The organism is Dickeya fangzhongdai, from assembly GCF_002812485.1.
GTDB lineage: Bacteria > Pseudomonadota > Gammaproteobacteria > Enterobacterales > Enterobacteriaceae > Dickeya > Dickeya fangzhongdai.
Genome location: NZ_CP025003.1, coordinates 519,044 through 575,040, shown reverse-complemented (window position 1 = coordinate 575,040; position 55,997 = coordinate 519,044). Strand labels below are relative to the sequence as shown.

Below are 55,997 nucleotides of genomic sequence, written 5' to 3'. Positions count from 1 at the left end.
TCGCCCAGCGCCTCGCGGACCGCGGTCAGACGGCGGATATCCTCCGCGGTGTTGGGCTGTCCGACTTTCAGCTTGATGCCGCCGATGCCGCTCTCCCGCGAGAAAGCCACGTTCTTCAGCACCTGTTCCAGCGGGGTATGCAGAAAGCCGCCGGAGGTGTTGTAGCACTGAACGGAATCCCGGTGCGCGCCCAGTAATTTCGCCAGCGGCAGCCCCGCGCGCTTGGCTTTCATGTCCCAAAGCGCAATGTCGATAGGAGAAATGGCCTGCACGGCCATGCCGCTGCGCCCCACCGAGGCGCCGGCCCACAGCAGTTTGCTGTAGATTTTATCGATATCGTTCGGGTCTTCCCCCAGCAGATTATCGGCAATCTCTTTCGCATGCGCATAAATACCCTGGCCGCCCGCACGCTTGGAGTAACTGAACCCGACCCCTTCAAACCCATCGCGGGAACGAATCTCCGCGATGATAATCGCCACTTCGGTCAGGGGCTTCTGGCGCCCGGTAAGCACCTTGGCGTCGCTCACCGGCGTCGCCAGCGGCAGCAACGCCAGCGACAATTTAACCCACTCAATACGGTCGCCGGTTTCCGCCGCGGTTTTGACGCCGGTAACGCTGGCATAGGAAACGGCATCTGAATTTGCGCTTAACGACATGGCATGGCCCTCATCAGGTAAAATGTTTGCGCTAACATCAATAGCGAAGATACCGATAAAGCACCACTGCATTGAATCTATTTTGTACAAACGATCACAATCCGGATATTTATGGCAAGTTGCACAATAAAATGATAGCGCCAACACCAAGCCTTGCCGCGTAATATCAGGTGCGGGCGCGTGCCGCCGCGCCGCGCTGGAAAAAGCACACGGCTTCACCAATAATCCACGAAACGGACGCCACCGAATAACACAAGGGTCAGGCTCACTGTGAGTACCAAAAAAACACCCCGACATGCCGCCGCAACGCGTGCGCCAACGCTGGATGACGTCGCCCGGGCGGCGGGGCTCTCTTCCATGACGGTCAGCCGCGCGCTCAACACCCCGGCGCTGGTGCGCGCCAAAACCATCGAAAAGGTGCAGGAAGCGGTGCGCGCCACCGGGTATATTCCGAACGCGCTGGCGGGCGGGCTGGCCTCCCGGCGCAGCAAACTGATCGCCGTTGTGGTGCCGCAAATCAATAACAACATGTTTGTCGATACCATTCAGGCCATCAGCGACGAGCTGGCGCAGCGCGGTTATCACATGCTGCTTTGTGTGGCGGGATACACGCAACAGGCCGAGGAGGAACTGGTGGCGACGCTGCTGTCGCGCCGCCCTGACGGCGTGGTGCTGACCGGCATCCATCACTCGCCGGCGCTCAGGAAAATCATGCTGAACGCCGCGGTTCCAGTGGTGGAAATCTGGGATCTCACGCCAACGCCGCTGGATATGTTGGTGGGGTTTTCTCATGAAAAAGTCGGGCTGGCGATCGGCGAGTATATCCGCCGGAAAGGGTATCAACGCCCGGGTCTGATCTGGACGGCAGACCCGCGCGCCGCGAGGCGCAAAACCGGTTTGTGCGACGCACTGGCCCGCGACGGCGCGCCCCAGCCAGCCTGCATCGACGCGCCCCTGCCCGCCACGCTGGCATTTGGCCGGCATGGGGTCAGCCAGTTGCTGGCGCAGAGTCATCCCGACATTGTCGTCTGCAGTTCGGACACGCTGGCGCAGGGCGCGATCATGGAAGCGGAAAGCCGTGGCCTGCGTGTTCCGCAGGATCTGGCGGTGATGGGGTTCGGCGATCTGGATTTTGCCGCCAGCAACCGTCCGTCGCTCACCACGGTCGGTATCGACAGACGGGAAATGGGCCGGCGGGCGGCCACCTTACTGGCAGACAGCATCGCAGGTGATGACCGCAACGGCGCCATTGTCGACATCGGCTTTCAGCTTATCGAACGGGAGTCGGCGTAGCCCGGCCAACGGCGCGCAGCGGCTAGGTTCACCCCAAATGCGTATGACCGGTGCCGCTGTCCTCCGGCTCCAGCACAGACAAACCGTGCAGGATGCCGCAACCGTCCACCGTCTGCGTGACCTGACAGCGCTGGCTGATGTGCATCAGTTGCGCTTTCAGTTGCTGCAACTCCGCAATGCGCGCCTCCACGTGCCCCAGATGTTCGTTCAGCAACACGTTCACCCCCTCGCAACTGGCGGCCGGTTGCTCGCTCAGCGCAATCAGGGCGCGAATTTCATCGTGGTTCATGTCCAGCGAGCGGCAGTTGCGGATAAACCGCAGCCGGTCGACATGAAACTGATGGTAGTAGCGGTAGTTCCCTTCGGTTCGCTCCGGTTCCGGCAATAGCCCTTTCTTCTCATAAAAACGAATGGTTTCCGGTGTGGTGTTGGCCACTTTCGCCAGATCGCCAATTTTCATGTGATTCCCCCTTGACCCTGTAGTTGCTACAGGGTTTTTACTACAACAAAACCCCGAACAGGAATCAACCATGTCAGAGAAACATTCACCCACTTCTCCGCGTCAGTTCCAGCCTGTCGCGCTGGAAAAACCGGGCAAGGCCCTGTTCCGATCACACCCGCACGCTCACGCCGGACTGGGTCAGGCCGCGCTAAAAACCGCGGGTAACCCGCAAAGCGGGCAATCGTGCTCCAATCACTGCTGCGACCATCCGGCACCGGCCCAGCCGACCGCAACGCTGGCTGGCGCGGAGCGCATCGGCGACCAGCAGCGTACGCCGATCCGCATCATGCAGATGGACTGCCCGACCGAAGAAACGATGCTGCGTAAAAAACTCGACACCCTGCCGGAAGTGAGCGCGCTGGAGTTCAACCTGATGCAGCGGGTGATGACCGTCACCCACCGTTACGACGCGCTGGATAAGGTGCTGGCCGCTATCCGCACGTTAGGTTTTGAACCCGAAGTACGCACCGGGGACGACCGTTCGCCCCTGCCGCCGGAGCCGAAAAAGTCCTGGTGGCCGCTGGGGCTAGCGGTGGTGGCCGCCGCCGCCGCGGAAGCGGTGGAATGGACCGGGCTGCCCGAATGGTGGGCCGCGGTGCTGGCGATTCTCGCCGTGGCGGCCAGCGGGCTGACCACCTACCGCAAAGGCTGGATTGCCCTTCGCACCGGCAACCTGAACATCAATGCGCTGATGAGTATCGCGGTAACCGGCGCACTGTTCCTGCAACAGTGGCCGGAAGCGGCGATGGTGATGGTGCTGTTTACCCTTGCCGAGCACATCGAGGCGCGCTCGCTGGACAGAGCCCGCAACGCTATCGCCGGGCTGATGAATCTGGCGCCGGACACCGCCACCGTACAGCAGCCGGATGGCGACTGGCGCGAGGTGGAGGCCAAAACCGTCGCGCCGGGCGACATCGTGCGGGTGCGGCCCGGCGAGCGTATCGCGCTGGACGGCGAAATCACCAGCGGCCACTCCGCCGTCAACCAGGCGCCGATTACCGGGGAAAGCCTGCCGGTGGATAAACGTGTCGGCGACAGCGTATTTGCCGGCACCATCAATGAAAGCGGCTCGTTTGAATATCGGGTGACGACGGCGGCGGCCAATACCACGCTGGCGCGGATTATTCACGCGGTGGAACAGGCGCAGGGAACCAAAGCGCCGACGCAGCGGTTTGTCGACCAGTTCGCCCGCGTCTACACCCCGCTGGTATTTCTCGGCGCGCTGCTGGTGGCGGTGCTGCCGCCGCTGTTTACTGACGATAGTTGGCTGGACTGGACTTACAAAGCGTTGGTGCTGTTGGTGATCGCCTGTCCATGCGCGCTGGTGATTTCCACCCCGGTGACCATCGTCAGCGGGCTGGCGGCGGCGGCGCGACGCGGCATTCTCATCAAGGGCGGGGTATTTCTGGAAAAAGGCCACGCCCTCTCCTGGCTGGCGCTGGACAAGACCGGCACCCTGACCCACGGCAAACCGGTGCAGACCGGCTTTGAAGCGGTCGCCGATCTTGACGATGCCCGCTGCCGACAACTGGCAGCCAGTCTGGCCAGCCGCTCCGACCACCCGGTATCGCAGGCGGTGGCAAGAGCCGCGCAGGAAGCCGGCACGCCGTTGCTTGATGTTATTGATTTCAGCGCCGTCGCCGGACAGGGCGTCACCGGATCGCTTGAAGGACAGCGTTATTTTCTCGGCAACCTGCGGCTGGCCAGACAGTGGCTGGGCGATGCGGCCGCCGGCATTACCGATCGGCTGACCGCGCTGGAGCAGGCGGGCAACACCGCGATCATCCTCGGCGACGAGCGACAGGTTCTGGCGCTGATGACGGTGGCCGACACGGTGAAACCCTCCAGTCAGGAAGCGATCAACACGCTGCATCAGGCCGGTATAAAAACCCTGATGCTCACCGGCGACAACCAGCACGTGGCGCAGGCTATCGCCCGCGACGTGGGGATTGATGAAGCGCGCGGCAACCTGTTGCCGGAAGACAAGCTGTCGCAGATTGAACGGCTGTCGGCGCAGGGCGTGACCGGCATGGTAGGCGACGGCATCAACGACACCCCGGCGCTGGCGCGCGCGGATATCGGTTTCGCGATGGGGGCGATGGGCACCGACAGCGCGATTGAAACCGCCGATGTCGCGCTGATGAACGACGATTTGCGCAAGATCCCGGAATTTGTGCGCATTTCTAAAGCCACCCGCGCCATCCTGATCCAGAACATCGTGCTGGCGCTCGGCATCAAAGCGCTGTTCCTGACGCTCACCCTGCTGGGCATGGGCACCATGTGGATGGCGGTGTTCGCCGATGTCGGCGCCAGCCTGCTGGTGGTAGGCAACGGCCTGCGGCTGCTGCGTCAGGCGCCGGCCGCCGCGCACGCCTGACCCGGCGACGCCGGGGCGGGTCGTTCCGGGATGGGATACACCCTATCCCAGCGGGCCGCCCTGTATCGTGTCGCGTAATCCGGCGATGATGCGATCGCCGGTTTCCTGACGCAGTTCCTGATACCACGCCTGCGTCTGTTCCCACACCTTACCGTGGGTCAGGTCACAGCGTTTGCGCGCTTTCAGCACCAGATCGCGCACGCGATCGAGGCGTTGGCGTTCGTACTGCCGCAGCGCCGTCTCTATCGGGTGATGCGCCGCCAATGCCTGCCCTAGCACCACCGCATCCTCCATCGCCGCGCAACCGCCCTGCCCGATATCCGGCGTAGTGCTGTGCCCGGCGTCGCCCAGCAACGCCACCCGACCGCGCGCCAGCCGTTCCACCGGGTCCATGTCGTGGATTTCAATCCGGTTGATGGCATCGGGTTCAAGCTGTGCGATCAACCGTTGCACCGGCGCGCACCAGCCGTCGAAATAGCGCCGCAGATCCTGACAAGCGCTGTGGCGATCCTCCGCCAGCCCGGCGGGCAACGGCACATCAAAGAAGAAATAGAAGCGCCCGTTCGCCACCGGCATCAGCGACACCCGTTTGCCTTCGCCGACAAAAGTGGTCCACTGGCGGGCCGGCGCGATGCTTTCGTCGATCGCCACCAGTCCGTTCCAGTTGACGTACCCGGCGTAACGCCGTGCCGGCGCATGCCCCAGCACATACGGGCGCACCGCTGAATGGGCGCCGTCGGCGGCAATCAGCAGGTCGCCATGAGCCGCCGAGCCATCGGTAAAGGTCGCGCGGACCATACCGCCCTGTTCCTCCACCTGACAAACACGCTTGCCGAACTGAACCCGGTCGCGCCCCCAGTGATCCAACATCTGCCCCTGTAATTCGGCGCGCGCCACCGGACAAGGGCGTTCCCCCACCTGATCGACCAGCGGCTGCAAACTAAAGCGGGTCAGCGTGTCGCCCCGTCGTCCATCCTGATAGGCCATGTCGTGCATCGGGCCGCCGCCGCAGTCCAGAATGTCGCCCATACCGAGCGATCGCATACACTTCACGCCGTTCGGCCACACCGAAATGGCCGCGCCCACCGGTTTGATGTCGGTGACCGCTTCAAATACCTCGCACTCCATGCCGGCTTTTTTCAGCGCCGCCGCCGCGCACAACCCGCCAATCCCGGCCCCGATTACCAGCGCTTTCATTTGCGTTTCTCCTTACGATCGCGGTAAACGCACCGCCCACGGCAGTCAATCGCTGCCTTCAGCCACTACAATTCAATCACCAGATGTGCCGATCGGCTGCGGGAACAGCACAGCGCAATCTGTTGTTGCGGCGCGCTTTTTTCCGCGTCCGACTGCACGCTGTCACGGTGATCCGGCCTGCCGTCGCGCACCGGCGTCAGGCAGGCGCCGCAAATTCCCATCTCGCACGACAGCGGCACCGCCACATCATGCTCCAGCAGTACGCTGGCAATGGTTTTCTCCGGCGGCACGGTGAACGTGCGGCCGCAGGACGCCAGTTCGACGGTAAACGTCCGCCCGTCGGCGTCATCAGCATGAGTCTGCGCCGGGGCGCAAAACGCTTCGGCGTGAATGGCGGACGCTGGCCACTGATGCGCCAGCGCCTCGTTGGTTGCATGGGTCATGAACCCGGCCGGGCCGCACAGATACAAGCGTCGGCCCTCGGCCCCCTCATACAGGCTGCCCGGCAGGCGACGGCGCGCGCTATGCCCTTCGTCAGCGCACCAGATCTGACAGTGACCGTGGCGGAACCCCTGACTGAGCCGCTCACGAAACGCCAGCTCACACCGGCGACGAACAAAATAATGCAGCTCGAACGGCTGACCGGCCTGATCCAGCGCGTGCGCCATTGCCAGCAGCGGCGTAATGCCGATCCCGCCCGCCAGCAGCAGATAGCCGCAGGCCGGCGCCAGCGCGAACGCGTTGCGCGGCGGGGAGATCGCCAATGTCTGCCCGACCCGCAACGCGGTGTGCACGTAACGGGAACCGCCGCGCGACGCCGCATCGTGCCGCACGCACAACAGATAGTGACTGCGATCCGCCGGGTCGCCCGTCAGCGAATAGGGGCGCACCACGCCGCCCGGCAGATGCACATCGACATGCGCGCCCGCCTCGAAGGCTGGCAACGGCTGGTCATCAGGCGCCACCAGCCGCAGCGCCACGTTGCCCTCGCCCTGACGGGACAGCGCATCGACCACCACGGTCATGGTTTTTACCGCGGTTATGGTGTTTACCACGGTCATAGTGTTTGCCACGGTGATAGTTTTTATCTCGCCCGAAATGTTTATCTCGCCCGCAGCGTTTATCCGGCCCGGTGTATCCATCGCCTTTCCTCCCGCGCTCATACCAGAAAGAACTCGCCATACCCCAGCTTTTTCAGGCCGCGACGATAGGCGATCGAGCTGCGATCCGCCGGAATGTGCGCTTCCAGCGTCAGGTCCAGCGGCAGATGCTCCGGTCGCTGGCTTTCCACCATCGCCCGATCCTCCTCGAACACCCGCAGGTTGAAGGCATGCACATCCTCCACCGGAATGTGCAGATCGAAATTACGGGCGATCGGCACAAACAGGCGGGTTTTGCGCGCCGAAACCGGCGAAGCGGCATTCATGATCACCAGCCGCCCGTCATCCGGGAAATGGATGGTCAGTGTGGCGGTAAACGGCAGGAACATCTCGAAATGGCGCAGCCAGGCGAACCCTTCCGGCGCCTGCCGTGCGGAACCGCGGGCAAAATTCGACACCGAACTGACGTAGTCCACGCTGAAACCATACGGCGTTTCCATCGGCTGATAATCGGGAACCTGTTGATTGTCCGGGTCGGCAAAGGTGTCGGTATGCACCCAGGCAAAGTGGGCTACATCAAGAAAGCCTTCAATCTGGCGACCGGCAAACCCGGCGATATCAAACGACGGGCAGACAATCTGCTGGAAACCGGCGTCATTCCAGTGCGGCATGAACGGCAGTTCCGGCAGAATGCCGTCCGGCGGCGCCAGGCACACCCACACCAGCCCATACTGCTCGCGCGCCGCAAAAGTATTCAGATGCAGCTTGGCGGGAATCGGCTGCTCCGGGCTGGCCGGCACGCGGTTGCAGCGCCCACCGGCGCCGAAACGCAGCCCGTGGTAGGGGCAAACGATGCCCTCGCCATCGTGCGATCCCATACTGAGCGGCACGCCGCGGTGCGGGCAAATGTCACGCGCCGCCACGATCTCGTCACCGATTCGGTACACCACCAGTTGCTCATCCAGCAGCGTGACCTGCGTCGGCGCGGGGCCGACGTCGCTCGCCAGCGCCACCGGATGCCAGCAGCGCGCCAGACGGATCCAATCTTCTACCTCGAAGGAACAGTGTGCAGGGGGTGTCAGCGTGGGTTTCATCACATCACCTTGTATGCCGTCGGCGGCCGGGAAAATTAACAGGTGAGGTTATTGTGGATAACAGGAAGTGTTGCAGTCCATAATAGATTTTTAACATCTTCGCTGCAAAAATTCGTACAGGTGAAGCCGATGGACCCCTTTTCCCGCTTTTCCCACTATTTTATGGCGGTCGCCCGCACCGGCAGCCTGCGCAAGGCGGCCGAGGTGCTGCACGTTTCCAGTTCCGCCATCAACCGGCAGATTCTGCTGGCGGAAGCGATGATGGAAACGCCACTGTTTGAACGGCTGCCTGCCGGACTGCGGCTGACCACCGCCGGCGAATTGCTCTACAGCGACCTGTGCCGCTGGAAAAAGGAGTACGCGCTCACTCGCCAGCGCTTCGACGACCTGCAGGGGCTGCGGCGCGGTCATGTGTCGGTGGCGATGATCGCCGCACTAAGCGACGGGCCGCTGATACAGGCGCTGGCGACGGTAAGCCGCCAGTATCCTCACCTGACCTTCGATATTCACACCCATGAAAGCCACATTATTAACGGGCTGGTGGCGGAAGCGGAGGTGGATATCGGCCTGCTGCTCGACCCGCTGGAAAGCCGGGGCATTGAAGTGCGTGCGTTCACCGAAATTCCCATCGGCGCGGTGATGCGCCCTAACCATCCACTGGCTAGTGAGCGGGCGCTCACTGTCAGCCAGCTGGCAGCGGACCGGCAACTCTTACCCGCCGCACCGCTGATGGTGCATGAGCGTACCGAAGGGCTGTACCACCGGCATAACCTGACCCCGGCGCAACACATGGTGTGCAACGACCTGCGGGTGATGAAGTCGCTGGTGCGTCAGGGCGTGGGAGTCGGCGTGCTGAGTCTGCTGGATGTTTATAGCGAAGTGCGCGAGGGGTCACTGGCGTTCGTGCCCTTCACCCATCAGGCGGTGCGGCCGCTGACCCTGGCGCTGTGCGTTGCTCCCAGCCGCCAGTTGTCGCGCGCTGCACAATTAGTGATTACTCACTTTACTCAGGCGATCGAACAACTGGATGCAGAGACAACCGGGCGGCATTCCCCTTCATCGACGTGACGCCGTTCCGGTGCGCCGGACCGATTACCCTGCAAATGCACCACAAAAGTGCAGTGCGTTGCGCCACCGTGAACCGGTTGTATGCGCCAGACTACACCGGTTTCCGAGCCGTCGGTCGAATTACGGCTGGCATGTTAGTTGCAAGTGGGTTGCAAAAAGAAAAATCCTATCCTGTGAAACCGGCGTGACAACAGGGAATTTGCGCCGTATTGCGTCAATACAACCGAACAAGGAGCGACGATGATCACGTTAGAACAGTTTAATCTGCTCAGTGTCAGCGAAGCGGTGGCGCTGATAACGCCGTGCGTGACCCTGCCCGGCTGGGCAAAGCAGGTCACCGCCGGCCGTCCCTACGGCAACCGCGCGGCGTTGCTGGCGGCTGGATTACAGGCCACGCAAGGCTGGCAGGAAGAAGAACTGGCTCAGGCGCTGCGCACGCACCCGCGTATCGGCGAGCCGGCGCACGCCCCGACGCCGGAGGCCGGCCTATCGCGTCAGGAACAGGCGGCGGTACGGTCCAACGATAACACGCTGACCAACGCATTACGGGCGGGCAACGCCCGTTACGAATCCCACTTTGGCCGGGTGTTTCTGATTCGCGCCAAAGGCCGCAGCGGCGAAGAAATCCTGCAAATTCTGCACCGCCGGCTGCAAAACACCCCCCAGCAGGAAACGGCGGAAGCGCTGGAACAGTTGCGCCAGATTACCCTGCTCAGACTGGAAGGAACTATCGGCGAATGAGTACCCTCAGCACCCACATTCTGGATACGGCGCTGGGCCAGCCGGCGACGGGCATCCTGGTTCTGCTGGAGCGACGCGTGCATGACAGCTGGCAACCGGTAGCGCAGCATCAGACCAATGATGACGGCCGCATCGCCAGCTTCACGCCCGACCCGCTGCCCGCCGGTCACTACCGCCTGACGGCCGATATCGGCCGTTGGTTTGCCGCCGGCAACCGGGAAGCGCTGTACGTGAGCGCGCAGATTGACGTGCGGCTGGGCGACGTCGGGCATTACCACCTGCCGTTTCTGATTTCGCCCTGGTCGTGGTCTACCTATCGCGGCAGTTGATCAGACGGCGTCGGGAACGACGCGTCGCGATAGAAATAGTCGACGAACGTGGTCACATCCTGCTGGAACAGGTGTAGATGATCGCGAATTTTCTCGTCCGGCCAGTCCCACCAGCGCAGTTGCTCCAGTTTTTCCGCCACCGCCGGGTCTTCAAAGCGCGGACGCAGCACCCGCGCCGGGTTACCGACCACCACCGTCCAGGCCGGCACCGGCTTGGTTACGATGCTGCCTGCGCCGACGATAGCGCCGTTGCCGATGGTCACCCCCGGCAGCACGATGGCGCCGTGGCCGATCCAGACATCATGGCCGATCACGACGTTATCCTGCTGACGCCAGGTGAAAATTTCCTCGTCCACCGCCGCCGGGTTATCGCTCAGGCGGTATTTGCCGGGGCGATAGGTGAAATGATGCAGCGTCGGCCGCCACCACGGGTGGTTGCTGGGATTGACCCGCACATGCGAGGCGATCGAGGTAAATTTGCCGATGTGGGTAAACATCAGGTCGCAGTCATTCATGATGTAGCTGTAATCGCCCAACGAGACATGGTTGAGCACGGTACGTTCAGCCACTTCCGTCCAGCGCCCCAATTCGATATGGTGGGCTTTTACATCACTGGCAAGGCGGGGTTCCGGGCTGAGCACCGGCGATGGCGGTTGAGGACGCATAATCGGTTTTCCTGGTGCGGTGAAGTCAATGAAGAAATGGCGTCAGCAAGCGTGACGAAGCAAAAAACTCATCCTGTCACCGGCCGATGACAGCAACATGTCAGGCACGGCGCGATTAAGATCCGCTTACAACTTCATGACTGCGTGAAATTTACCCGTCATCAAAGTGCGCCTAACCTAGGCAAACACATGTCGATACCCCCAATAATTCGGGCTGATGCAAGCCGCATCACACAGCCCCCTCCTGCCATCTGAAGCATGAAGGGTATGTCAATCACCAACCACTCGGAGGAATCATGAACCCGTTACGCCGCCGCTTCGTCTTACAACTGCCGCTGTTGGCTTACGGTATGTCGTTGTTCGCCAACGCCAGAGCCGACGACACGTTCAGCACCATGCGCCCATCCGGTTCCCTGGTGCCCACGCCGCGCGACATCGGCGGTAAATTCAACCCCGACGGCAGCGTCAGGCGCTTCCCCGGCAACACCATTATTTCCCACATCCCGCTGGGTTCCAGCGCGTCGGATGCCTTTACGGCGGTGCGTGATACGCTCAGGCAACAGGATTTCAGCCACTGCCTGACCTTCACCCCGCCCTCCAGTTACCACATGACGGTGTTTGAAGGCGTGACCGAATCCAAACGCAGACTGCCATTTTGGCCGGCCGACCTGCCGACCGACGCGCCGCTGCAAGCCTGCAGCAGTCATCTGGTACGCAAGCTGGCGGGATTCGATTTGCAGGCCACGCCGCCGTTTAAACTGCGCATCACCGATTTCAACGCCCGACAGGACTCCGGCGCCACGCTACGCCTGACGCCGCTGGACGACAACGAGGAACGCAAGCTGCGCACCCTGCGAGATCGGCTGTCCGAACGGCTGGCGATCCGCGCGCCGGACCACGATAGCTATGGCTTTCACGTCACGCTGGCCTATCTGGTGCGCTGGATGACGGAAGAGGAATCGCAAGCGTATCTGCAAGCCCAGCAGGCGTGCCTGCGTTATTTGCAGCAACAGGTGCCGGTGCTGGAACTGGGCGTGCCGGAATTCTGCGTCTTCAACGACATGTTCGCGTTCGATACCCAGTTGAAAGTCGGTCAGCCGGTCACCACCGTGCCCTTGACCGTCTGACCGGCGTTAATAACGAATTTTCGGGAGAAATTTTTGACGTCGCAGCGCGGCGGCCCGCAGAGTAGTGGTCTGGAGCACGCCATAAAAAAACCCCTTCAGACATGCTGAAGGGGGTCGGGTCGCCTGAAAGTTCAGGTTAATGTATGAGGGTAACAGCCCGAAAGCGGCCGGTCAGGCCACAGGATGGAACAAGGTTCGGACCTATCAAGCCTGGGTTCTGATCAAATAATCAAACGCGCTCAGGGAGGCTTTGGCCCCTTCACCGGTGGCGATAATGATCTGCTTGTAAGGCACGGTGGTGCAGTCGCCCGCCGCAAACACGCCTTTCACGCTGGTTTCGCAACGGGCATCGATTTCGATTTCACCGATGCGGTTGCGGTCAACCGCGCCTTCCAGCCAGCCGGTGTTGGGCAGCAGGCCGATCTGCACGAAAATCCCTTCCAGCGCCAGCTTGTGAACGCTGTCAGTAACGCGATCTTTGTACTGCAGGCCGGTGACTTTCTGACCGTCGCCCAGCACTTCGGTGGTCTGAGCATTCACGATCACGTCCACGTTCGGCAGGCTACGCAGTTTGTCCTGCAACACCGAGTCCGCTTTCAGCTCCGGCGCGAACTCCAGCAGGGTAACGTGTTTCACCACGCCCGCCAGGTCGATGGCCGCTTCCACGCCGGAGTTGCCGCCGCCGATCACCGCCACGTGCTTGCCTTTGAACAGCGGGCCGTCGCAGTGCGGGCAGTAGGTCACGCCGCGGGTGCGGTACTGATCTTCGCCCGGCACGTTCATGTTGCGCCAGCGCGCGCCGGTGGCAATGATGATGCTGCGGGATTTCAGCACCGCGCCGGAGACGGTTTCAATCTGGTGCGGTTGGCCCGGTTCGGAAGCCGGAATCAGTTTCTGCGCGCTTTGCAGATCGATAACGTCGACATCGTAGTCGTCCACGTGGGTTTTCAGCGCGGTCGCCAGTTTGGCGCCTTCGGTCTTCGGCACCGAAATGTAGTTTTCGATATCGACGGTATCCAGAATCTGGCCGCCGAAACGCTCGCCCACCAGACCGGTGCGGATGCCCTTACGGGCCGCGTATACGGCGGCTGCCGCGCCCGCCGGGCCGCTGCCGACGATCAGCACGTCATACACCGGGCGGCTATTCAGTTTGTCGACCACGCGGGCGTTGGCGCCGGTGTCTACCTTGCCGACGATTTCCCCCAGGCTCATGCGGCCCTGGCTGAAGTGTTCGCCGTTCAGGAATACCGTGGGCACGCCCATGATATTGCGGTCTTTGATCTCATCCTGAAACACGCCGCCGTCAATCGCGGTGTGGGTGACGTTCGGGTTCAGAACGGACATTAAATTCAGCGCCTGCACCACATCCGGACAGTTGTGGCAGGTCAGCGAGTAATAGGTTTCAAAGTGGAATTTGCCGTCCAGATCGCGAATTTGATCGAGTAACTCTTTCGCTTCTTTCGACGGGTGACCACCGGTCTGCAACAACGCCAGCACCAGCGAAGTAAACTCATGCCCCATCGGCGCACCGGCAAAACGCGGCCCGTTGGCCGATCCCGGATTGGTTATCAGGAACGAAGGTTTACGCACCGGCAGATCGTTATTTTCAAAGAAACTGACTTTGTCGGACAATCCGGCGATTTCGGTCAGCAATTCCCGAACTTCAGCGGATTTGGCTGAGTCGTCCAGCGTCGCCACTAACTCAACAGGTTTGGTTAATTTTTCCAGATAGGCTTTCAACTGGAGCTGCATGTTATTGTCGAGCATAGATTATCCTTGGCGTTGGCGTAAAAAATCGGGTGCAACGCACCCGATAAAAGCATCAGAGGGAGAGTCGGACTTAGATTTTGCCAACCAGGTCCAAAGACGGCGCCAGCGTGGCATCGCCTTCTTTCCATTTGGCCGGGCACACTTCACCCGGGTGAGACGCCACGTACTGGGCGGCTTTCACTTTACGCAGCAGGTCGGACGCGTCGCGGCCGATGCCTTCCGCCGTGATTTCCACCGCCTGGATGATGCCTTCCGGGTCAACGATGAAGGTGCCGCGGTCAGCCAGACCCTGGTCTTCACGCAGGTTTTCGAAGTTGCGGGTCAGCTGGCAGGTCGGGTCGCCGATCATCGCGTATTTGATTTTGGCGATAGTGTCGGAGCTGCTGTGCCAGGCTTTGTGAGTAAAGTGGGTGTCGGTGGACACAGAGTAGATGTCTACGCCGATTTTCTGGAATTCATCATAGAAATCCGCTACGTCGCCCAGTTCGGTCGGGCAGACAAACGTAAAGTCAGCCGGATAGAAGAAGAACACGCTCCATTTGCCTTCAATGTTTTTCTCGGTCACTTCGATGAACTGACCCTCTTTGAAAGCCTGATTTTTAAACGGTTTAACTTTAGTATTGATCACGGACATCTCGTTTTCCTCATCGGTTCAATGTGTTTGGCTTGAGATGTAAGGTACAAAAATGTGATGCATGTCGCTAATGCGTTGTCTGTATCAAATCGATAAGCAATACCTAACGTTTTGCCAGCAGGGCAATCACGAAGCAGCCCCCCAACCCGGCGGTCACAATCCCCACCGGCAGTTCCTGCGACGGCAGCAGCACCCGGCTGAGGGTATCGCCGCCGCACAGCAGCGCCGCCCCCAGCAGGCCGCACAGCGGCACCAGCCGCCGGTGACGCGCCCCGGCCAGCGGGCGGCACAAATGCGGCACCATCAACCCGACAAACCCGATTACGCCGGTCAGCGACACCAGCAATGCCGTCGCCAGCGCGCAACACAGAAACACGTCGACCCGCAACCGGTTGACGTGAACCCCCAGCGACGCCGCCGTCTGTTCCCCGGCCAGCAGGCTATCCAGCGCCCGCCAGCGCGCCAGCAATAACCCGAGCAGCAATAGCAGGCTGCACAACGCCACCGGCAGATTCTCCCAGCGCGCCAGCCCCAGCCCGCCCAGCGACCAGAACAGCACCGAACCGGCGGCGCGCTGGTCGCCGGAAAACACCAGATAGCTGGTGAGCGCGCCAAACAGAAACGAAATAGCCAACCCGCAAATCACCAGGTGCTCCGCCTGCCGCCCCTGTCGCAGGAAAAACAGCGCCATCACCGCCAGCGCCGAACAAATGCCGCCGCCAAACGCCGCCGCCGGCAGGGTGAACGCGCCGAACCACTCGCCGAAACGGGTAATCACCAGCACCGCGCCCGCCGACGCGCCGGAGGACAAGCCGAACAGGAACGGATCCGCCAGATCGTTGCGGGTGGTGGTTTGCAGCAACGCGCCGACCATCGCCAGCCCGGCGCCAGTGACGGCGGCCAACAGAGTGCGCGGCAGGCGCAGTTCCATGACGATGCGGCGCACGCTGTCCGGCGCGTCGCCGTGATTCGGCGTCAGCGCCGCCAGCACCTGCGCCAGCGGAATACGAATCGCGCCCACCGCGGTGCTGACCAGCATCATCGCCAGGAGCAGAGCCAATACCAGCAGGCAGATCAGCGCATAATGGCGGCGCGCCCTCATTGCGCCGCAGCCGGATAAAGCGCGTGCGCGAGTTTTTCAATCGCGGTGATATTGGCCGGCCCCGGCGTCAGCTCGGCGTATTGCAGCTTCAGGTAACGCCGATGTTCCACCGCCGGGGTGTGTTTCATCAGCGGGTGGGACTCCAGAAAATGCTGCAAGGCCGCCGCGCCGCCGCCGTTCTGGTAATCCAGCAGAATGATCAGATCCGGCTCCGCCGCCGACACCGTCTCCCAGGAGGTGGTGGCCCAGCTCGCCGCCATATCATCCATCACATTACGGCCGCCGGCCGCGTCGATAATGGCGGTCGGCATGGCGTAAACGCCGCTGGTAAAGGGTTTATCCTCACCGGAGTCATAGACGAATACCTTGAGCGGCGCCTGACCCGACGGCGGTTTAGGCACCGCCGCCAGCCGCGCCTTCCACTGATCCACCAGCGCCTGCGCCTGTTCCGCGCGGCCGAAAATTTGCCCCAGCGTCAGCACGTCGCCGTACAGCAAATCCATGCTGGCGCGCGGGCGATGGCGGTCTTCGAAAATACAGCTTTCACTCAGCACCAGCGTTTTGACGCCGTATTTCGCCAGCGTGTCCGGCGTGACTTCGCCGCCTACTTTCATGCCGTAGTTCCAGCCGGCGAAGAAAAAGTCCGGGTTAGCGCCCAGCAGGGTTTCCAGCGACGGGTATTTCGGCGACAACTCCGGAATCGCCCCCATTTGCCGGCGGAATTCCGGCGTCATCTTGTACCAGCCGCTGATACCGGTCAGGCCGACGATCTGCGGTTGCAGATGCAGCGCGAACGCCATTTCGGACATGTTGAGATCGTTGATGACGGCGCGCTGCGGCGCCTGGGTGAAGGTCAGCGGCTTGCCGCAACTCTGCACGGTAACCGGAAACCCCGATGCCTGCGCCGTCATGGCGCTGAATCCCAGCAGCAGGCTAATCAGCCCGACAGAACCGTTGAATGGCGATACGCCGCCGAATGATATTTTCATAGACTTCCTCTGGTGGTGAATGCACACGCGCCCGCGGGCACGTCAAACAAGCGGAACGGGAGGCCGGTTTGCGGATGGGGAACCGTGAAGCTGCGAATGCCAAACACCGGATACAGGCAATCGCTGGCAAGCGCCTGGGACGGCGCGTCCCAACACACTTGCCGGCCCCGGCACAGCACCAGCACCCGGTCGGCGAACGGTTCCACCAGCGACAGATCGTGTAATACCGCCACTACGGCGATGCCGCGCTGTCGCACCAGCGCCAGCAACGCCGCCCGCCCGAGCGGATCCAGATGGTTGGTCGGCTCGTCCAGCAGCAGCACGTCCGGACGCTGCGCCAGCGCGCGCGCCAGAAACGCCCGTTGGCGTTCGCCGCCGGACAACGCCGCCAGACTGCGCTGCCGTAATGGCGACAAGCCGGTTTCATCCAGCACCTGTTCCACCGTGGCCTGTTGTGCCGACAGCGACAGCACATCCGCATGCGGCAGGCAGCCGAGCGACACGTATTCCTCCACCGTTAACGTCAGGCTGGGGGAGTCATGCTGGCTCATCAGCGCGATACGTCGTGCTCGTTGCGCCCGGGACAGCTGCGCCAGCGGCTTATCGCCCAGCCAGATACATCCGCCTGCCGGCGGCGGGTCATGCAGCAAAGCGCGCAACAGCGTGGATTTGCCGCTACCGTTGGGGCCGACAATCGCCAGGCATTCCCCGCTCCCGACCGTAAAATGAATATCGGTAAGCAACGGCTGACCGGCGGAATGCGCCACATTCAGATGTCCCAGATGTCCTACCCGCAGATGTTCTACCCGCAATAAAGGCGGCATGGCCTGCCACATTTGAGCGCACCTCCCGAATTATATATGTTATGTTATAACATAACACATTGAGGTTTTAAAAAAGAACCCCAAAAACACCATCCAACCTGCCGCCGGATACGCCGGTATAACCGTCATGAACGCTTACAAACTGTACGATTGTGGGACGAGAACGAGGGATGCGAAGCGAGAAAGGTTATGTTATAACAAGCCGTCATTACTCCTTCGCAACATGATTTGCTTTGCAACCCACAGGCGGTCTGTCATGAAACTCAGGATGTCGCTGGTTTTTCTCTCGTTTGCAGCAGCCAACGCTTCGGCGTTTCAGGCCAAACTGGCGCCGGTCAACCCGGATGACGCCATGAAACTGGCGCAGGTGGAAACGGCGTTCAGTAACGGTCACGTCGCTACCGGCCAGAAAGTCGGTCAGTTGGGGATCTGCGATGCGACGTCGGTCAGCGGTTGCAACTGCCCGTTCTGCACCCAGTTGAGAAGTATCGGTCGTTGACTATCAGCGCCAGCCGCCGTACACGTATTGCAAAGCGCTATCCGCCTGAATACGCCGGGCCGGCTATATCGTCGTTATAAATCGGCATCGCTTGCACGCAACGATCGTTCCACCAGCGCCACCCACACCTGAACGCCGTTGGCGATAATCTCATCGTTAAAATCGTATTCCGCATTGTGCAGCGAAGCCGATGGCGATGCGCCGTCCGCGCCCAGCCAGAAATAAGCGCCGGGGCAAGCCTGCAGCAGGTAAGAGAAATCTTCCGCCGCCATTGAGGGTGGCTGATTCCAGTGCACCCGCGAGGCGCCCAGCGCCGCGATCGCCGCTTCGCGCACCGTCTCGGCCGCGTCGGGCTGGTTCTGCGTTACCGGATAGCCAGGACGCCAGTGCAACTCGCTTTGTACCCCCATCGGCTGCGGCACCGCCTGCACATACTCGCCAATCAGCTGCCGCGCCCGCTCACGCGTGTCCGCCGTCAGGCAACGCAACGTGCCCGCCAGCGTGACCTGACCCGGAATAGCGTTGACGGCTTCTCCGCCTTCAATGCGGGTGATGCTGATCACCGCCTGTTCCAGCGGCGACAACCGGCGGGCGGTAATGGTCTGTAACGCCAGAATCAGCTGGGCGGCGGCCACGATCGGATCGGTGCCGCGCTCCGGCATCGCGGCATGGCATCCCACACCGGTCAGGATAATGCGGAAGCTGTCCTGCGAAGCCATCATCGGACCAGGGTTAACCGCCACCTCGCCCGCCGCCAGACCCGGCCAGTTGTGCAGCGCATAGATCGCCTGCATCGGGAAACGCTCGAACAACCCTTCCCGCACCATCATTTTGCCGCCGCCGGCATTCTCCTCCGCCGGCTGAAACACAAAATGCACCGTACCGCGAAAACGGCGGGTTTCGCTCAGATAGCGCGCTGCCGCCAGCAGCATCGCGGTGTGGCCATCGTGTCCGCAGGCGTGCATGCGGCCGTCGGTACGAGAACGATGGGAAAAAGCGTTCAGTTCCTGAATCGGCAGCGCGTCCATGTCTGCCCGCAGGCCGATAGCCGGCCCGTTGCCGTGGCGCAGCGTCCCAACGACGCCGGTCTGCGCCATCCCCTGATGCACGTCCAGCCCAAAAGACTCCAGCAATTCGGCCACCCGCGCCGAGGTGCGGTGCTCGCGCAGGCCGATTTCCGGGTGAGCATGAAAGTCACGCCGCCATTCGATGGCCTGCTCAATAATGTGCCGTGGGATCTCCGTCATCAGGCGTTCCTCACGTCATGTCCGCGTCACAACAGCAAGCGCCGTCAGACGCGATGGCCCCGGCAATCAACCGATCAGACCCGTGACATAACTTCATATTTCCTCCCAGCCGCCGACGATAAATGGAACAGATTGCGTTCACTCATCATAGGAGGCGGAAAAGGCGACAGCGAATCACATTTCATCATGAGTTATAATGAAATCAATATAAGGCGAGAATAATTAATTCCCTCAAAGAATAAAAATAACGTCTTGAAAAAATCACCCTGGCGTTATTTCCGCCCTGTTTCGGGTATATTTCGGCACACGTGAATCGATAAAAAGCGGGGAAATAATCTGATGACCAATGAGGTTATTCTGACTCAGCAGGCTGAGATTTCTGACCGGCGGCCAGAGTCTTACTATGACTGATATGGGAATAATTAACCGGTAAATATCCCAGCCCTTCGCCGGGCAGCCGGAATTGATTGGCGCCGGACTGAAACTCCTCCCGCAACCGCTGCAGAAAACGGAAGCCTTGCCGCTGACTTTCGGCAATCAGCGTCGCCAGCGCGTCCGGCAATGCCCCGACACGCACAATCCGTACGCTCACGCTAGTTCCCGCGTTCGCGCCAGCACCACGCTCAGCGGCAGATGGGCTTCATACTGTTGCCATAACTGCTGATACCAACCTTCATCGCCCTGTGCGCGGTGAATAGAGAGAATCGTGTGATCGCACTGGCGGGTCGCGACGTCGTACAGCCTCGGGTCGCCCTGCGTCAGCACCGCCAGCAAGCGGCGCATCTCCACCATGTACGGACGGGCGAACACCGGGTCATGTTCCAGCACACTGCGGCTGTTATCAATCAGATCGCACAGCTTGATGCTCTGCGCCTCCGGGCAGGCGACCGCGCTGTGCAGCAGATTGGCGTTTTTGCGGTGAATGCGCTCGCCGCCGGCTTGCCGGGTGCGCACATCGGTCAGCATTTCCACATAACGCGCCACCGGCGCGCCAAACAATTCGGCCACCAGTTCCAGCGTTACGCCGGTATCTTCCACCGTGTCATGCAGCCAGGCGGCGGCAATCATTTCCGGCGATGGGTCAATCTGCATCAACAGGGCGACCACCGCCGCCGGGTGAACAATATAGGGTTCGCCGGTATATTTCCGTTTCTGCTCGCAGGCGGCATGTGCCGCGGTAGCGAAGATCCTGGCTCGTTCAGTGAGTGTCATTTTCGCGCTCCTTAAATGGAGTCAATGCCTATCGTCATGCATTCGCGGCGTCATCACAACAACCCTGTTGCAGTCCCTGATACACGGGGCACAGCGATCATAATGCTGAAAAACGCCATCAGGCTACGGCTAGCTTATTATTTAAGAATAAACTATTTTTTTATTGAAGAATAAACTCCGGGGGGGTGAACTCGAAAAATAGGTGGTGACACACGCCCTGCTCGTTGCACTAAAGCACGATTGATAGCCCGCCGTTCATCCACAGACAACGCCCTCACCGCCATGCGAACGCCGACTCAGGCGCCGCCGACACGTGTAATTTTTCCCGCCTCCCCACCCCGACCATCCGGCTTGCCGCGGTGTTGTTCACCTGTTTTTTTCGCCGGCATTGTTCAGGTGATTTTTCGTCCTATTTACCCATCGTCAGAAATAAATATCAGTAGAATTATTTCCGCCTTTTTATTTTCATATTTAAAACGCAGTTAATAAATATAAAATTGACATCAATGACTAATTATTAGAATGTAGCGACGGCCATTCCAGTTCTCACCTCTGGGGAATGGCGTTCGTCGACAGAAAATAACCATCTATTTATCGGCAGGTATTATTTACACTACCGAAAAAACGCTCTTCCATGGTCTGGTTGAGCCATAAAATAGCCAGCATGGACAGGCATAACCTATTTTCTGTCGGTCAATTTATCTCATATTGAGAGTTATTTATATGAAACGGAAATCAGTTTTTACACGTCTCGCTCTGGGCGGCGCGCTTCTGGCAGCTTCACTTTCTCAGGTGGCCATCGCGGCAGGCAGCTACACCTCCAGTGTGGTTCTTCCCACCGTATACGCTCGTAATTTCCTCGAAACCGTTGATGTCCCGGTTAAGGGCAATCCGCCGGCCAACGGTGCGATTACCTACGTAAGCTGGACCTGGAATGTGGCAGGTTTTCCCGATGGCCTAAATGTTTATCTGTGTCAGGGCAGCACCAGTAATTGTGTTGATGTTTCCCGCACAAGAAGAATGTCAACCGAAGTATTTAAAGGCAAAAGCCCGGCGCTGCCGTTCTTCTTTGCCATGCGCGTAATAAGTGGCGGAAAAATACCGGTTTCCGGCCAGCAGGCGCAAATCATCGTGAACTGGCAATAAATATTCAGGCCGCAGGGAAGTATATCGCTTCCCTGTTTTATTCTTAATTAATACAAAATAAATAATAAAATAGAAAATAAATAACAGCCTATATTAATAAAATCTCAAAAGAATAGATTATGCGGCTGGTGCAGCCAGAGAACGCCCCAAATATCCTCAACCGGAATAAACGCGGGAACGCTCCCCAAAAAGCGTGATATCACTAATCCCTTCCACGCGGTTAAGCAAAGGTAAATACTGTTTTACACGCTCGTATCAAAAAAAGATCTGGTAATAAGATATAAATAAAGCATCTTGTTTTTTAACCATGCAGAGTGAAAGGTTAACGCCATATCCCTTTTACTGAGAGTAACCACCATGACCACACTGGCGATTTTCCACCGTCCTCACCTCGAATATCCCACTCAGCAGTTCGACGAATTCGACCAGATTGCCGCCCTGCTGGCGGCGGCGGGCCTGCAACTGGAGCGCTGGCACACCGGCGACACCCCTGCCGACGTTGACGGCGACGCGTTGCTGGCGCGTTTTCGTCAGGATATCGACCGGCTCAGTCAGCGCGAGGGTTATACCTCGGCGGACGTCATCAGCCTGACCCCAGAGCACCCGGACCGGGCGGCGCTGCGGGAGAAATTTTTGCAGGAGCACACCCACAGCGAAGATGAAGTGCGTTTCTTTGTCCGCGGCAGCGGCACCTTTTTCGTCCCGGCGGGCGAACAGGTGTATCGCCTCACCTGCCAGGCCGGCGACCTGTTGCGGGTGCCCGCCAATACTCCACACTGGTTCGATAGCGGCGAGTTTCCCGATTTCACCGCCATTCGCATTTTTACCAATCCGTCCGGCTGGGTCGGGCATTTTACCGGCCGCCCGACGTTTCACTAAAAGAAAACGGGTAGCCAAAGGCTACCCGTTAACGGCTTTTACCTTTGTAACTCAGAAGGTTTCCCAGCCGTCGTTGCTGCTTTTAGCTTTCTTCGCGCCGGGGAGCGTTTTGGGCAACGCCGCCGGCGAAGAAGCCGGACGGGCCCCGATGCTGATGGCCGGGCGGCGTTCCGCGCCGTCGATACGAAACGCCGACACCGCCTCATTCAGCCCGGCGGCCTGTTCCGCCAGCGACGTGGCGGCAGCGGTAGCCTGCTCCACCAGCGCGGCGTTCTGCTGGGTGACATTATCGATAGAGTTAATCGCCTGCCCGACCTGATCGATGCCTTTGCTCTGCTCCTGCGACGCCACCGAAATTTCCGCCATGATATCCGTCACGCTGGTAACGGCGTTGACGATATCCTGCATGGTTTCCCCGGCGCGGCTGACCTGACCGGAGCCGGTTTCCACCAGCGCCACGGATTCGGTGATCAGCCCTTCGATCTCTTTGGCGGCCTGGGCGCTGCGCTGCGCCAGCGAACGCACTTCGCCGGCCACCACCGCAAAACCGCGGCCCTGTTCGCCGGCACGCGCCGCTTCCACCGCGGCGTTAAGCGCCAGAATGTTGGTCTGGAAAGCGATGCCGTTGATGATATTGGTGATTTCGGAAATCTTCTTCGAACTCTGGTGGATGTTGCCCATGGTTTTCACCACGCCTTCCACCAGTTCGCCGCCCTGACGCGCCTTGCCGGAAGCGTTGCCGGCCAGTTGGCTGGCGTGGTTGGCGTTGTCGGCGTTATGACGCACGGTAGAGGTCAGCTCTTCCATGCTGGAAGCAGTTTGCTCCAGCGCCGACGCCTGCTCTTCGGTGCGGGAAGAGAGATCGCTGTTGCCGGCGGAAATTTCGGTAATACCCTGATAAATGGCTTCCACCCCGTGACGTACATTGCTGACGGTGCGTGCCAGCGACTGCTGCATGTTCTGCAGATAGTGCCCCAACTGGCCGATTTCACCGCGTCCCCACTGCGCCAGCGGCATGGTGAGATCGCCCGCGGCGATATGTTCAATACGTTCAACCAGCGAACGCATCGGTTTGATGATCACCCGGCGCAGACACAGGTAGGTAAACAGCGACACCAGCACCGCCACCACAAAGCTGGCGGCCATCACGCTGTAACCCAGCACCGACTCCTGCTGCGCCTCGTTGTTGAGCGCTTCCGCCCGCTGGGTGCGAATCGCCACCACTTTCAGCAATACCTCGTTATAGGCCAGATCGAGCTTACGGGTCTGTTTCCATTCGGTCGCCACCACATCGTCGTAACGACCGGCTTTCACCGCATCCAGCATCGGCCTGACGCCATTATTGACGTAGTCGTTGTAGCGCTGTTGCAGCGCGTCATCCAGCGCCAGATCGGCCGGGGTTTTCACTTCACGATTCTGGTAGGCGGCAAAGCTGTCCGCCGACTGCTTCAGGCGGCCTTCCGCCTGCTGAATACTGCTGCTGGCGGTGTCTTTATCGCCCTCTTTGGCGGCGGCGGCGGCCTGAATCAACATCAGGCGAGCGGTACGTAAATGGTTGGAACTGTTGGAAACCCCCAGACGGACCTGAATTTCCGCCGTCACGTCGTTAAGGGAGCTGTTGCTGCGCATCAGAAAATGGACTGAAAAGCCAATCGCCAGTGCAAACAGGATCAGGATAACGCCGATAATCGAGCTGAACATCGGCATCAGCCGCCAGTTGTGCCAGAAACTCACACCGGACGACGAAGGAGGCAGAGTAGTTGTATTCATCATTTTTTCCTTTAAGAGGGCACATGGTCGCTGAATTTATACAAAACATTACATTAGTTATCGGCGTGTTAACGTCAGAGATTAATCTGTCCAACGGGAAAAAAACCGGAGAAAAGCCGCATTCGTAGAATAAGGAAATGAATAAATAGACATCAAATAACTGATTTTAAAAGATAAAATAAAATCAATACAAAATATATGGAAAAAACACCGGCAATAGCAGATTAAAATTAAGGCGGTTGCCCAAACCGTAACTCATCAGAAAACATGAAATATTACATCCGGACACAATATTACCCCCAGATACCGTGTTGCCTCCGGATAACCGACCGGGAGAGAGGCCGTCAGCCATCCCCCTAACCGACTACGTTTTAATCGCCTGTGTCCGGGTCAAGATTGAATGCCCGAAAACGCTCGGCGTAAGCGCCTTCCCGTTCGGCAAATCGCAACGCGCGGGCGCGTTCCACCACGATCTCGTCGGCCTCCGGCTGCTGCGACAGCAAAGCCAGCGTTTCATCAATAAAGTCCGGCAACGGCATGGCGCGCGGGTCATAGCCCCATTCGCCCTGCAATCCGGTCTGCACCCAGGGCGGAATAATTTCGATGACCTGCACCGGCGTCTGGCGCAACTGACAGCGCAGCGCATCGGTATAGGCATGCAGCGCCGCCTTGCTGGCGCAGTAAGTCGGGGTAATCGCCTGCGGCAGAAACGCCAGTTCCGACGTCACATTCAGCACTGCCGCGTGCGGCTGACGCAGCAGATGGGGTATCAACGCGCCGGTCAGCCACAACGGCCCCAGCAAATTGGTCGACACCGTGTCGTTGATAAGTTGCGGATCCGGCTGGGTAAGATCTTCACGCCGCTGAATACCGGCGTTATTGATCAACACATTGAGCGCCGGATAATCCCGCGTCAGCTGATCGACAAAGGCGCTGATGGCCTCAGGATCGCGCTGATCCAACACCCGCCAGACCATGCCGGGGAAGGCGGCGGCGGCCTGGCGCAGCGTCGCCTCGCGCCGTCCGGCGATGATCACCTGGTTGCCGCGCTGGTGAAACGCCGCCGCCAGCCCCAGCCCAATGCCCGAGCCGCCGCCGGTAATCAGTATCGTGTTGCCGGTCATCTTCATGTTCGTCGCTCCCTGTTGTCGTGACGTCAATGGCATCCTGTTCAGTCAAACAGAAACGTGGTGATATCGCTTTCCCGCAATTGGTAGGTTCCCGAGAAACGACGCCCCGCCAGATAATCTGGCGACAGGTCGGTCAGCAACTGCAACGTGAAGGTTTGCTGTACGGTATCCAGCCCGACCATGCGGACATCCAGAAAATCGAAGTAACGTTTTACCTGTGGATACAACGCCTTGTACAAGCTCTCTTTGGCGGAAAAACTCAGCGTCAGCATACTGGCGAAACTGATGGGGTTGTGGGAGTGCAGCCAGTCATACTCAATCTCATCGGCGATGCCGGGCCACAGGTTATTGGCGCGCTCGGCGTTCATCCGGGTTTCGATATCCAGCCCGACGCAGGACGCGTCGTGGCGGCATTGATGCGCAGCGCACAGCACACTGTCGACGTTGTGGCTGAGCGATCCGATGATACGCTCCGGCCACTGCGGCGAGCGATCGGCCGCGCTGGTCAGCACATAGCCATTCACCCCCAGCCGGGACAGCACCATTTTTGCCAGATAACGCCCCGCCAGATATTCCGCCCGACGTTTCGGCACCGAGCGGGTGATTTCCGCCGGGACGGGAATACCTGCCCGGGAAAACAGATCATCGCGGTACGCCGACAGGTCGAAATAACAGCGCGCACAATGCCCAGGGTAAGTGGTTTCATTCCCGGCCTGACGGACAGTCAACCATTCGATATTTTTGATAAATGAAGAAAGCATGTCACTGCACTCTGCAACCGGGTGTGAGCCGTCCACGAGCAGGCCCTCCGGTAAATAAGACGATGTATCGCCGACTGAACGTGAACGCATCCGGCGAAACACCAACCGCCGCCAGCGGCGAGAAAACCCAGCCCAGCATCCGTTTAATCGACAACCGGGAGTCATTGACCCCGTCGCCGATGTCGCCAAGGATACCGTAAAGTAAAGCAACTAATGCAATAAACGCCAATAGTATGGCGGCGGCATCAGGCGGATTGATGCGGCTCCGGCGACTGCAACCCCGGGAACAGCCGCAGGGTATTGGCGAGAATGGCGCCCGCAATGACCTGCGGCCATTCCGGACGTAATTCGCACAGCGTTTCGAACACCGAAGTAATACGCTCCGGGCGATTCGGTTGCCCCTGAAACCCGCACACCGGCATATCCGGCGCATCGGTTTCCAACAGCAGCCGGTCGAGCGGCAGGCGCGCAATCGCCTGCCGAGTCTTGTTGGCGCGCGGATAGGTAATAGTGCCGCCCACGCCGATGTAGTAGCCAAGGCGGATAAACGTCATGGCCTGATCGTAGCTGCCGGCAAAACCATGCACTACGCCGGTACAGGGAACCGGGTAACGGCGCAGTATTTGCGCCAGTTGATCGTGACTACGACGGGAATGGAGAATAACCGGCAGATCGCGCCGGGCCGCCAGCTGAAGCTGCGCGCCCAGAAACGCTTTCTGCCGTTCAAATTGCGGTTCCGGCATGTAGAGATCCAGGCCGATCTCGCCCACCGCCACCAGACGGGGATGCGGCTGCGCCAGCAGGGACGCCAGTTCGGCCAGATGGGCGTCCTGATGCCCGGCGATATACAGCGGATGCAGCCCCAGCGCGGCGTACAGGGCAGGCCAGCGCTGGCTGAGTTCCAGCACCCGTTCAAAATGTTCGGCGGCCACGGCCGGCACAATCAGGCGGTGTACGCCCGCCTGCGCCGCCCGCGTCAGGCTGCCCGCGTCATCCTCAGCGAACAGGGGAAAATCAAAATGGCAATGGGTATCGATAAACCCGACGCTCGCTGCCTGCGCGCGATCGGGCTCGGCCGCCATCGCGTCATCGGATAAAGAGTGGGTGGGCAACGGTTATCCCTCAGTGCAAACGGTCATGCTCCGAGGATACCTTGTCCTGCTCTTTTCCGTAATATTCCTGCATCACACCGGCCAGAAAACCGTGGTTTCCCGACACCCAGGCGCCGTCGCTGTCAAAGCACTCGGCCCACAGTTCCCACAGACACCCTTTCCACTGCTTCCATCTGCCGATGGCGACATCCAGATTCATCATGATGACCCCCAGAACAGGACAAACGTCGGACAAAAAACAGCACGGACAGTGTGGCGGAAAAATATGACAACCGTATGGCTTCAAGCTATCGCCGGCGTCGCCCCATAAACAGGCTGAGCAGGAACAGGATAATCCCCACCACAAAGACGATTTTAGCCGCGGCGGCGGCAGTACCGGCGAGGCCGCCGAACCCGAAAGCGGCGGCAATGACCGCAATAATCAAAAAGATAATGCCCCAGCGAAACATCAGACCTCCTGGCGAGCGAACAGGCGAGGGAGTCGCCGCCAGTACGTACGCCCCTGAACCGGGCTGCGTATGCCGGGCGGCGTCCATAGTCAGTCAGAAAGGGAATAACGGCGGCGAGCATCGCGCCGCCGCTCTGCCGCCGGTGCTCCCGGCGGCGAAGCGCATCAGGATTTCACCGTCAGCGCGTTCTTGACGCTTTTGACGCCGCTTACGGCTTTAGCGATGGCTTCCGCCCGATCGGCCTGCGCCTGACTCGTCACCTGACCGGTCAGCAGCACCACGCCGTCGTGGGTTTCAACCTTAACGTGACGGGAAGGAACAATGTCATCCGCCAACAGTTTGGCCTTGATGGTGCTGGTGGTGAGGGTGTCGTCGGCATACGCGCCGACCGACTGCACGCCGCTGTTATCCTTCACCTGCAATTTATCACTGACCGACTTGACCCCTTCGGTCTGGGCGGCGATTTTCACCGCGCCGGTCGCCATCTGCTGGCTGCTGATAAAACCGCTGAGCGTCACCACGCCATCGCGGGTGGAAACGGAAATGTCATTGCTGTCGAGCGTTTCATCTTTCAGCAGCGCGCTTTTCACCCTGGCGGTGAGGGTGCTGTCATCCACAAAGCCCGCGGCCTGTTGTACGGAACTATCGATTTTTTTACCGGCGGTATCCGCGATACGCTGCGCCTGCTGCACCAGCGTTTGCTGCTCAGCCTGCGCCTGACCGCCCGCCAGTACCGTCCCCAGAACCACCGTCGCCAGCGAAAATGCAAATTTAGTCGAAAGTGCAATCTTGGTCTTTTTCATCGATACCTTCCTTATCGTTATTGCCTGTTTCACAACAGGTTTACCCATTAGCCCGGAGCGATTCGTCATGATTCGTCAGATTATCTCGTTAACTAAAAGTATAAAATCAACATAACAAACCACTACGAAAACCAATGGCAGTTAAATAAACCAAATACGTAACACACCGTTAACTATAGCCAATGAGAGTGAAAAGCCCAGCGCAGAGCGGCCGGCTGGCGGTGATTTCAGATTTGTCCGTGGCGGAAAAACCGCGGGGAAGGCAGCAACAACAGATTGATCGTTAAGGAATAAGCAGAAAGCAGCCCACTCCGGACGGAGTGGGCGGTAAACCGGCGATTAATGCTCGCGGGTTTTATGGAACCGTACGTCAGGATAACGTTCCTGCGCCAGGTTGAGGTTAACCATGGTCGGCGCCACATAGGCCAGATTGTCGCCGCCATCAAGCGCCAGATGCTGTTCGTTCTTGCGCTTGAACTCCTCGAATTTCTTCACGTCGCCGCACTCGACCCACCGGGCCGTGGAGACGTTCACCGACTCGTACACCGCTTCCACGTTGTATTCGGTTTTCAGGCGCGCCACCACCACGTCAAACTGCAGCACCCCAACCGCACCCACGATCAGATCGTTGTTGATCAGCGGACGGAACACCTGCACCGCGCCCTCTTCGGAAAGCTGCACCAGCCCTTTCAACAGCTGTTTCTGCTTGAGCGGGTCACGCAGGCGGATACGACGGAACAGTTCCGGCGCAAAGTTGGGAATACCGGTGAATTTCAGCTCTTCGCCCTGAGTAAAGGTATCGCCTATCTGGATCGTACCGTGGTTGTGCAAGCCGATGATGTCGCCCGGATAGGCTTCTTCCACGTGGGAGCGGTCGCCCGCCATGAAGGTCAGCGCGTCGGAGATCACCACGTCTTTGCCGGTACGCACCTGACGCAGTTTCATGCCTTTATCGTACCGGCCGGACACCACGCGCATGAACGCCACGCGGTCGCGGTGTTTCGGGTCCATATTGGCCTGAATCTTGAATACAAAGCCGCTGAACTTCTCTTCGTCGGCGCTGACCACGCGCGCGTCGGTCTTACGCGGCATCGGCGCAGGCGCCCATGCCACCAGCCCGTCCAGCATATGGTCTACGCCGAAGTTGCCCAGCGCGGTGCCGAAGAACACCGGCGTCAATTCGCCGTTCAGGAACGCGTCCTGTTCAAACTCGTGGGAAGCGCCTTTTACCAGTTCCAGCTCATCGCGCAACTGCGCGGCCAGATCCTCGCCCACCGCCTGATCCAGTTCCGGATTATCCAGCCCTTTGACGATGCGCACGGCCTGAATGGTGTGGCCCATGCCGCTCTGATAAAGATAGGTTTCATCTTTGTAGAGGTGATAGACGCCCTTGAACAGCTTGCCGCAGCCGATCGGCCAGGTAATCGGCGCACAGGCGATGTTCAGCTCGCTTTCCACTTCATCCAGCAGCTCCATCGGGTCGCGGATGTCGCGGTCGAGTTTGTTCATGAAGGTCAGGATCGGCGTGTCGCGCAGACGGGTAACTTCCATCAGCTTACGGGTCCGATCCTCAACGCCCTTGGCGGCGTCGATCACCATCAGGCAGCAGTCGACCGCGGTCAGCGTACGGTAGGTATCTTCGGAAAAGTCTTCGTGCCCCGGCGTATCCAGCAGGTTGACCAGACATTCACGGTAAGGGAACTGCATCACCGAGGTGGTAATCGAGATACCACGCTGCTTTTCCATTTCCATCCAGTCGGATTTGGCGTGCTGGCTGGAGCCGCGTCCTTTCACCGTACCGGCGACCTGAATCGCCTGTCCGAACAGCAGCACCTTTTCCGTAATGGTGGTTTTACCGGCGTCGGGGTGAGAGATAATGGCGAATGTCCGACGTTTCGAGACTTCGCGTGCGTATTCACTTGGAGACATGTTATTCAGGCTTCTTAATAGTTAGCCGCCCGACACGCGCATCGCACGCCGCATCAGGCAAAGCGGAAAATACAGACATCAAGCTGTATAATGCCAATCAGTTAAGCCATCGGCACACGCAGTAAGCGCAGCCGCATGGCTGAGAGATTCTATTAAGCATTTTTACACGCGTTTTCCCCCACACAGGCTTAAATGACAGGCATAAGTAGCGACAGACATAAATAAGCCGTCCATTTTCCCCGATTTGCCAGCCCGGCACAATCAATCATAACGTAAACACGATCGACCATAACGCAAACACAGTCGGTGATAACGCAAACAGCGCATTAGGCCCGCCACCTGATAATAACATTCAGAAACATTTGTAAAGATCTGTTTTACACTTACCGATAACAGACAGGTTAACGCTTATCATAATTAAGGAGAGAGCATGAGCCTGTCTGTCGACAATACGGGTTATAGCAGTTCTCAGACCCAGATTAACGCACCATCCGCCGGCGCTTCGTCCAACGGCGATCCGGTAAAAATCGATCCTCTGACCGGAAAAACGATTGAACTCCCTACCAGCATCAAAGTATCCGAAGAAACGCTGGCGCGCTGGCGCAGCGCCACGCCGCTGAATGAAACACTGAGTAAAGAAACACTGAGTAAAGAAGAACAGGAAAAACTGACGCTCGCCATTCGCGACCTGCGCAACGATGTGATTACGCGCACCTCCTCCGGCGTCAGTCTGAACAACCTGCTGTTTCGCGACCCCATCACGTCCAGCGACGGCCTGACATTTAGCAGCTGGGCCAATAACATCAAAGCCGACAGCGGCATCAGCAAGGAAGACCTCCTGACGCTGGTCCACGATGTGCTGGCCTACGGCTTCGCCAATCAGCAGAGCAATATCACCAGCGCCATGCAACTGAGCGTGAAAAAAGCCGAACTGACCGCGATCAAAGACAAGTATCTGGACAGCAGCTACCAGCAGCAGGCGGAAGCGGCCATCAACAGCTACGTCAATCAGAAAATCAGCGATGAAGACACCATCGGCAAGGCGCTGATGGAAGGCGAATACCGCATCGGCATCGAAGTGGGCGATACCGCTCGCGCGGTGTGGGCACAAAGCCAGCTACAGAAATACGACGCCGGCACCAGCGATTTGCAGGTCAAACGCCAGCAAATCTTTACGCTGGCGAGCGGCGGCAACGTGGACGGCTGGTTCGACAGTTTCAGCCATTACCTGAAGGCCTCGTCCTACGGCAGCGACTGGGAACAGCAGAACATCAATGCGCTGCAGAACCAATGGCAGCAGTTCCGCCAGCGTCTGGGGTAATACGCATCACGCTATTAAGATCCACGCGGATAATAACATTTAGAAACATTTGTAAAGATCTAATTTACACTTACCGATAACAGACAGGCTAACGCTTAATTGCATTTAAGGAGAGAGTATGAGCTTGTCTGTTATCAATACGGGTTATAGCAATTCTCAAACCCAGAGCCTTACCACGTCAGCCACCAACACCTCAGTCGGCAATCCGGCCAAGATTGTCGATCGGAATGGAACCACGGTTGACTCCGCCGCCACCGAGCTATCCGAAGAAGCGCGGGCTCACCTGCGCGACCTTATCGACAAGGCAAACACCAAGTACGCACAGCAAGGCACGTCTCTTGAAGAGGAACTGGCGAAACAGCTGCGCGATCGCAGAGAAGCCAGTGCGATCCCTACCGGCAATTCCGGCGATCCGACGCAGTCAGTCAATCTGGTTGGTACGCCAATCGTGATGATCCCGGGGGTTAATATGAACCACCCGCTGTTCACCGACCGTTTTCTGACCGACGAATCCGCGGTATTCGGCGTCTGGGCCAATAACCTCAAGGCCGACAGCGGCATCAGTAAAGATGACTTTCTCGATCTCGTTCACAGCGCCTTGTCTGATACCCCACTGCCCACCTGGAGCAGCGTCACCGACAACCTGGAGTTGCCGATCAAACAAGCCAAGCTGGAAGCGCTGAAAAACCGCTACATCGACAGCAATTACCAGCAGCAAGCCAGTCAGGATATTACGCAGTACGTCAGTGACCGGATCGCCGCTTTCGACAGGATGGAGAAAGGCACGCTGGAGAGTGTATATCAATACAGTACCGACACCGGCGATACCCAACGGGCAGAGGCGGCACAGCGTGAGCTGCAGAAAAACAGTGAGGGTATCTCGACCAGTCAACTGGAACGCAAGAAGGTGTTTGCGCTGACCGAATCCGGCAGCGTCGATAGCTGGTTCGATCAGCTCCGCAATTATGTATCCAGAACCTTCGCCGACCCTTACACCAAAAGCGACTATCTGTCGGCCATCGGCCAGTTCCAGGCGCAATGGCAACAGTTCCAGCAACAGCTGGGGTAACCGGCGCCCGCAGCACAATCCGGGACCGATGATCAGGGACCGATTATCAAGGACTGATTGTGCTGCATTCCCCGACGGCGGATGGAAAAAGCCGCCACAACTTCTTATGCTGCTACTCCTCGGCTTTACCCATCGCACCCACCTGCAGAGGATATGGCTATGCAAGACTGGAACCCCGAGCTTTACCTGCGCTTTGCCGGCGAACGTACCCGCCCCGCCCTTGAACTGTTATCCCGCATTTCCCACCCTGCTCCTATTGCCATCACCGATTTGGGCTGCGGCCCCGGCAACAGTACCGAGCTATTGCATCAGGCCTGGCCGCAGGCGCGGGTCACCGGCGTGGATAACTCAAGCGCCATGCTGCAACAGGCGCGACAGCGTCTGCCGGGCTGCACGTTTCAGGAGGCGGATATCGCCAGTTGGCAGCCGGATACGCCGCAGGACATCATCTACGCCAACGCCTCGCTGCAATGGTTGCCGGATCATGACCAACTGCTGCCTGCGCTGATCGAACATCTGACGCCGGGCGGGGTGCTGGCGGTGCAAATGCCGGATACCCTCAGCCAGCCCACACATCAACTGATGCGCAAAATCGCCGCCGAAGGGCCGTGGTGGGAACGATTCGGTGATGTGGACAAGGTCAGGCAGGCGTTGCTCAGCACCGGGCAGTACTACGATCTGTTGGTCAGTCACGGCTGCGACGTGGATATCTGGCACACCACCTACTATCACGTGATGAGCGGGCCGCAGGCAATCATCGAGTGGTTGAAAGGCACCGGTCTGCGCCCGTTTCTGGCGGAACTGAACGAGCAGGAACAGCAGGATTTTCTGCAACAGTACCAGCTGTGCCTGCAAACGGCCTACCCGGCTCAGGCGGACGGCAACAGCCTGCTGACCTATCCGCGCCTGTTTATGGTGGCGACCAAACGCCAGTGATACGACAGCCCAACTCAGGGTTTGCGGGTCTGATCGCCATCCTGCGTGGACGGCTCATCGTCGTTAGCCGGTTCATCATCCTGCGCCGACGCGTTGGCCGTCAGCAAATAAGGAGACTGCTGCCAGCGGGAACGGCGATGCTGCAGCAGGGTGCGGGCCAAAATAATGCCGATGGCCAGCGCCATCAGAATCATCAATCGCAGAATGTTGGTGGTGTTGTCGACCTGGCGGGCTTCGGTCGCCAGCACGTGGGTATCCAGCGTGATGCGCAGAAAACCGATCGGCCCGTCCTTACTGTTGATCGGCTCCACCAGTTGGTGGTTGAAGTAGCTGCCGGCGCGGCTGCCATCCAGCGCCAGCCGGTCGCGCACCTCAATCTGTTCGCCGGCGCGCGCCACCAGCGTGCCGTCCTGCTGGTACAACGCGGCATCCAGAATACGGTTGTGGTCGGTGAGCTGTCGCAGCGTTTCCCCGATTCTGCCGCTGTTGTCGCTGTTGCTTTCCATCAGCGGCGTCAGACTGAACGCCACCTGCTTCACCAGCGTGCGCGCCAGCTCTTCCACCTGCTCGGAACGGGCCATTTGATGACTGAGGCTGAAATAGGACGCACCCTGCAGCAACACCACCAGCAGAGCCAGACAGATCAGCACAATGGCCGTACGATGTAAGCGAAATTTTATCCGGGCCCGAACCATGGGAATACCTGCGCGATTTGGATACTTTCATGTTGCCAGAAGCGTTGGCGATAGGATAGCTTGTTGCGTTGATTTGTGACCGTCCACCCCGTCAATTCTTCACTACCCGCAGGAAAGGATATTTAACCCATGTCGAACCGTTTGACCTATAGCGATCTGCCCGATGAGATCAACTGCTGGCCAAATTTACCGCTGTCGTTGAGTGACGACGAGGTAATGCCGCTCGACTACCGCGCCGGCAATACCGGCTGGCTGATGTACGGCGACGTGCTCGACAAATATCTGTTATCTCGCATTCAGCGCCGTCTGGATGAGCCGCTGGTGATCGTCAGCGCCTGGAGCGTAGATGATTATCAGGTGGTACGGTTGGCCGGCATCCTGACGCCGCGCATCACCAAGGTAGCCCACGAACTGGGGCTGGACGTGACGCCAATGTACAACACCCCGAGCCTGCGCTCACCCGGTCTGCTGGTCATGGACATGGATTCCACCGCGATCCAGATCGAATGTATCGATGAGATCGCCAAACTGGCGGGCACCGGCGAGCAAGTGGCCGAGGTCACCGAGCGCGCCATGCGCGGCGAGCTGGATTTCTCCGCCAGCCTGCGCCAGCGCGTCGGCACCCTGAAAGACGCGGACGCCAACATTCTGCGTCAGGTGCGGGACGCCCTGCCGCTGATGCCGGGTCTGAAAAACATGGTCAAACAGTTGCAGGACGCGGGCTGGCATCTGGCCATCGCTTCCGGCGGCTTCACCTATTTCGCCGACTACCTGCGTGATGAACTCGGGCTGGTGGCGGCGGTCGCCAACGAAATGGGCATGCGCGACGGCAAACTGACCGGCGACGTGGTCGGCCCGATCGTCGATGCGAAATATAAAGCCGATACGCTGCGTCAGCTGGCGGAAAAGCTTTCGATCCCGCCACACCAGACGGTCGCCATCGGCGACGGCGCCAACGACCTGCTGATGATCAAAGCGGCCGGGCTGGGCATCGCCTACCACGCCAAACCCAAGGTCAACGAACAGAGCGCGGTCAGCATCCGCCATGCCGACTTGACCGGCGTGTTATGCATTCTCAGCGGCAGCCTGAGGCATGAAAAAGGCTGAGCCACGCCATACCGAGATGCAGTGCAGTAAAGAGCACTGATGTAGTAAAGAGCAGATGTAGTAAAGAGCAGTAAAAAGGAGGTAATTCATGGCCAAAGCCGTCAAACGCGCCTTTGTCTGTAATGAATGCGGGGCCGACTATCCGCGTTGGCAGGGGCAGTGCAGCGCCTGTCACGCCTGGAATACCATCACCGAGGTGCGTCTGGCCGCCGCGTCCTCCTCGTCACGCAACGACCGTTTCTCCGGTTACGCCGGGGACAGCGGCAACGTCAGCCGGGTACAGAAACTGTCGGACATCAGCCTGGAAGCGCTGCCGCGTTTCTCCACCGGCTTTCTGGAATTCGACCGGGTGCTGGGCGGCGGCGTAGTACCCGGCAGCGCCATTCTGATCGGCGGCAACCCCGGCGCCGGCAAAAGTACCCTGTTGCTGCAAACCCTGTGCAAACTGGCCGAACAGATGAAGACCCTGTATGTCACCGGCGAGGAATCCCTCCAGCAGGTGGCGATGCGCGCTCACCGTCTTGGCCTGCCCGCCCAGCACATCAATATGCTGTCGGAAACCAGCATCGAGCAGATCTGCCTGATTGCCGAACAGGAACAGCCGAAACTGATGGTGATCGACTCCATTCAGGTGATGCATCTGGCGGACATTCAGTCGTCTCCCGGCAGCGTGGCGCAGGTGCGGGAAACCGCCGCCTACCTGACACGCTTCGCCAAAACCCGCGGCGTCGCCATCATCATGGTCGGCCATGTCACCAAAGACGGCTCGCTGGCCGGCCCGAAAGTGCTGGAGCACTGTATCGACTGTTCGGTGCTGCTGGACGGCGACGCCGACTCCCGTTTCCGCACCCTGCGCAGCCACAAAAACCGCTTCGGCGCCGTCAACGAGCTGGGCGTCTTCGCCATGACCGAACAAGGGCTGCGGGAAGTCAGCAACCCGTCCGCCATCTTCCTGAGCCGGGGCGATGAAATCACCTCCGGCAGTTCGGTGATGGTGGTATGGGAAGGCACCCGGCCGCTGCTGGTGGAAATTCAGGCGCTGGTAGATCACTCGATGATGGCGAATCCGCGTCGGGTAGCGGTCGGGCTGGAACAGAACCGGCTGGCGATCTTGCTGGCGGTGCTGCACCGTCACGGCGGGCTGCAAATGTCGGATCAGGACGTGTTCGTCAACGTGGTGGGCGGCGTCAAGGTAACGGAAACCAGCGCCGACCTGGCGCTGCTGCTGTCGCTGGTGTCCAGCTTCCGCGATCGGCCGCTGCCGCAGGATTTGGTGGTGTTCGGCGAAGTCGGGCTGGCCGGGGAAATTCGCCCGGTGCCGAGCGGTCAGGAACGTATCACCGAAGCCGCCAAACACGGCTTTAAACGCGCCATAGTGCCGTTTGCCAACATGCCGAAAAAACCACCCGCCAACATGCAGGTGATGGGCGTGAAAAAACTGTCGGACGCGCTGGCGATCCTTGATGATCTGTAATTTCCATTAGGCTTTGCTCGTCAGAGCCTTAATATGGCAGAGCGTTAACATCGTAACGCGTTAATATAGCAGAGCGTTATCCGCCACATCGGAGTATCAGACCATGTCTCCCTACGATTACCTGAAAACAGCCATCAGACAAAAAGGCTGTACCCTGCAACAGGTCGCCGATGCCGCGGGTATGACCAAAGGCTACTTAAGCCAGTTGCTCAACGCCAAAATCAAAAGCCCCAGCGCCCAGAAGCTGGAGTCGCTGCACCGTTTTCTGGGGCTGGAATTTCCTTATCAGCAAAAAAGCATCGGCGTGGTGTTCGGCAAGTTTTATCCGCTGCACACCGGCCACATTTACCTGATTCAGCGCGCCTGCAGCCAGATAGACGAACTGCACGTGATTCTGGGCTACGACGAGCCGCGCGACCGCCAGCTGTTCGAGCACAGTTCCATGTCGCAACAGCCGACCGTCAGCGACCGCCTGCGCTGGCTGCTGCAAACCTTCAAATATCAGAAAAATATCCACATTCACGCCTTCAACGAACAGGGCATGGAACCCTATCCGCACGGCTGGGATGTGTGGAGCCGCGGCATTAAGCAGTTCATGTCGGAAAAAGGCATCGACCCTAGCTACGTCTACACCAGCGAAGAGCAGGACGCGCCGCAGTACAAGGAACATCTCGGCATCGAAACCGTGCTGATCGACCCTAAACGCTCCTTTATGAGCATCAGCGGCGCGCAGATCCGTCAGGATCCGTTCCGCTACTGGGAATATATCCCCACCGAGGTGAAACCGTTCTTCGTGCGCACCGTGGCGGTTTTGGGCGGCGAGTCCAGCGGCAAGTCCACGCTGGTCAACAAGCTGGCCAATATTTTCAATACCACCAGCGCCTGGGAATACGGCCGCGATTACGTGTTCTCCCACCTGGGCGGCGACGAAATGGCGCTACAGTATTCGGACTACGACAAAATCGCGCTCGGCCAGGCCCAGTACATTGATTTCGCCGTGAAATATGCCAACAAAGTGGCGTTTATCGACACCGACTTCATCACCACGCAGGCGTTTTGCAAAAAATACGAAGGCCGTGAGCACCCGTTCGTACAGGCGCTGGTTGAGGAGTACCGCTTTGATCTGGTGATTCTGCTGGAGAACAACACCCCCTGGGTGGCGGACGGCCTGCGCAGTCTGGGCAGCGCGGCGGATCGCAAGGCGTTTCAGGACGTGCTCAAAAGTATGCTGGCGGAAAATAACGTGCCGTACGTCCACGTCACCGAATCAGACTACGACAGCCGCTTTCTGCGCTGCGTGGAGCTGGTGCAGCAAATGCTGGGACACGACCGGCAAACGCCGATGCCGGCGGCGAGTTAATCCCGCCGCGCTTTCACCAGCGCCAACTGCGGGACGGGGTGATAATTTCCGGCAGCGGCACATCCCAGCTTTCCGCCGGCAGCACATCCACCTGCTGACAATCGTGCGCCAGCCCGATGGGATACGGACCGCGCGACCGCCAGTGCTGCAGCGTGCGGTCATAAAACCCGCCGCCCATGCCAAGCCGCTGCCCGGCAGCGTCGAACGCCACCAGCGGCGTCAGCAGCACATCCAGTTGCTCAACCGGCAACACCTGGCGCACATCCAGCCGCGGCTCCTGAATCTTCAGCCGGTTCCACACCAGTTCGGTATCCGGCGCATAACGCAAAAACAGCAGATGCCCGTTGCAGAACGGATGCAGCACCGGCAGGTAAACCTGTTTGTGTCGCTGCCATAACGCATCGATCAACGGCCGGGTATCCAGCTCGCCGTCAAACGACAGAAACAGCGCCACCCGACTGGCGTCGCCAAGACGCGGGTGCGCCATCGCCCGTTCGGCAGCCTGTGCGGCAAAAGCAGCTTGCTGTTCACGATTTAACGCGCGACGACGCTGACGAACCTGCTGACGGATTTGCTGGCGTAATGCCGCTACGGAAGAAAGGTCGGAAGAAGCACTGGCTGGATTCATGCGCAGTCACTTTCATGCAATTAACATGCAATCAAAGGGGAATAAACGAGAGGGAATCTCCGAGATGCCGCCGCAGGCTGTAACCCTTGAACCCTTGGTTCAAGGTGAACGCAACGTCGCAGTCTTAAGGCTTCTCGGTCGAACCGAGCATGCTCACCAACCACGGATCGTTACATTCTGTTGGTTGAAATATCGGCTCAGGGGACTTGCCCGCTGACGAACATCTCAGAGAAATTTTGTTCTTTCAAGGCTACCTTATCATGTCTGGCAGCGATGTGTTACCCCAAAAAACCGTACTTTTGTCAAAACGAGACACGCTACTCAAATTGCGCGCCCTGACGCTCGGTAATACGGCCCTGCTCCAGCAACGCCTGTTCAATCGTCTGCTGCAACATGCGAATACGCTGTTCCATATTGGCGGCATAATCGCGGGTTTTCAACCGCTCCTGCGCCAGCTCGTGGCACACGTTGAGCGCCGCGATGAACACCAGTTGCTCCGTGTTCGTCACCCGGGTACGAACCTTGAGGTCCTGCAACCGCTGGTTAAGATCCTCCGCAGCCTGATTCAGCGCATCCTGCTGTTCTGGCGGACAATTGACTCTTAACGAACGGCCAAAAATCTGAATATCTACCGGTTGTGCAGACATGTCACCTTCCTGCCTTATTTCGTTTCACGCCCGCATGAGGGACATCCGCTGCGCGGCCCGTGACGGGGCCGGGAAAAAGCGGGCGCTACTATATATATCCACAATAGAAGATACAAGCCCTTTATACCCGCCATACTTCAAGCCGCAGAGGCGTTGGCTGCGCTCACTCACCCGAATCACTTACCTGAGTAAGCTCATCGGGATTCGCTCACTTGCCGCCTTTCTGTCGCTTGAAATCTATTGGGTATCTGGTCTGGCGACGGAGCTTGCTGGTATAGCAGCGGAGCTTGGTGGTAGCATAACACGAACGACCTGCCAACGACGATGAATGCTCATGTCTATACAGAATACACTCCCCGGTTACGAAGCTATCGACCAGCTACTGCAACAGCATCAGGTGGCCCTGACCGCCGCCGAAATGCACGGACTGATAAGCGGCATGCTGTGCGGCGGCAACCATGATGATAGCTGGAAAACGCTGACGTTCGAACTGACCAACGACGGTATGGCCTTTCCGCAGACGCTGGCCCAGCCGCTGCAACATCTGTATCAGGCTACCCGCGACGCGCTGGAGGACGACGGCTTTCTGTTCCAGCTGTTCCTGCCGGACGACACGCTGGAGCACGTCAGCATATTCGACCGCGCCGACGCGCTGGCCGGCTGGGTCAACCATTTTCTGCTCGGCCTCGGCGTCGTCCAGCCCCGCCTTGGCAAAACGCAGGGCGAGCTGAAAGAAGCGATTGACGATCTGCGCAACATCGCCCAGCTCGGTTACGACGAAGACGAAGATAAAGATGAACTGGAGCAGTCGCTGGAAGAAGTGATCGAGTATGTACGGGTAGCGGCCATCATGTGCCATAACGAATTTACCCGTCCGGTGGTCACTGCGCCGGAGCAAAAAAAACCGACACTGCATTAACACACATTCTGCATTTGATGCCCTTTTCAGGAGCAGGTAATGAATCAACAAGAATACCTCCGCCGCCGTCTGGCCCTGCTGGACAAGATGGCGCCCGGCAGCGCGGCTATCCTGTTTGCCGCGCCGGAAGCGCAACGTAACGCAGACAGCGACTACCCTTACCGCCAGAGCAGCGATTTCTGGTATTTCACCGGCTTCAATGAGCCGGAAGCGGCCTTGCTGCTGATCAAAAGCGACGAGAATCACCATCACAGCGTGCTGTTCAACCGGGTGCGCGACGTCACCGCTGAAATCTGGTTCGGCCGTCGCCTCGGCCAGGAAGCGGCCCCCGCCAGGCTGGGCGTAGACCGCGCGCTGCCGTTCAGCGAAATCGGCGAACAGCTGCATCTGCTGCTCAACGGCCTGGATGTGGTCTACCATGCGCAGGGCGAATACGCCTATGCCGACAAGCTGGTGTTCGCCGCGCTGGAAACCCTGCGCACCGGCGGTACGCGCAAAGGCTTCCACGCGCCGGCGACGCTGACCGACTGGCGGCCGTGGGTGCACGATATGCGCCTGTTTAAATCGCCGGCGGAAATCGACATCCTGCGCCGCGCCGGTGAAATCAGCGCGCTGGCCCACACCCGCGCCATGGAGAAATGCCGCCCCGGTATGTTCGAATACCAGTTGGAAGGGGAAATCCACCACGAATTTAACCGCCACGGCGCGCGCTACCCGTCCTATAACACCATTGTCGGCAGCGGCGAAAACGCCTGTATTCTGCACTACACCGAAAATGAATGTCAGATGCGCGACGGCGATCTGGTGCTGATCGATGCCGGTTGCGAATATCAGGGCTACGCCGGCGACATCACCCGCACCTTCCCGGTCAACGGCAAATTCACTCCGGCGCAGCGCGCCATTTACGACATCGTGCTGGAATCGGAAGTGCGCGCTATCGAGATGTTCGCGCCGGGCCGCAGCATCCGCGAAGTGAACGAGGAAGTGGTGCGCATCATGCTGCGCGGCCTGATCAAACTCGGCCTCCTGCAAGGCGACGTCGACACCCTGTTCGCCGAGCAGACGCACCGCCAGTTCTTCATGCACGGCCTGAGCCACTGGTTGGGTATGGATGTGCATGACGTCGGCGACTACGGCACCGCCGATCGCGGCCGTACGCTGGAGCCGGGCATGGTGCTGACGGTCGAGCCGGGTCTGTACATCGCGCCGGACGCCGATGTGCCGCCGGAGTATCGCGGCATCGGCATTCGTATCGAAGACGATATCGTCATCACCGAGAACGGCAATGAAGTGCTGACCGGCGACGTGGTGAAAGATCCGGACGAGATTGAAGCATTAATGGCAAGGGCGGCAGGACAAGCCTCATGACCGTCATGATTGTCGGCGGCGGAATGGCGGGCGCAACGCTGGCGCTGGCGATCTCCCGCCTGTCGGGCGGCCGGATCCCGGTGGATCTGATCGAAGCTCGCTCGCCGCAGGAACACCACCACCCCGGCTTTGACGCCCGCGCCATCGCGCTGGCGCAGGGCACCTGCATGCAGTTGGACGCCATCGGCGTCTGGCAGGCGCTCGCGCCCGTCGCCACCCCCATCGCCAGCGTGCACGTCAGCGATCAGGGGCATGCGGGACGGGTGCGGCTACAGGCCAGCGACTACCGGGTGCCGGCGCTGGGCCACGTGGTCGAACTGCATGACGCCGGCAAGCGGCTGTTTTCACTGCTACAGAACGCGCCCGGCGTACGGCTGCACTGCCCGGCAACGGTGGTGGAGGTCAACCGGGAGGCTGACGGCGCATCGCTGCTGCTGGACAACGGCGCCCGCCTCAGCGGGCAACTGCTGGTGGCGGCCGACGGCTCCCGTTCCCAACTGGCGCAACACGCCGGCATTCAGTGGCAGCAGGCGCCGTATGAACAGGTGGCGATCATCGCCAACGTCGCCACCGCCGAAGCACATCAGGGCCGCGCCTATGAGCGCTTCACCGAGCACGGCCCGCTGGCGCTGCTGCCGATGAGCAAAGGCCGCAGTTCGCTGGTGTGGTGCCACCCGCTGTCACAACAGGCCGAAGTGGATAACTGGAGCGACGCACAGTTTCGCCAGCAGTTGCAGCGCGCTTTCGGCTGGCGGCTGGGCGCGATAACGCAGGTCGGCGATCGCCACAGTTATCCGCTGACGCTGGTGACCGCCAGTCAGCATATTAGCCATCGGCTGGCGTTGGTGGGCAACGCGGCGCAAACTCTGCATCCCATCGCCGGGCAAGGATTTAACCTCGGTCTGCGCGACGTGATGACGCTGGCGGAAACGCTGACGGCCGCCGTTGAACAGGGCGAAGACCCGGGCAGTCAGGCGGTGTTGCAACGCTATCAGCGCCGCCGCCAGCCGGATCAGCACACCACGGTAGCCTTGACCGACGGGCTGGTACGCGTCTTCTCCAATCACCTGTTCCCGATGGAAGTCGGGCGGAATCTGGGGCTGATGGCGATGAACAGCCTGCCGTTGCTGCGGGATGTGCTGGCGCGGCGTACGCTGGGTTGGGTGGAACGTTAACACAGACAGGAATTCATGCTCTATGCAATCATTTGATGTGGTCATCGCGGGCGGGGGAATGGTTGGACTGGCGCTGGCCTGCGGTCTGCAAGGCAGCGGCCTGAGCGTCGCCGTGTTGGAAAAACAGACCGCGACCGAACCGCTGGCGAACGGCCCGCACGCGCTGCGCGTCTCCGCCATCAATGCCGCCAGCGAGGCGCTGCTGCGCAAGCTCAACGTCTGGCCGGGTATTGCCGCGCAGCGGCTGAGTCCTTACAACGAAATGTATGTCTGGGACAAAGACAGCTTCGGCAATATCCGTTTTTGCGGGGAAGAGTTCGGCTTCTCCCGTCTCGGCCACATTATTGAAAACGACGTCATCCAGTGGGCGCTGTGGCAGCAGGCAAGCCAGTCGCGGGACATCACCCTGCTGGCGCCCGCCGCGCTGCGGCAGGTCGCCTGGGGCGAAAACGAAGCCTTCATTACGCTGGAAGACGGCAGCATGCTCACCGCCCGGCTGGTGGTGGGGGCGGACGGCGCGCACTCCTGGCTGCGCCAGCACGCCGACATTCCGCTGACTTTCTGGGATTACGGCCATCATGCGCTGGTCGCCAACATCCGCACCGAGCGGCCGCACGGCGCCATCGCCAGCCAGGTGTTCCACGGCGACGGCATTCTGGCGTTTCTGCCGCTGAGCGATCCGCACCTCTGTTCGATTGTCTGGTCGCTGCCGCCGGAACGCGCTCAACAGCTGCGCGAGCTGCCCGCCGACGAGTTCGCCAGGCAGTTGGCGATGACCTTCGATATGCGGCTGGGGCTGTGCCAGCTGGAGGGCGACCGTCAAACCTTCCCGCTCACCGCGCGCTATGCCCGCAGCTTTGCCGCCCATCGGCTGGTGCTGACGGGCGATGCGGCGCACACCATTCATCCGCTGGCCGGCCAGGGCGTCAACCTCGGATTTATGGACGTGGCGGAGCTGATTGCCGAGCTCAAGCGGTTGCAAGCGCAGGGCAAAGACATCGGCCAGCACCTGTATCTGCGGCGCTACGAACGGCGTCGCAAGCACAGCGCCGCGCTGATGCTGGCGAGTATGCAGGGCTTTCGCACCCTGTTCGCCGCGTCCCATCCGGTCGGCGGCCTGCTGCGCGACATCGGCCTGAAACTGGCGGACACGCTGCCGGGCATAAAACCGACTCTGGTGCGTCAGGCGATGGGGCTTAACGATCTACCGGACTGGCTGGATCATGCCGGCTGATCCATGCCGCATAACCTGAGAATATCAGGCCGCGTGCATTATGGCGCGGCCCGCAAATCCCGCAGTACGACCCGCTCGCCGGCAAAGAAATAGGTATATTCAAACAGTTGCTGTTTGCCATCGCCGTTCTTCCAGTCGGTATATTCCACGATGCCTCGCACCACCTTCTGACCGTTCACTTGATCCAGCAGCGAAAAAGAAAAATAAGGCCGGGTTCCCAATTTTTCCTGAATACGTTCGCGGATAACCGAATCGCCCAGATAAAAACCAAGCGGTGAAATATAGACGCCATAGGTGCGATAAAAATAATTTTCGCTAATCTGCCGGGCAATAACCTGATAGCAGCGATCATAGAGCGGGGTCTTTTTTTCTTCGACAATGCCCGGCGCGGGAGAAACAGTATTATCGATACCATAAGCGACAGCGCCGCCATCCGCCAGACTGATGCGATAGGTATAACGCTCGCCGCCGATCGGTTCATTAATGCCGTGATAGTGTTTTTTCAATACGCCGGCGTACTTGTCTTTCAGGCTGGCGTCGTAAATCCGGATCGTCGGTTTGGGATCGCGATTCTGCGCCAGCACGGCCGCCAGCGCTTTCAGACTGGCGTCTGACATAAAAAACCGATCCTGACCAAGCTGTGAAAGATCGGCAAAATAAGCCACCAGCCACTCATCCCGATCCTGCAAATCCTCACCTGCCAGCGAGAAAAAATCGCCCGTCAGATTCAGTTTCAGCAACCGATCGAGGTACGCCTGCTGTCGTTTGACGAACGCTGTCTTCTCTGCCCGTTCCGCCTGCACCCGCGCCACAAACTGCGCCGGTGCGTCGGTTTCGGCAAAGCGGACCATAAAGGTCTGGTCGTCGCTGCGATCGAGCAGGTAGAGCGCATACGCGCCTTGCCAGGATTTAAACGGTTCCGAGGGGGAAAGCCGGGTCATATCGAGGTACTGCAACTGCTCGCCGAACTGGGCGCGCAGCATCTTTTTATAAGGAGCGGGATTGGAAAAACGGATACAGGACGCCAGTAACGGCACGACCAGCAACATTGCCAGCCACATCACTTTTCTCATTGATCATCCTTGTCAGGCGCAGATGTTATTTTCGTCTGAATAATGTCCAGGCAGTTACGCAGCATTCAGATTTCATAATAACAGTAAAATAAGCACCACCAATTATTTTCGCCACATTCGATAACGGATTAATATTTACCGACGGAATTATCCATTCCTCAGATAAATCACAATACATTTTCATTACAATAAGCCACAGCATTTAATATCTGTCGCATTAAAAGAACATCTATCATGATTGGAAAAAACAATTAACACATCAGATAGATAGCCTTGATGACTAACACTCGAACATCGTGATTTAAAGGCGTATGCTATCGGCAAAGACGATCGTAACTATTTAAAGGAGAGTGAATTATTCACTGTTCGTCTTTTCTTTTTTTTGTTTTATTCCCAAGGAGAAATACCATGCAGGCTCGTACCGTTAAGGAAAAAATTATATTGGCGGTGATGATTGGCATTATTGCCGGCATCATTTGCGCGATCGCCAAATTCGGCTGGGAAATTCCCTTCCCGCCTCGTACCCCGGAAAGGGATCTTACCAACCCGCCTCAGCAGCTATTGCAACAGCTTGGCATGTCGTTTGATCTCTCGCATCTGACCTATCTGTTCAACGGCAATCCGCGGCCGATCATGAGTTTCATCATGCATTTCGGCTTCTCGATTACCTTTACCGTGCTTTATTGCGTAGCAGCGGAATTCTGGCCGCGCATCAAGCTCTGGCAAGGCGCTTTTTACGGTCTGGTGCTGTGGGCCGTCTTCCATGTGGTGCTGCTGCCGCTGTTCGGTACCGTACCGGCACCGTGGGACCAGCCGTTCGCCGAGCACTTCTCAGAAATCTTCGGCCACATGTTCTGCTTCTGGGTTGCCGAACTGGCGCGGCGCGATCTGCGTAACCGCATCACCCACCAGTCAGAAGACAACGCGCTGACTACACAACACGCGCAGTAATCATCTTCATCATCAAAGGCCATCCGAATGGGTGGCCTGTCTGAAATGATGAAAAAATGATTTATCGGAAGAGTTGATCGTCAACCAAACACCGCGACATATCTACGACATATCACAATAGAATAAAACCGCATCGTGAATGGCAAAAAACCGCTCGGCGGCAGATTCATATGTTCTGCCTTTCAGTGAAATTTTTTTTTATATTTATATAATAGAATTATATTTTTCAGATAGCTTAGCATATAGCCATGACAAATCAGGAAGATGAATCTTGGGATGGAAAAAGAAGATAACATTGTGTTTCCTGGTGACTGTTGGCGCCCTGAGTGCTTATGAATACGCCATCTGGTTTACCGGGCCTTCATGTAACGAAATCACTTACGAGCAAGTAATTGCCTCTGTAAAAAAAGATCTTTCCCAGCCCCCTATGTCACGCTGGCATCTTCTTCAACCATCCAATCTTGGAACCAGTGCCCCTACGATTCAGTTTTCTCAACACCCCGAATCCGTGTCATCAGATACCTACCTGGTGGCGTTTCAGGTATCTGGCCCTCTGAAAACTCATCAACTATTTGCCATATATGAATGCGCGACTGGCGCTATTGAATATAGCGTCAAGAACTAACAGCTTTGCATATTAGCGATAAAACTGATTTCTCCGTTCAAATGGAAAAGGTACAACACCACTTTTTAGCATGAAAAGAGCCAAATATTAATGTACGAAGCTATATAGGGAAACGCATAGCGTGCCACAATTTTATCTGCGTTAATTGTGGTACATAGCCCAGAGCGAGCATTCGCCAGCCGACCAGACTGGCTGCTGAACAACAAGAATCATCACGGCAATTTAGTGAGGCAAACGGCGTTTATTTATCACAGATATGGAGGAGCCGTTGCCCTATTTTGTTTCTATTTATCATGCGATCAGACTCATGCTGTCGTTCGCAACGACAACCATCACTAACAAAGCATGCGATGACAACCGGCTGGTTTTTATATCATTTTGGGAATTAAAAATAATTTTTTATGCTTTTACACACTTCCGGCAACTCCCTAGAGTAGGTTGTTAAGACTACACTCCTTATTACTATGCTAATTTCGAGGACTCAGGGAATGGCGACATTATCTCCGGCAAGCAAAACATCACGGATCTCCTTACTCACCGCAGGGCTGCTGTCTCTGGCGGTGGGCGCATCGCCTTTCGCCCACGCGGCAGACGCCACCGTTACGCCCGTGCAAGGCGGCACGCTGAATATCGGGCTGGGCAGCGATACCCCGGTCATCGATCCATCCATCACCGCTTATTCCGTGGCGGCGCTGGTCGCCCGCAACGTGGTGGATTCGCTGGTTGGTCAGGCGGAAGACAACCGTTTTACGCCCTGGCTGGCCGAACGCTGGGAAATCGGCGACAACAACACCCGTTATACCTTCCACCTGCGTAAGGACGTGACGTTCAGCGACGGCACCAAACTGGACGCGGCGGCGGTAAAATACAACCTGGACCGTATTCTCGACCCGAAAACCACCTCCAGCTACGCCAAATCCCTGCTGGGGCCAATCGACAGCATTACCACGCCGGACGACTACACGCTGGTGATCAGCTATAAGAGCCCGTTCGCCGCGCTATTGCAGGGGCTGAGCCTGCCGTATTTGGGCATTCAGTCGCCGACGTACCTGAAAAACACGCCGAATACCAGTAACACCATCGTCGGCTCCGGTCCGTTCATTCTGGAATCCTTCGTAAAAGGCAGCGGCAGCCGCCTGAAAAAACGTCCGGATTATCACTGGGGACCGGGCTATGCCGCCCACACCGGTCCGGCCTATCTGGATAAAATCGAATTCAAATACCTGCCGGAATCCTCAGTGCGCCTTGGCGCGTTGAGCAGCGGCCAGGTGCAGGCGATTGACGCCGTGCCGCCCGCCAACGCCGCCGCGCTGAAAAAAGACAACCGTCTGGAACTGATCGCCCGCGAGAACCCTGGCGTTAACCGGGTGCTTTACCTCAACACCTCCAAAGGCCCATTCCAGGATGTCAGCGTGCGCCGCGCCTTCCTGCACGCGGTGGATGCCGCGTCAGCGACAAAAGTGGCGTTCTTCGGCACCCTGAAAGCCGCGGATAATATTCTTGGTCCTTCCACGCTGTATTACGACAAGTCAGCCGCATCGCTGGGCGGTTTTGATCTGAAGAAAGCCAACCAGTTGCTGGATGACGCAGGCTGGAAAACCAAAGACGGCGAAGGCTACCGCACCAAAGACGGCAAACGCCTGACCGTACATTTCGTCTACAGCACCGGTTCATCGGAAGCAGCGGAAATCACCCTGTTCCAGGCAGTGCAGTTCCAGGTGAAACAGGCCGGTATCGATGTCCAGCTTAATCCGGTGGACAGCGGGGGCTTCATCAGCCGCACCAACGATAACGACTACGACATCGCGTCCAACTACTTTGTGCGCGCCGAGCCGGATATCCTGCGTACCGTGTTTGATTCCAACTATATTCCCCCCAACGGCAACAACTTCAGCCGCACCCACTCGCTGGATGACAAGCTGAGAAAAGCCATCGGCGCCGGCGACGCCGAGCGTCAGCAGCTCTACAGCCAGATCCAGCACGAACTGCTCGACCAGGCTTATGCCGTGCCGCTGTTCGTCCCGGCCTACCAACTGGGCCTGTCGAAGAAAGTACAGGGCATCAGCTGGGCCACCAACGCTAAACCGAACTTCTATGATGTCTGGATTAAACCGTAACCTGGCCGTCACGGCTCTCCAGCGACTCTTCACCATCGTGGCTGTGCTCTGGGGCGCAGCCACGCTGACGTTTATTGCCGTCAAGCTGATCCCCGGCGATCCGGTGGCGATCCTGAGCGGCGGCGATAACGTGGTGGATGAGGCGTACCGGGCAGCGCTGATCAAGCAATTCGGGCTCGATCAGCCGCTGTGGATGCAATACCTGCGCTACTGCGGACAAGCGTTGCAAGGCGATTTCGGCATCAGCTATCAGTACCGGCAGCCGGTAGTGGCGTTGGTCGGCGACGCCATGCGGGAAACCGTCCAGCTGGCGCTCAGCGCGCTGGTGCTGGCGCTGCTGCTGTCGATCCTCAACGCCTTGCTGACCGCCGGACGCCATGCCCGGCTGCGGGCGCTGATGTCCTGGCTGGAACTGACGCTGCTCAGCACGCCGGTCTACTGGGTCGGCATCGTGTTGCTCAGCGTTTTCAGCTTCCGTCTGCAATGGTTCCCGGTAATGGGCAACGACGGGTTGATATCGCTGGTGCTGCCGGTCGTCACCTTGAGTCTGCCGCTGGCTGCTCTGCTAAGCCAGGTGCTGCGCGACGGGCTGGAAGAGGCGCTATCGCAGCCGTTCGCGCTGACGGTGCGCACCCGCGGCGTCAGCGAAACCTGGCTGCGCGTTCGGCACGGCCTGCGCCACGGCGCGCTGGCGGCGTCCACCCTGACCGGCACCCTGCTGGCGGGCGTGCTGAGCGGCTCGGTGCTGACCGAAACCGTGTTCGGCCGCGCCGGCATCGGCCAGATTACCCTGCACGCCATCGAAAGCCGCGACATGCCGCTAGTGCTGGGGCTGGTGATGCTGTCCGCCCTGCTGTTTGTGGTCATCAACCTGCTGGTGGATGCGCTGTATCTGATTATCGACCCCCGTTTGAGAAAAAAGGCGAACGCCCATGAGCAGTGAACCTTTAACCAGTCGTGAGCCTCTGACACTGATGCATACCCCTTATCGCACGGTCTATCGTAGCCCCTGGCTGGCGCCGGCAACCCTGCTTCCTGCCGCTGCCGTACTGCTTTTACTGCTGGCGGTGTTTTTCCCTGCGCTGTTCACCCACCGCCTGCCGGATGAGATGGACATGGGGGCGGTGCTCCAGCCGCCCAGCGCGGACCACTGGTTCGGCACCGACCCGCTCGGGCGCGACGTGTTCACCCGCGTCGTCTATGGCACGTCACTGTCGCTGAGTATCGGCGTCGGCGCGATGTTAATCGCCTGCCTCGGCGGCGTGCTGCTGGGCACTTTGTCGGCGCTGGTGCCGTTACCGGTACGCCGCGTACTGGTGCGGCTACTGGATATCATGCTGGCGTTTCCGGAAATGCTGCTGGCGCTGCTGGTGATCGCGGTGCTGGGGCGCGGCCCGGAAAATACGCTGCTGGCGGTAGGGCTGGCCGGCGTCGCCAGCTATGCGCGGCTGGTGCGCTCGCAGGTGCTGCAGGTGAAACTGTCCGGCTACGTGGAACACGCCGTCGCGCTGGGCGAGCATCCACTGTACATCGTGGTGCGCCATATCATTCCCAACACATTACGGCCGTTGCTGATTCTGGCGACCATCGGCGTCGGCAACGCGGTGCTGTCCGCCTCTGCGCTGAGTTTCCTCGGGCTTGGCGTGGTGCCGCCCACGGCGGAATGGGGCGCGTTGCTGGCCGACGGCCGCAACTTCCTGGATATCGCCCCCTGGGTCAGCCTGTTTCCCGCCAGCGTCGTTGCGCTGTCGGTAATCGTCATCACCCTGCTGGGCCGGCGTTTGCAGGCCATTTTGGCTAAGGGGGCAGCATGAGTCAGTCTGTTTTGCAGCCGTTGCTGCGCGTTGATGGATTAAACGTGACCTTCCCCAGCCCGCACGGGCCGGTGGAATCGGTGCGCAACCTGTCGTTTCAGGTCAATCCGGGTGAAATTCTGGCGCTGGTGGGCGAATCCGGCTCCGGCAAATCGGTCACCGCCCGAACGCTGGTCGGGCTGGCGGGTGAACGGGCGCAGATTCAGGCCAACGCTATCGAACTGGTGCGCCACGACGGCAGCCGGTGCGACCTGCAAAAACTCAGCGATCGGCAGTGGCAACAGGTGCGCGGCCGGGAGATCGGCTTCGTGCTGCAAGACGCACTGGTGTCGCTCGATCCGTTACGGCGCATCGGGCAGGAGGTGGCGGAACCGCTGCTGACCCATAAACTGGCGTCGCGTAATGATGTGGCGACGCGCGTCGCTGAGTTGCTGGCCCAGGTCGGTATTCCCGATCCGGCCAACCGCGCGGCGCAGTACCCGCATGAACTGTCCGGCGGGCTGCGCCAGCGGGCGCTGATCGCCTCGGCGCTGGCCGCCGGGCCAAAACTATTGATCGCCGACGAACCCACCACCGCGCTGGATGCCACCGTCCAGCAGCAGGTACTGAAACTGTTCACCGCGCTAGCGCAGGCCGGACACGGCGTGCTGCTGATCACCCACGATCTGGCGGTGGTGTCGCAGGTCGCCGATCAGGTGATGGTGATGCAGAAAGGTACGCTGGTGGAACGCGGCCCGGCGCGGCAGGTGCTGTCCGCTCCCCAGCACCCTTACACCCGCAGGCTGTTGGCGGCTATCCCGACCGCCGCCACCCGCGGCAACTGGCTGGCGGGAGAAAACCCGCTTAGCCCGCAGGCGTCGACTCTGCTCTCTTCCGCCGGCGAATCAGGCGAAAAGAACGGGCTGGCGTTGCAGGTAGACGGCGTATCCGTCTCGTTCAAACGCCCGGACGGCAGCCGTATGACGGCGGTGAACAACATTTCGCTGACGGTGGAACGAGGTGAGACGCTGGGCATTGTCGGCGAATCCGGCTCCGGCAAGACCACGCTGGGGAAAGTGATTCTGGCATTGCAGCAACCGGACAGCGGTGAAGTGCGCCTGTCCGGCCAACCGTGGAGCTCGCTGGCCGAACGAGAACGCCGCCCGTTACGCGCCCGTATTCAAACCATCACGCAGGATCCGCTCAGTTCGTTCGATCCGCAGTTCACCATTGAGCAGATCCTACAGCAACCGTTGCGCCTACGGCGCGATCTCAGCCCACAAGCCCGCCAGCAGCGTATTCTTGCGCTGCTGGAACTGGTGGGGTTGTCGCCGACGCTGCTCTCCAGACGACCACAATCGTTATCCGGCGGGCAGCGCCAGCGCATCTCCATCGCCCAGGCGCTGGCGGCGGAGCCGGATGTGCTGATTTGCGACGAACCGGTATCGGCGCTGGATGTCACCACTCAGGCGCAGGTGCTGGACCTGCTGGTGGCGTTGCAGCAACGCTTGCAACTGTCGATGGTGTTTATCTCCCACGATCTGGGGGTGGTACAACACATGAGTCACCGGATTGCGGTCATGAAAGACGGCGACGTGGTGGAACGCGGCACCGTAGAGCAGATTTTTAACCAACCGCAACACCCGTACACCCGGCAATTACTTTCCACCGTCGCCCCGGTAGCGATTAACCGACAAAATAACGATATTTACGCCTGACGTTATTTCAGCGCGCCATCATGTACGTTACGTTTTCAATTAAAATGAAAATGTAGTGCATGATGGCGCCCATTACGTCCAGAACGGCAACCTAAAATCACTTCAGCATAAAATGCTCCAGCCACGGCAATAAATACCTTTGATAGACGTGCTAATCTATAGGCAGCGCGTTGTGACAACGCCAACAAGAATATTAAGGTCGTGACTGATGACAATATTTTCCCGTAGGGTGTTTAAGACTCTATTATTTTTCACCCTTTATTACCTATCACTGAGGTATATCCATCCCTACCCGATAACATTCACGCGGAACATGACCGACTGGCTCGTCACGGTTGCTAACAGTCTGGGGTTCCGTGATCCGGAGTGGTTTTACCTGCTGGCAGTACTGCTGATTAATATGGTTATCACCGTGGTGTTGTACGGGTTAGGTATGCGAGCATGGAAATACCATCAATCCATGAAACGTTAACCAGAAAAATAAAAATATAATCACTAATGACCACATTTACCCGCAGAGCACTAAAGTCGATTTTATTTATTATTTTATTTTTCTTATCGGTACGTTATGTTCATACCTACCCCGTTCCTATGACCAAAGATCAAGTAACGTTGCTGTTTAGGCTGTCTGATGCTCTCAGTATCCGCGATCCTGAAGATCTTTATATTTCGGCAATGATGGTTATTGAATTCATCACAGCAATACTGGCCTATTTACTTATCATAAAACTCTGGCGCTATTACCACACCTCACGCTCAACACGTCAGCCGTCATCGAAATAACGATAGCCTCCCATCGCCTCACGCTTTGCCACCAACCTGAAAACGCTGCCGGTAACCGCTCGGCGTGACGCCGAACGCCTGATGGAACACCACGGAAAAATAGTTGCTGTCGTCAAAGCCGCATTCGGCCGCCACTTCGCTGATGGTCTGGCGATTGTGGCGCAGCAGCTCCATCGCCCGGCACAGCCGCAACTGGCGCAGATACTGCGCAACGCTCATGCCGGTCTGCTGTTTGAAGCGACTGCGCAGGCTGCGCATGCCGATGTCGTGCAACCGGCAGAAATCCTCCAGCCGGAACGGCCGGGCGATGCTGGCGCGTAACGCATTCATCAGCAGGTCCAGCTGTTGGGCGTCGGCCAGTTGCGTGCTGTCCGGCGCGTAGCGATAACGCAGCGCCAGCAACGCAATCTGCAACAGCAGCACTTCGCTGAGCTGTAACGACAGCGGGTCCGATTTCATGCATTCCTGCGTCAGATTTTCCACTTTGTCGCGCAAGGTATCCATGCTCTGGGTCGCCAGCCGCCAGTAGCGTTGTTGCTGCGGCACCTCGCCGCCCGGCAGCAGGTTTTGCCAGTCGGTGGGCAGCGTCAGGCGGTCACGGATATAAAGGATATTGTCCAGCTCCAGGTCATGCACCGATTCGTAGCTGTGACGGTCGCGGGCGGTGACATAGAACAGGTCGCCGCAGGTAATACGGTAGGGAACATCATTCCACAGGTGCAGGCCATTGCCGCGCCAGACGATCACCAGCTCGTCGAAGTCGTGATGATGCAACGGAAACGCCGGCTGCGGGCTGCGCTCCGCCACCGTGACCGTATTCTTGTCGGTAAGAAAGTAATCTTCCGTTCGTAACTTCAACCCGCGGGATGGCACAGCCTGTCGCCCCTATAACGCCTACTGGGATAGGCTCTTAGTCCTCACACAGCGCCTGATGGCGCAACGTTTTGGGGGCCAGCGAAAAGGCTTTGCGAAACTGCGTGGAAAAATGATTGCTGTCGCTAAAGCCGCAATCATGGGCGATGGTGGTGATGGAGTCATCGCTGTGCTGCAACCGACGCCGGGCCTCCAGCAGCCGCAACCGGTTCAGATAGCGCTGCGGCGTCATGCCGGTGTGCTGCTTCAGTTGCCGGTGTAGCGTGCGTAACGACAGCGAAAAGCGGTCCGCCAGCGTTTCCCAATCCACCTCTTCACAAAAATTGTGCTGCAACCAGCCCAGTAACGCCTGGATGCCCAGCCGTTCGCTGCCGTCGCCCTGCGTCTGGAAACGCTTTTGCCGCAGCAGCACCAGAATTTGCAGGAACAGGCTTTCGCTGGCGGCGATATCCTCCGGCTGATCATGATGCGCCAGCGCCGCCAGTTGCAGGATCAACTGCTTGACCTGCTGCTGGGCGGCGGCGTTCACCTGCCACTGCCCCAGCCACTCGCCATTGGCGCCATACGGCAGAAACGGCGCGATGTCCGACAAAAAGCGAAACCCGCGCGGCGACCGATACAGCACATTGGTCAGGTGCAGTTCCTCCACCTGTTCAAACAGATGGCGATCGTTGTCCCGCACGAAGAACACCGCCCCGCTGCACAGGGCAAAAGGCTGGTCGTTGAACACGTGCACGCCGGCCCCCTGCTCCACCAGCACGATTTCCCAGAAGTCGTGATAATGCTCAGGAAAGGCGCATTGCGGCATGCGAGGTTCCACCGCCACCGTCGCCGCTTGTGAAGCAAAAAACTCTTCGCCATGAAGTTGTGTCATGTCGCGTTCCTCCCCTCAGCGACGCATCCGCATGTCCGGATAGTAGTCAGAAGGCAGGCCCCCGCGCCTTAAAATAGCGCCGCGACATCGCCGTCGCGAGGTCATTTTTTCAAGATCCGGCGGTTAAATCACTGAACTGTGTGCAGGATCACAAGCGTTTACAACTCGTTATTACAGGGTTACAAGCTGACTATCGCCATAAACTGTGAGCCGATTCACAGTCAACTTTGCCATTTTGCCAACCCCATTTTTCAGATGGCACTCACCCAAAGGTGCCGCCGTTCCAACTCTCCTACACTGCCGAACACAGTCACAAACACACCATAACGACAACGGAGAGAACGGCAATGGCGGTCAAGCATTACGTAGCGGTCGATCTCGGCGCATCCAGCGGGCGGGTGATGTTGGCGTCGCTGGAGGTCGAAACCCGGCGGTTGACGCTGGCGGAAATTCACCGTTTCAACAATCCGCTGCGGCACTGGCAGGGGCATCATCTGTGGGATCTGGACGAACTGGAACGCCAGATTCGCCACGGGCTTGAAGCCGTCGACGCGTGCGGCATTCACCCCGTCAGCATCGGTATCGATAGCTGGGGCGTAGACATGGTGCCGCTGGACCGACAAGGCAACCGTCTGGGCCTGTCTTACGCCTATCGCGACCACCGCACCGACGGCCAGATGGCGCAAGTCATCGCCGAACTGGGCCGCGAGCGCCTCTACCGGCAGACCGGCATCCAGTTTCTGCCGTTCAACACCCTCTACCAACTGCGGGCGCTGCGCCAGCAGGATCCGGACGTCTGGGGGCAGGTGGCGCACCTGCTGATGATCCCGGACTACTTCCACTACCGGCTGA

General features: G+C 58.9%; 57 protein-coding genes and 1 other RNA gene (2 of these 58 running past the window's edge). 29 read left to right on the top strand and 29 right to left on the bottom strand.

The features are described from left to right. Positions 1-656: the 5' portion of an L-talarate/galactarate dehydratase gene (locus CVE23_RS02720; protein WP_038668965.1), read on the bottom strand. It extends 544 nt beyond the left edge of the window; only the first 656 of its 1,200 coding nucleotides appear in the window; it begins with the start codon at positions 654-656; its stop codon lies beyond the left edge, outside the window. Positions 657-926: 270 nt separating this feature from the next. On the opposite strand from CVE23_RS02720, the gene CVE23_RS02715 reads away from it, so the two are divergent. Continuing rightward, positions 927-1,949, top strand: a complete 1,023-nt coding sequence (locus tag CVE23_RS02715; RefSeq protein ID WP_049854617.1) for a LacI family DNA-binding transcriptional regulator — start codon at positions 927-929, stop codon at positions 1,947-1,949. A 28-nt stretch (positions 1,950-1,977) separates the two neighbouring features. Here the strand turns inward: CVE23_RS02715 and cadR are convergent, their stop codons facing one another. Then, complete coding sequence (gene cadR / locus CVE23_RS02710) at positions 1,978-2,409, bottom strand: Cd(II)/Pb(II)-responsive transcriptional regulator (RefSeq protein ID WP_038662639.1); 432 nt, start codon at positions 2,407-2,409, stop codon at positions 1,978-1,980. A 70-nt stretch (positions 2,410-2,479) separates the two neighbouring features. On the opposite strand from cadR, the gene CVE23_RS02705 reads away from it, so the two are divergent. Then, complete coding sequence (locus tag CVE23_RS02705) at positions 2,480-4,828, top strand: heavy metal translocating P-type ATPase (RefSeq protein ID WP_100848821.1); 2,349 nt, start codon at positions 2,480-2,482, stop codon at positions 4,826-4,828. Between the two features lie 42 nt (positions 4,829-4,870). On the opposite strand, the gene hpxO is transcribed toward CVE23_RS02705, so the two are convergent. The 3 genes from hpxO to CVE23_RS02690 form a co-directional block, all read right to left on the bottom strand. Continuing rightward, positions 4,871-6,025, bottom strand: coding sequence for an FAD-dependent urate hydroxylase HpxO (hpxO, locus tag CVE23_RS02700; protein ID WP_100848820.1), 1,155 nt, complete (start codon positions 6,023-6,025; stop codon positions 4,871-4,873). Between the two features lie 65 nt (positions 6,026-6,090). Continuing rightward, positions 6,091-7,086 (bottom strand): PDR/VanB family oxidoreductase, encoded by a 996-nt coding sequence (locus CVE23_RS02695; RefSeq protein ID WP_049854658.1) that lies wholly within the window; start codon positions 7,084-7,086, stop codon positions 6,091-6,093. A gap of 98 nt (positions 7,087-7,184) precedes the next feature. Continuing rightward, on the bottom strand, positions 7,185-8,219 hold the full coding sequence (locus CVE23_RS02690; RefSeq protein ID WP_100848819.1) for an aromatic ring-hydroxylating oxygenase subunit alpha: 1,035 nt from the start codon (positions 8,217-8,219) through the stop codon (positions 7,185-7,187). A 129-nt stretch (positions 8,220-8,348) separates the two neighbouring features. On the opposite strand from CVE23_RS02690, the gene CVE23_RS02685 reads away from it, so the two are divergent. From CVE23_RS02685 to uraH, 3 genes are all read left to right on the top strand, one after another. Further along, positions 8,349-9,287, top strand: a complete 939-nt coding sequence (locus tag CVE23_RS02685; protein WP_100848818.1) for a LysR family transcriptional regulator — start codon at positions 8,349-8,351, stop codon at positions 9,285-9,287. A gap of 240 nt (positions 9,288-9,527) precedes the next feature. Continuing rightward, the gene (gene uraD, locus CVE23_RS02680) at positions 9,528-10,028 is read left to right on the top strand and encodes a 2-oxo-4-hydroxy-4-carboxy-5-ureidoimidazoline decarboxylase (protein WP_100848817.1); all 501 of its coding nucleotides are present in this window, start codon (positions 9,528-9,530) and stop codon (positions 10,026-10,028) included. After that, the gene (uraH, locus tag CVE23_RS02675) at positions 10,025-10,357 is read left to right on the top strand and encodes a hydroxyisourate hydrolase (protein ID WP_038917728.1); all 333 of its coding nucleotides are present in this window, start codon (positions 10,025-10,027) and stop codon (positions 10,355-10,357) included. The genes uraD and uraH overlap by 4 nt, the downstream gene beginning before the upstream one ends. On the opposite strand, the gene CVE23_RS02670 is transcribed toward uraH, so the two are convergent. Then, on the bottom strand, positions 10,342-11,022 hold the full coding sequence (locus CVE23_RS02670; RefSeq protein WP_038917726.1) for a DapH/DapD/GlmU-related protein: 681 nt from the start codon (positions 11,020-11,022) through the stop codon (positions 10,342-10,344). The two genes, uraH and CVE23_RS02670, sit on opposite strands and share 16 nt — an antisense overlap. Before the next feature lie 296 nt (positions 11,023-11,318). Between CVE23_RS02670 and CVE23_RS02665 the strand changes: the two genes are divergently transcribed. Beyond that, entirely contained in the window at positions 11,319-12,149 is an 831-nt protein-coding gene (locus CVE23_RS02665) for a DUF1868 domain-containing protein (protein ID WP_038917725.1), read from the top strand. 204 nt (positions 12,150-12,353) lie between these two features. Here the strand turns inward: CVE23_RS02665 and ahpF are convergent, their stop codons facing one another. The 5 genes from ahpF to CVE23_RS02640 all read right to left on the bottom strand — a co-directional run bounded on the left by ahpF (position 12,354) and on the right by CVE23_RS02640 (position 17,480). Then, positions 12,354-13,916 (bottom strand): alkyl hydroperoxide reductase subunit F, encoded by a 1,563-nt coding sequence (gene ahpF / locus CVE23_RS02660; RefSeq protein ID WP_038917723.1) that lies wholly within the window; start codon positions 13,914-13,916, stop codon positions 12,354-12,356. A gap of 73 nt (positions 13,917-13,989) precedes the next feature. Further along, the gene (gene ahpC, locus CVE23_RS02655) at positions 13,990-14,553 is read right to left on the bottom strand and encodes an alkyl hydroperoxide reductase subunit C (protein WP_038917722.1); all 564 of its coding nucleotides are present in this window, start codon (positions 14,551-14,553) and stop codon (positions 13,990-13,992) included. A 103-nt stretch (positions 14,554-14,656) separates the two neighbouring features. Continuing rightward, positions 14,657-15,655: a FecCD family ABC transporter permease gene (locus tag CVE23_RS02650; RefSeq protein ID WP_100848816.1), complete on the bottom strand. Its 999-nt coding sequence runs from the start codon at positions 15,653-15,655 to the stop codon at positions 14,657-14,659. Continuing rightward, a complete protein-coding gene (locus CVE23_RS02645) occupies positions 15,652-16,566 on the bottom strand; it encodes an ABC transporter substrate-binding protein (RefSeq protein WP_225622671.1) in 915 nt (304 codons plus the stop codon). The genes CVE23_RS02650 and CVE23_RS02645 overlap by 4 nt, the downstream gene beginning before the upstream one ends. Positions 16,567-16,640: 74 nt before the next feature. Next, positions 16,641-17,480, bottom strand: a complete 840-nt coding sequence (locus tag CVE23_RS02640) for an ABC transporter ATP-binding protein (RefSeq protein WP_082170977.1) — start codon at positions 17,478-17,480, stop codon at positions 16,641-16,643. 244 nt (positions 17,481-17,724) lie between these two features. On the opposite strand from CVE23_RS02640, the gene CVE23_RS02635 reads away from it, so the two are divergent. After that, on the top strand, positions 17,725-17,967 hold the full coding sequence (locus CVE23_RS02635) for a hypothetical protein (RefSeq protein WP_038662710.1): 243 nt from the start codon (positions 17,725-17,727) through the stop codon (positions 17,965-17,967). 74 nt (positions 17,968-18,041) lie between these two features. Here CVE23_RS02635 and CVE23_RS02630 read toward each other — a convergent pair whose 3' ends face one another. The 3 genes from CVE23_RS02630 to CVE23_RS02620 form a co-directional block, all read right to left on the bottom strand. Continuing rightward, positions 18,042-19,214, bottom strand: coding sequence for a M20 aminoacylase family protein (locus CVE23_RS02630; RefSeq protein ID WP_100848814.1), 1,173 nt, complete (start codon positions 19,212-19,214; stop codon positions 18,042-18,044). Between the two features lie 352 nt (positions 19,215-19,566). Further along, positions 19,567-19,806: a hypothetical protein gene (locus tag CVE23_RS23000; protein WP_225622634.1), complete on the bottom strand. Its 240-nt coding sequence runs from the start codon at positions 19,804-19,806 to the stop codon at positions 19,567-19,569. After that, positions 19,803-20,426: an HD domain-containing protein gene (locus tag CVE23_RS02620; protein WP_038917717.1), complete on the bottom strand. Its 624-nt coding sequence runs from the start codon at positions 20,424-20,426 to the stop codon at positions 19,803-19,805. The genes CVE23_RS23000 and CVE23_RS02620 overlap by 4 nt, the downstream gene beginning before the upstream one ends. A gap of 723 nt (positions 20,427-21,149) precedes the next feature. Here CVE23_RS02620 and CVE23_RS02615 point away from each other — a divergent pair. Then, the gene (locus CVE23_RS02615; protein ID WP_225622633.1) at positions 21,150-21,572 is read left to right on the top strand and encodes a flagellar protein FlhE; all 423 of its coding nucleotides are present in this window, start codon (positions 21,150-21,152) and stop codon (positions 21,570-21,572) included. 357 nt (positions 21,573-21,929) lie between these two features. Beyond that, complete coding sequence (locus CVE23_RS02610; RefSeq protein WP_038917715.1) at positions 21,930-22,451, top strand: 1,2-dihydroxy-3-keto-5-methylthiopentene dioxygenase; 522 nt, start codon at positions 21,930-21,932, stop codon at positions 22,449-22,451. Between the two features lie 51 nt (positions 22,452-22,502). On the opposite strand, the gene CVE23_RS02605 is transcribed toward CVE23_RS02610, so the two are convergent. From CVE23_RS02605 to CVE23_RS02595, 3 genes are all read right to left on the bottom strand, one after another. After that, positions 22,503-24,221, bottom strand: coding sequence for a methyl-accepting chemotaxis protein (locus CVE23_RS02605; protein WP_038917714.1), 1,719 nt, complete (start codon positions 24,219-24,221; stop codon positions 22,503-22,505). Between the two features lie 371 nt (positions 24,222-24,592). Beyond that, positions 24,593-25,351, bottom strand: coding sequence for an SDR family oxidoreductase (locus CVE23_RS02600; protein WP_100848812.1), 759 nt, complete (start codon positions 25,349-25,351; stop codon positions 24,593-24,595). Positions 25,352-25,392: 41 nt separating this feature from the next. Beyond that, a complete protein-coding gene (locus tag CVE23_RS02595; RefSeq protein WP_038917712.1) occupies positions 25,393-26,112 on the bottom strand; it encodes a 4'-phosphopantetheinyl transferase family protein in 720 nt (239 codons plus the stop codon). A 62-nt stretch (positions 26,113-26,174) separates the two neighbouring features. On the opposite strand from CVE23_RS02595, the gene CVE23_RS23210 reads away from it, so the two are divergent. Continuing rightward, positions 26,175-26,312, top strand: coding sequence for a hypothetical protein (locus tag CVE23_RS23210; protein ID WP_222844070.1), 138 nt, complete (start codon positions 26,175-26,177; stop codon positions 26,310-26,312). A gap of 45 nt (positions 26,313-26,357) precedes the next feature. Here CVE23_RS23210 and CVE23_RS02590 read toward each other — a convergent pair whose 3' ends face one another. The 5 genes from CVE23_RS02590 to prfC all read right to left on the bottom strand — a co-directional run bounded on the left by CVE23_RS02590 (position 26,358) and on the right by prfC (position 30,405). Continuing rightward, entirely contained in the window at positions 26,358-27,194 is an 837-nt protein-coding gene (locus CVE23_RS02590; protein ID WP_049842610.1) for a TatD family hydrolase, read from the bottom strand. Between the two features lie 40 nt (positions 27,195-27,234). Then, on the bottom strand, positions 27,235-27,423 hold the full coding sequence (locus CVE23_RS02585; RefSeq protein ID WP_038920779.1) for a CsbD family protein: 189 nt from the start codon (positions 27,421-27,423) through the stop codon (positions 27,235-27,237). Between the two features lie 88 nt (positions 27,424-27,511). After that, the gene (locus CVE23_RS02580; RefSeq protein ID WP_071605144.1) at positions 27,512-27,673 is read right to left on the bottom strand and encodes a DUF1328 domain-containing protein; all 162 of its coding nucleotides are present in this window, start codon (positions 27,671-27,673) and stop codon (positions 27,512-27,514) included. Between the two features lie 164 nt (positions 27,674-27,837). After that, on the bottom strand, positions 27,838-28,476 hold the full coding sequence (gene osmY, locus CVE23_RS02575; RefSeq protein WP_038917711.1) for a molecular chaperone OsmY: 639 nt from the start codon (positions 28,474-28,476) through the stop codon (positions 27,838-27,840). A 339-nt stretch (positions 28,477-28,815) separates the two neighbouring features. After that, positions 28,816-30,405 carry a peptide chain release factor 3 gene (prfC, locus tag CVE23_RS02570; RefSeq protein ID WP_038662740.1) on the bottom strand — a complete coding sequence of 530 codons (1,590 nt, stop codon included), beginning with the start codon at positions 30,403-30,405 and terminating at the stop codon, positions 28,816-28,818. A gap of 430 nt (positions 30,406-30,835) precedes the next feature. On the opposite strand from prfC, the gene CVE23_RS02565 reads away from it, so the two are divergent. The 3 genes from CVE23_RS02565 to tam all read left to right on the top strand — a co-directional run bounded on the left by CVE23_RS02565 (position 30,836) and on the right by tam (position 33,731). Further along, positions 30,836-31,726, top strand: a complete 891-nt coding sequence (locus CVE23_RS02565; protein ID WP_100848811.1) for a hypothetical protein — start codon at positions 30,836-30,838, stop codon at positions 31,724-31,726. A gap of 118 nt (positions 31,727-31,844) precedes the next feature. After that, the gene (locus tag CVE23_RS02560) at positions 31,845-32,795 is read left to right on the top strand and encodes a hypothetical protein (RefSeq protein WP_100848810.1); all 951 of its coding nucleotides are present in this window, start codon (positions 31,845-31,847) and stop codon (positions 32,793-32,795) included. Positions 32,796-32,954: 159 nt separating this feature from the next. Beyond that, on the top strand, positions 32,955-33,731 hold the full coding sequence (gene tam / locus CVE23_RS02555; protein ID WP_049854632.1) for a trans-aconitate 2-methyltransferase: 777 nt from the start codon (positions 32,955-32,957) through the stop codon (positions 33,729-33,731). A gap of 14 nt (positions 33,732-33,745) precedes the next feature. Here tam and CVE23_RS02550 read toward each other — a convergent pair whose 3' ends face one another. After that, on the bottom strand, positions 33,746-34,426 hold the full coding sequence (locus CVE23_RS02550) for a YtjB family periplasmic protein (RefSeq protein WP_038917706.1): 681 nt from the start codon (positions 34,424-34,426) through the stop codon (positions 33,746-33,748). Positions 34,427-34,555: 129 nt separating this feature from the next. Here CVE23_RS02550 and serB point away from each other — a divergent pair, with 129 nt between their 5' ends. The 3 genes from serB (at position 34,556) to nadR (ending at position 38,367) form a co-directional block, all read left to right on the top strand. After that, on the top strand, positions 34,556-35,533 hold the full coding sequence (gene serB, locus CVE23_RS02545) for a phosphoserine phosphatase (protein WP_100848809.1): 978 nt from the start codon (positions 34,556-34,558) through the stop codon (positions 35,531-35,533). Positions 35,534-35,621: 88 nt separating this feature from the next. Beyond that, complete coding sequence (gene radA, locus CVE23_RS02540) at positions 35,622-37,007, top strand: DNA repair protein RadA (RefSeq protein WP_100848808.1); 1,386 nt, start codon at positions 35,622-35,624, stop codon at positions 37,005-37,007. Between the two features lie 103 nt (positions 37,008-37,110). Further along, positions 37,111-38,367 (top strand): multifunctional transcriptional regulator/nicotinamide-nucleotide adenylyltransferase/ribosylnicotinamide kinase NadR, encoded by a 1,257-nt coding sequence (gene nadR, locus CVE23_RS02535; protein WP_038917702.1) that lies wholly within the window; start codon positions 37,111-37,113, stop codon positions 38,365-38,367. A gap of 13 nt (positions 38,368-38,380) precedes the next feature. Here the strand turns inward: nadR and CVE23_RS02530 are convergent, their stop codons facing one another. From CVE23_RS02530 to zapA, 3 genes are all read right to left on the bottom strand, one after another. Further along, entirely contained in the window at positions 38,381-38,995 is a 615-nt protein-coding gene (locus tag CVE23_RS02530; protein ID WP_100848807.1) for a 5-formyltetrahydrofolate cyclo-ligase, read from the bottom strand. A 52-nt stretch (positions 38,996-39,047) separates the two neighbouring features. Continuing rightward, a non-coding RNA gene (ssrS, locus tag CVE23_RS02525) (6S RNA) lies at positions 39,048-39,230 on the bottom strand. An 82-nt stretch (positions 39,231-39,312) separates the two neighbouring features. Continuing rightward, positions 39,313-39,642: a cell division protein ZapA gene (gene zapA, locus CVE23_RS02520; RefSeq protein WP_012883229.1), complete on the bottom strand. Its 330-nt coding sequence runs from the start codon at positions 39,640-39,642 to the stop codon at positions 39,313-39,315. Positions 39,643-39,976: 334 nt separating this feature from the next. On the opposite strand from zapA, the gene CVE23_RS02510 reads away from it, so the two are divergent. The 4 genes from CVE23_RS02510 to ubiI are packed head-to-tail and all read left to right on the top strand — an operon-like array spanning position 39,977 to position 44,338. Continuing rightward, on the top strand, positions 39,977-40,561 hold the full coding sequence (locus tag CVE23_RS02510; protein ID WP_100848806.1) for a YecA/YgfB family protein: 585 nt from the start codon (positions 39,977-39,979) through the stop codon (positions 40,559-40,561). 39 nt (positions 40,562-40,600) lie between these two features. Next, on the top strand, positions 40,601-41,929 hold the full coding sequence (pepP, locus tag CVE23_RS02505) for a Xaa-Pro aminopeptidase (protein ID WP_100848805.1): 1,329 nt from the start codon (positions 40,601-40,603) through the stop codon (positions 41,927-41,929). Next, positions 41,926-43,104, top strand: a complete 1,179-nt coding sequence (ubiH, locus tag CVE23_RS02500; protein WP_100848804.1) for a 2-octaprenyl-6-methoxyphenyl hydroxylase — start codon at positions 41,926-41,928, stop codon at positions 43,102-43,104. Before pepP ends, ubiH begins: the two co-directional genes overlap by 4 nt. Before the next feature lie 22 nt (positions 43,105-43,126). Beyond that, on the top strand, positions 43,127-44,338 hold the full coding sequence (gene ubiI, locus CVE23_RS02495) for an FAD-dependent 2-octaprenylphenol hydroxylase (protein WP_038917697.1): 1,212 nt from the start codon (positions 43,127-43,129) through the stop codon (positions 44,336-44,338). 38 nt (positions 44,339-44,376) lie between these two features. Here the strand turns inward: ubiI and CVE23_RS02490 are convergent, their stop codons facing one another. After that, positions 44,377-45,411, bottom strand: coding sequence for a hypothetical protein (locus CVE23_RS02490; protein ID WP_100848803.1), 1,035 nt, complete (start codon positions 45,409-45,411; stop codon positions 44,377-44,379). A gap of 408 nt (positions 45,412-45,819) precedes the next feature. Here CVE23_RS02490 and CVE23_RS02485 point away from each other — a divergent pair, with 408 nt between their 5' ends. The 8 genes from CVE23_RS02485 to CVE23_RS02455 all read left to right on the top strand — a co-directional run bounded on the left by CVE23_RS02485 (position 45,820) and on the right by CVE23_RS02455 (position 53,398). Next, positions 45,820-46,362 (top strand): YagU family protein, encoded by a 543-nt coding sequence (locus CVE23_RS02485; RefSeq protein ID WP_042858483.1) that lies wholly within the window; start codon positions 45,820-45,822, stop codon positions 46,360-46,362. 271 nt (positions 46,363-46,633) lie between these two features. Next, positions 46,634-46,987 carry a YebF family protein gene (locus tag CVE23_RS22605; RefSeq protein WP_157987326.1) on the top strand — a complete coding sequence of 118 codons (354 nt, stop codon included), beginning with the start codon at positions 46,634-46,636 and terminating at the stop codon, positions 46,985-46,987. A 488-nt stretch (positions 46,988-47,475) separates the two neighbouring features. Continuing rightward, positions 47,476-49,104 carry an ABC transporter substrate-binding protein gene (locus CVE23_RS02480; RefSeq protein ID WP_100848802.1) on the top strand — a complete coding sequence of 543 codons (1,629 nt, stop codon included), beginning with the start codon at positions 47,476-47,478 and terminating at the stop codon, positions 49,102-49,104. Continuing rightward, entirely contained in the window at positions 49,082-50,047 is a 966-nt protein-coding gene (locus tag CVE23_RS02475) for an ABC transporter permease (protein ID WP_100848801.1), read from the top strand. Before CVE23_RS02480 ends, CVE23_RS02475 begins: the two co-directional genes overlap by 23 nt. Before the next feature lie 31 nt (positions 50,048-50,078). Then, on the top strand, positions 50,079-50,918 hold the full coding sequence (locus CVE23_RS02470) for an ABC transporter permease (protein WP_100850392.1): 840 nt from the start codon (positions 50,079-50,081) through the stop codon (positions 50,916-50,918). Next, positions 50,915-52,615, top strand: a complete 1,701-nt coding sequence (locus CVE23_RS02465) for a dipeptide ABC transporter ATP-binding protein (protein ID WP_100848800.1) — start codon at positions 50,915-50,917, stop codon at positions 52,613-52,615. Before CVE23_RS02470 ends, CVE23_RS02465 begins: the two co-directional genes overlap by 4 nt. A gap of 313 nt (positions 52,616-52,928) precedes the next feature. Further along, a complete protein-coding gene (locus tag CVE23_RS22990; protein WP_225623141.1) occupies positions 52,929-53,087 on the top strand; it encodes a hypothetical protein in 159 nt (52 codons plus the stop codon). A gap of 26 nt (positions 53,088-53,113) precedes the next feature. Beyond that, positions 53,114-53,398, top strand: coding sequence for a hypothetical protein (locus tag CVE23_RS02455; protein WP_100848799.1), 285 nt, complete (start codon positions 53,114-53,116; stop codon positions 53,396-53,398). A gap of 18 nt (positions 53,399-53,416) precedes the next feature. Here the strand turns inward: CVE23_RS02455 and rhaR are convergent, their stop codons facing one another. Then, on the bottom strand, positions 53,417-54,271 hold the full coding sequence (gene rhaR / locus CVE23_RS02450; RefSeq protein WP_038917689.1) for an HTH-type transcriptional activator RhaR: 855 nt from the start codon (positions 54,269-54,271) through the stop codon (positions 53,417-53,419). 37 nt (positions 54,272-54,308) lie between these two features. Beyond that, a complete protein-coding gene (gene rhaS / locus CVE23_RS02445; RefSeq protein ID WP_038662806.1) occupies positions 54,309-55,145 on the bottom strand; it encodes an HTH-type transcriptional activator RhaS in 837 nt (278 codons plus the stop codon). 347 nt (positions 55,146-55,492) lie between these two features. Here rhaS and rhaB point away from each other — a divergent pair, with 347 nt between their 5' ends. Then, positions 55,493-55,997 carry the beginning of a rhamnulokinase gene (gene rhaB / locus CVE23_RS02440; RefSeq protein ID WP_100848798.1) on the top strand. Its footprint extends 968 nt past the window's final position, so 505 of the gene's 1,473 nt are visible here — the first part of the coding sequence; it begins with the start codon at positions 55,493-55,495; its stop codon lies off the right edge, out of view.

Coding starts and splice junctions, on each gene's coding strand:
- CVE23_RS02530 (WP_100848807.1), bottom strand. CDS start 38,995: ATGAATCCAGCCAGTGCTTCTTCCGACCTTTCTTCCGTAGCGGCATTA.
- prfC (WP_038662740.1), bottom strand. CDS start 30,405: ATGTCTCCAAGTGAATACGCACGCGAAGTCTCGAAACGTCGGACATTC.
- hpxO (WP_100848820.1), bottom strand. CDS start 6,025: ATGAAAGCGCTGGTAATCGGGGCCGGGATTGGCGGGTTGTGCGCGGCG.
- CVE23_RS02695 (WP_049854658.1), bottom strand. CDS start 7,086: ATGACCGTGGTAAACACCATAACCGCGGTAAAAACCATGACCGTGGTG.
- ahpF (WP_038917723.1), bottom strand. CDS start 13,916: ATGCTCGACAATAACATGCAGCTCCAGTTGAAAGCCTATCTGGAAAAA.
- CVE23_RS02640 (WP_082170977.1), bottom strand. CDS start 17,480: ATGTGGCAGGCCATGCCGCCTTTATTGCGGGTAGAACATCTGCGGGTA.
- ahpC (WP_038917722.1), bottom strand. CDS start 14,553: ATGTCCGTGATCAATACTAAAGTTAAACCGTTTAAAAATCAGGCTTTC.
- uraH (WP_038917728.1), top strand. CDS start 10,025: ATGAGTACCCTCAGCACCCACATTCTGGATACGGCGCTGGGCCAGCCG.
- rhaS (WP_038662806.1), bottom strand. CDS start 55,145: ATGACACAACTTCATGGCGAAGAGTTTTTTGCTTCACAAGCGGCGACG.
- CVE23_RS02510 (WP_100848806.1), top strand. CDS start 39,977: ATGTCTATACAGAATACACTCCCCGGTTACGAAGCTATCGACCAGCTA.
- ubiI (WP_038917697.1), top strand. CDS start 43,127: ATGCAATCATTTGATGTGGTCATCGCGGGCGGGGGAATGGTTGGACTG.
- CVE23_RS02485 (WP_042858483.1), top strand. CDS start 45,820: ATGCAGGCTCGTACCGTTAAGGAAAAAATTATATTGGCGGTGATGATT.
- nadR (WP_038917702.1), top strand. CDS start 37,111: ATGTCTCCCTACGATTACCTGAAAACAGCCATCAGACAAAAAGGCTGT.
- CVE23_RS23210 (WP_222844070.1), top strand. CDS start 26,175: ATGTATCGCCGACTGAACGTGAACGCATCCGGCGAAACACCAACCGCC.
- CVE23_RS02605 (WP_038917714.1), bottom strand. CDS start 24,221: ATGAATACAACTACTCTGCCTCCTTCGTCGTCCGGTGTGAGTTTCTGG.
- CVE23_RS02490 (WP_100848803.1), bottom strand. CDS start 45,411: ATGAGAAAAGTGATGTGGCTGGCAATGTTGCTGGTCGTGCCGTTACTG.
- ubiH (WP_100848804.1), top strand. CDS start 41,926: ATGACCGTCATGATTGTCGGCGGCGGAATGGCGGGCGCAACGCTGGCG.
- CVE23_RS02630 (WP_100848814.1), bottom strand. CDS start 19,214: ATGACGGAGATCCCACGGCACATTATTGAGCAGGCCATCGAATGGCGG.
- CVE23_RS02690 (WP_100848819.1), bottom strand. CDS start 8,219: ATGAAACCCACGCTGACACCCCCTGCACACTGTTCCTTCGAGGTAGAA.
- CVE23_RS02550 (WP_038917706.1), bottom strand. CDS start 34,426: ATGGTTCGGGCCCGGATAAAATTTCGCTTACATCGTACGGCCATTGTG.
- CVE23_RS02585 (WP_038920779.1), bottom strand. CDS start 27,423: ATGAATCTGGATGTCGCCATCGGCAGATGGAAGCAGTGGAAAGGGTGT.
- CVE23_RS02465 (WP_100848800.1), top strand. CDS start 50,915: ATGAGTCAGTCTGTTTTGCAGCCGTTGCTGCGCGTTGATGGATTAAAC.
- serB (WP_100848809.1), top strand. CDS start 34,556: ATGTCGAACCGTTTGACCTATAGCGATCTGCCCGATGAGATCAACTGC.
- CVE23_RS02455 (WP_100848799.1), top strand. CDS start 53,114: ATGACCACATTTACCCGCAGAGCACTAAAGTCGATTTTATTTATTATT.
- CVE23_RS02580 (WP_071605144.1), bottom strand. CDS start 27,673: ATGTTTCGCTGGGGCATTATCTTTTTGATTATTGCGGTCATTGCCGCC.
- CVE23_RS02600 (WP_100848812.1), bottom strand. CDS start 25,351: ATGAAGATGACCGGCAACACGATACTGATTACCGGCGGCGGCTCGGGC.
- CVE23_RS22990 (WP_225623141.1), top strand. CDS start 52,929: ATGACCGACTGGCTCGTCACGGTTGCTAACAGTCTGGGGTTCCGTGAT.
- CVE23_RS02565 (WP_100848811.1), top strand. CDS start 30,836: ATGAGCCTGTCTGTCGACAATACGGGTTATAGCAGTTCTCAGACCCAG.
- uraD (WP_100848817.1), top strand. CDS start 9,528: ATGATCACGTTAGAACAGTTTAATCTGCTCAGTGTCAGCGAAGCGGTG.
- CVE23_RS02610 (WP_038917715.1), top strand. CDS start 21,930: ATGACCACACTGGCGATTTTCCACCGTCCTCACCTCGAATATCCCACT.
- tam (WP_049854632.1), top strand. CDS start 32,955: ATGCAAGACTGGAACCCCGAGCTTTACCTGCGCTTTGCCGGCGAACGT.
- CVE23_RS02635 (WP_038662710.1), top strand. CDS start 17,725: ATGAAACTCAGGATGTCGCTGGTTTTTCTCTCGTTTGCAGCAGCCAAC.
- CVE23_RS02595 (WP_038917712.1), bottom strand. CDS start 26,112: ATGCTTTCTTCATTTATCAAAAATATCGAATGGTTGACTGTCCGTCAG.
- CVE23_RS02665 (WP_038917725.1), top strand. CDS start 11,319: ATGAACCCGTTACGCCGCCGCTTCGTCTTACAACTGCCGCTGTTGGCT.
- osmY (WP_038917711.1), bottom strand. CDS start 28,476: ATGAAAAAGACCAAGATTGCACTTTCGACTAAATTTGCATTTTCGCTG.
- CVE23_RS02620 (WP_038917717.1), bottom strand. CDS start 20,426: ATGACACTCACTGAACGAGCCAGGATCTTCGCTACCGCGGCACATGCC.
- CVE23_RS02470 (WP_100850392.1), top strand. CDS start 50,079: ATGCATACCCCTTATCGCACGGTCTATCGTAGCCCCTGGCTGGCGCCG.
- zapA (WP_012883229.1), bottom strand. CDS start 39,642: ATGTCTGCACAACCGGTAGATATTCAGATTTTTGGCCGTTCGTTAAGA.
- CVE23_RS02685 (WP_100848818.1), top strand. CDS start 8,349: ATGGACCCCTTTTCCCGCTTTTCCCACTATTTTATGGCGGTCGCCCGC.
- CVE23_RS02475 (WP_100848801.1), top strand. CDS start 49,082: ATGATGTCTGGATTAAACCGTAACCTGGCCGTCACGGCTCTCCAGCGA.
- CVE23_RS02560 (WP_100848810.1), top strand. CDS start 31,845: ATGAGCTTGTCTGTTATCAATACGGGTTATAGCAATTCTCAAACCCAG.
- CVE23_RS02615 (WP_225622633.1), top strand. CDS start 21,150: ATGAAACGGAAATCAGTTTTTACACGTCTCGCTCTGGGCGGCGCGCTT.
- CVE23_RS02705 (WP_100848821.1), top strand. CDS start 2,480: ATGTCAGAGAAACATTCACCCACTTCTCCGCGTCAGTTCCAGCCTGTC.
- CVE23_RS02645 (WP_225622671.1), bottom strand. CDS start 16,566: ATGACGGCGCAGGCATCGGGGTTTCCGGTTACCGTGCAGAGTTGCGGC.
- radA (WP_100848808.1), top strand. CDS start 35,622: ATGGCCAAAGCCGTCAAACGCGCCTTTGTCTGTAATGAATGCGGGGCC.
- CVE23_RS02650 (WP_100848816.1), bottom strand. CDS start 15,655: ATGAGGGCGCGCCGCCATTATGCGCTGATCTGCCTGCTGGTATTGGCT.
- CVE23_RS02670 (WP_038917726.1), bottom strand. CDS start 11,022: ATGCGTCCTCAACCGCCATCGCCGGTGCTCAGCCCGGAACCCCGCCTT.
- cadR (WP_038662639.1), bottom strand. CDS start 2,409: ATGAAAATTGGCGATCTGGCGAAAGTGGCCAACACCACACCGGAAACC.
- CVE23_RS02480 (WP_100848802.1), top strand. CDS start 47,476: ATGGCGACATTATCTCCGGCAAGCAAAACATCACGGATCTCCTTACTC.
- pepP (WP_100848805.1), top strand. CDS start 40,601: ATGAATCAACAAGAATACCTCCGCCGCCGTCTGGCCCTGCTGGACAAG.
- CVE23_RS02590 (WP_049842610.1), bottom strand. CDS start 27,194: ATGGCGGCCGAGCCCGATCGCGCGCAGGCAGCGAGCGTCGGGTTTATC.